Raw genomic sequence first — 55,634 nt, 5'->3', positions numbered from 1 at the left:
ATCGGGGACCGGGTCCGGCGCGAGGCCGGACCCGGGTGGGTCGAGGTGGTTCAGTTGCCGGCGGCCGTCAGGCGGACTTCCTGTGTTCGGCGAGGACGACGTTGTCCCGTTCGGATTCCGTGGTCCCACCCCAGACGCCGTAGGGCTCTCCGACGGAGAGGGCGTGCTGGCGGCATTCGGGCTGGACCGGACAGGTACCGCAGAGCGACTTGGCCACCATCTCGCGAGCGCGTTTGCGAACGCCACGCTCCGATTCGGGGGAGAAGAACAGCTCCGGGTTGACGTCGCGGCAAGCGGCTTGCGACTGCCAGTCCCACAGATCCATGAGCGGGCGGGGTAGGCGAGGCATCCCTCTCGACATGGCAACCTCCTTGACTCACCGTGAGCGCGGACGGGCGCTCGGTGAAAACTATGCTCAACTCATGCGCAGTTCAACCCTTGTTGTCTCGAAAGTCCGTCGAGTTGTTATCGGGACGTGGCGATTCCGGTCGTCGCAGAGCGGGAATTGGACAGCATGACCGAGTCGGAAACTCTCACCGTCGGGGCCGCCGCACGCCGGCTCGGCATCGCCGCCCCGACCCTGCGGAGCTGGGAGCGTAGGTACGGATTGAGCCCGAGCGCACGGTCAGTAGGCGGTCATCGGCGCTACAGCCCGGAGGATCTGGTCCGGCTCCGGACGATGCTGCGGATGGTCGAGCAGGGCATGCCGACGGCGGAAGCGGCGGCGTCGGTTCGTGACCAGATCTACTCTGCTCAATCACCCACTGTGACATCCGCCACTTCTGTTGCCGACGGCCCCCGGCCGGGCGGTGAACTGCTGCTGAAGCCGGTACGCCGGTCCGCGCGGTCTCGCGCCCCCGAGCCCGGGAAGCTGGCTGACCTGTTCGAGCTCGCGAACGCCATGGACGCCGAGCGGCTCACTCACGAGATCGCCCGCAGCCTGGACAGGTCGGGCGCCGTCGAGGCGTGGACCAACCGGTTGATGCCGCTGCTGGTCAAGGTGGGCGAGCAGTGGGAGCAGACCAAAGCGTGTGTCGAGGTCGAGCACCTTGCGTCCGATGCGGTGGCGGGCGGACTCAGGTACCACACCCGCCGCGCACTGGACCGGTTCAAGCCGGACGAGTCGGCGCGACCCGTAGTACTGGCCTGCCTTGAGCGGGAGGACCATGCGCTGCCGCTGCTGGCCGTGGCGGCGGCGCTGGCCGAGCGCCGGGTGCGGGTGCGCACGTTGGGGGCTGCCACGCCGGTGGAGGCGCTGTCGAGCGCCGTACGCCAGATCCGGCCGGCTGCGGTCTTCGTCTGGTCCAGCGCGCCCGCAACCGCGGACCTGGAGGCTGTGCGCAGCCTCGCGCGCACCAGGCCGTCGTACCGGCTCGTGGTCGGTGGACCGGGCTGGAAGGCGCTGGGGGAGCCGGACGGCTGGGTGAACTCCCTGGCGGACGCCGTAAGCGCCCTGGTCTCAGCAACCCGGCTCTAGCCTCGGCGCCGGCACCAGCCTCGGCGGCCGGCTCCCTAGGCTCGGCCGGCGGCCGCTAGTCGTCGGCGGGGTCGTAGCGGAAGTACCGGTGGCTGCCGTGGGCTGTGTCGCGTTCGCCCGTCAGTGCCCGGATGACCATCTCGTGCGTGATCGCCAGCACCGGGCCGTCGGTGCTGGCCGTGTGCCGCGCCAGCGCCGCCCGCGCCCGAGCCCGTACTGCGGACAGCGGCTCCCACTTCCGCACGATCCCCTCGGGCCACTCGCCGCCGTACTCGTCCAGCTCCGCCTGCGCAGCCCGTACGTCGGCCACCCCGCGCCACAAGCCCGTGCTGTCGGGGAGCCAGTCGCGCAGGTCGTAGTCGACCCGTACGCCGAGGGCCAGCCGGTGGCCGATGATGGCGGCACTGTGCAGGGCGCGGGTGAAGGGCGAGCTGACCAGGTATGTGGCACCGATGCCACTCAGGAGGTCCGCAACCGCCTCGGCCTGCTTGGCCCCCTCTGGAGTCAGCGGAGCGGCGTCAGCGGCCATACCGGGCCAGCCACGGCTATCCACCGGCGCGTAGTCCGGCTGACCGTGCCGAACCAGGTAGATCTGGGTCACGAGGATGTTCTACCGGAGATGGCGCGCCCCGGCCCAGCCTCTGGTGCGGCTGGGCGGGAGCGCGGAAGGGTCGGTGAGCGAGCTCGGCGGCCGCACGTTGTGCTGCTCGCCGAAGAACTGTTCGAGGTCGAACTCAGGCCGGGCCTCGGCAGCGGACTCGGTCCAGGTGCCGTCCGAGGAGACCTCGAGCCAGCGAACCTCCGTCGCGCCCTGGTGGCCGTGGACGGCGAGCACCGACTCCAGGTCGGGCCAGACCGCCGTCGCCGGGTTGTTGCCCCGCCAGCGCAGCGCCACCGACCCGTCGGTGAACACGCACCCTTCGGCGACCACCCCGGTGCCGGAGACCCCGCTGAGATCGCGGAAGCGGACCAGTTCGAAGGTCCGCGGCCTCACCGCCGAGCCCCGGCAGGCCGACAACCAGACGGCACCAGCAACCCCTGACCCCCGAGCGGACCTGCCACCGTGCTCGCACTCCTTAGAAGTTCCTCAGTGAAGCCCTCAACCTGTTGCGACCCTCAACGACCCACGACCACCCCCGGTTACACCGCAGAAAATCCGGGTCTCACCCACTGACACGCCCCGTCTCGATCTCCCGGCGCATGAACACCCGCTCAGCGGGATCGAGCCCCAGGGCGGCCTCGTGCCGCTGAACCTCGACCAACCCCGGAGTGAGCTCGCCGGCCGCCAACTCACGGAAGCCCAGGCGTGCGTAGTACGGGGCGTTCCAGGGGACGGTGCGGAAGGTGCTGAGGGTGAGGGCGGGCAGTCCCTGTACGGCGGCCCAGCGGTCGACCTCGTCGATCAGCAGCCGGCCGACGCCACGGCGGCCGTGGTCGGGATGGACGCTGACCTGCTCGAGATGCGCGGCGCCGTCCACCAGGTCGACGAGCGCGTAGCCGATCGCCTGGTCGTCCGGCCCGGCGGCGGTCCAGGCCAGCCCGGCCTGCCGGTAGCGCTCGAGCGTCTCGATCGAAGGCGGCGGATGCCCGGCGACGTCGGTCATGCCGATCTCGCGGAACAACGCCCCGGCCGCCACTTCGATCGATTGCAGCCGGCCCAGGTCGTCGGCCGTGGTGAAGCGGATCGTGGTCATGGCCAGAGGCAACCATGGGGGGGAGCGGAAAGGCGAGGCGATTTCGGGGGATGGTTGCGGTGGGTGATATCGTCGGCGACGTGAAGCGTTGCTATTGGCGATTTTTTGAGTGGCCGGCTGTCGTGCCGGGTAGCTCAGCTGATCGCTGACGCCTGACCAAGAACTTCAGCCGGCTCTCGAGGCAAGGACACTCGTCCTTGCCTTTTCTCGTTCCCAGCCGGCGCTGTCCTCGGGTCCACCGCGGAGTACCGGCGGAAAGGTCCCCCCATGAACACCCTCCCGCAGCAGGTCCGCCAGATTCCGCAAGGCGCGGTCGTCGATCGACGGATCGAGAAGACCGTCCCGCTGATCACCCCGCTCGCCCTGCACGAGGAACTGCCGCTGAGCGCCGAGCTCGCCGAGACGGTCGTCGCCGGGCGGCAGGCCGTCACGGATGTCCTCAACGGCATCGACGACCGGCTGCTCGTTGTCGTCGGCCCGTGTTCGGTGCACGACGCCCAGGCGGCCCTCGAGTACGCCGAACGCCTCCGCCCGGTCGCCGAGCGACTCTCCGACGGTCTGCTCGTGGTGATGCGCGTGTACTTCGAGAAGCCACGCTCGACCCTCGGGTGGAAGGGCCTCATCAACGACCCGGGTCTCGACGGCTCCGGCGACGTCAACACCGGCCTGCGGACCGCCCGCGCGCTGCTCCTCGAAGTACTGGCCAAGGGGTTGCCGGTCGGGTGTGAGTTCCTCGACCCGATCACCCCGCAGTACATCGCCGACACGGTCGGGTGGGGCGCGATCGGCGCGCGGACCGTCGAGAGCCAGGTGCACCGGCAGCTCTCGTCCGGTCTGTCGATGCCGATCGGCATGAAGAACCGTCCCGACGGCAGCATCGCGACCGCGGTCGACGCGATCAAGGCGGCGGCCGTCCCGCACGTCTTCACCGGTATCGCCCACGACGGTGCCCCCGCGATCCTGCACACCCGGGGCAACCCCGACTGCCATCTCGTACTGCGCGGCTCCGACGCCGGACCCAACTACGACGCCGAGTCGGTCGCAGGTGCCACCGAGCTGCTGAGCAAGGCCGGCCTGCCCGAGCGAGTCGTCATCGACGCGAGCCACGGCAACAGCCGCAAGGACCACCACCGCCAGCCCGCCGTCGCGGCGGAGATCGGGCAGCAAGTGGCCGATGGCAACAAGGCGATCGTCGGCGTGATGCTGGAGTCGTTCCTGGTCGAGGGCCGGCAGAACCTCGACCCGACGCAGCCGCTCACCTACGGACAGTCGATCACCGACGCGTGCCTGGGCTGGGACACCACGGTGGGCGTGCTGGAGGGGTTGCGCGACGCCGTGATCAAGCGTCGTACGGGCGCGTGAACTTCAGGAGAATGTCGGTCGTGAGGCATCCCGCAGGCACCTGGTCCTGACCTACTGTCCGGGGCATGACTGACATTTCCCGCCGCCTGGTTCTTGGTTCCGCAGCCGGTGGGGCAGCTTTGTCGCTGCTCCCACCGTCGCTGCACGCGGCGATGGCGCAACCGATCCGGCCCGGTGGACTCGACGCGATCGAGCACGTGATCGTGCTGATGCAGGAGAACCGCTCCTTCGACCACTACTTCGGCATGCTGCGCGGAGTCCGCGGGTACGGCGACCGCCTGCCGCTGCGGCTGCGCAACGGCAAGTCGGTGTTCCACCAGCCGGTCGCCGGTGGCGGCGAGGTGCTGCCGTTCTCGCTGCGCAAGGCGGCCGCCGACGCCGGTCGCGCCCCGGACGACATCCAGTACCTCGGCGCTCTCGCGCACGGCTTCACCGACGCGACCCAGGCCTGGAACAACGGCTGGAACGACGACTGGGTGCAGGCCAAGACCGCCGCGACGATGACGTACTACGACCGTCGCGACATCCCGTTGCAGTACGAACTGGCCGAGACCTTTACCATCCTCGACGCCTACCACTGCTCGGTGAACGGCTCGACCAACCCGAACCGGAACTACCTGTGGTCCGGTACGACCGGCTACGAGCCCGGTACGACGCAACGCGCGGTCACCAACGCGGCGTACTCCTACGACCACCAGGGCTACGACTGGACGGCGTACCCCGAGCGGCTGGAAGCGGCGGGGGTGTCGTGGCAGATCTACCAGGAGTGGGACAACTTCACCGACAACGCCGTCGAGTACTTCAAGACCTTCAAGGAACTCGGTCGCCGGATCCTCGCGTCCGTGCCGGGCTACCGCACCACCGAGGAGTTCTACGACAAGCTCTTCGAGAAGACGCCGGCCGAGCGGACGGCCGCGCTCAAACTGCTCGACGAGGCGGTCGCGAAGCAGCCCGCCGCCGACCAGAAGCTCTTCTACCAGGCGATGTACCGCAGCGAGCCCGAGTCGCTGATCCCGCGTGTCCGCGCCGACATCGAGGCCGGCAAGCTGCCCGCGGTGAGCTGGCTCGTCCCGTCGGCGGTCGACTCCGAGCATCCGAGCACCTCGACGCCGGTCGGCAGCGCGAACCTCGTCTACGACCTGCTCGACGCGATCGCCTCGGACCCGGAGACCTGGTCGAAGACCGTGCTGCTGATCAACTTCGACGAGAACGACGGGTACTTCGACCACGTCCCGCCGCCGGTCGCGCCGCGTACTGACTCCGGTGACGGGGACGACTGGTACGCCGGCCGCCCGATCGGTCTCGGACCGCGGGTTCCGATGACCGTGGTCTCGCCGTGGTCGGTCGGTGGGCACGTCAACTCGCAGGTGTCCGACCACACCTCGGTCCTCCAGTTCCTCGAGCGCTGGACCGGTATCAAGGAACCGAACATCAGCTCCTGGCGCCGGACGGCCTGCGGTGACCTCACCTCGGCCTTCGACTTCAAGCGGCCGCATCGCCAGCCGTCGGTCGACGCGCCCGGCTCGGTCCCCGCGCCGATCACCCGGTGGAAGCCGGTGCCACCGGCAACCCAAACGCTGCCCGGCCAGGAACCCGGCCGCCGCCCGGCTCGCGCGTTGCCTTACCAGCCGTCGGTTTCCGGCTTCGTTGCCAAAGGCAAGCTGAAACTGCGACTCGGCAACAACGCGCCCGAGGCGGCGCACTTCGCGGTCTACCCGTACGGCGGGGAGCTGCCCGCGCCGGCGCATCTCGACGTCAAGGGGGAGCTCGCCCAGGAGGTGCCGGTCAGTGGTCCGTACGAGCTCGCGGTGCAGGGCCCGAACCGGTTCTGGGTCGAGCTGGCCGGCTCGGTCGAGGGGATCGCGGCGGGCCTCGACGTACGGATCCGCGAAGACCGTGGCTCGCTGAAGGTCGAGCTGGAGAACACCGGCACCAAGCCACTCAGCGTGAAGCTGAAGGCGCGCGGCTACGGCAGCCGGACGATCAACCAGGATGTCCGCGGCAAGCAGACCCGGGCGCTCACCTGGCCGACCGACCACGGCTGGTACGACGTCGAGGTCACCACCGCCGAGGACCCGACGTACCGGCGCCGCCTGACCGGTCACCTGGAGAACGGCTCTCCCAGCGTGACCGGCTGACCCGGTGGTTACCGGCTGGTCATGACCTCTGGCGATCCGGCGAAATCTACGGAAGGGTGACAACCATCGGGGCGATTGTGGGGAGGATCGCGTGGATGTTGTTGCTGTTGCCGAGGACGAACTGGAGGACCTGCGGTCGCGACTGCGGCGAACGCGGTGGGCAACCAGCTGGCCCGATACCGGATGGGAGGCCGGTACCGATGGCAACGCGTTGCGCCGGCTGGTCGCGTACTGGGCCGACGGATTCGACTGGCGCAAGCAGGAGGCGGCACTCAACGCGTTGCCGTCCCACTTCGCGGACTTCGACGGCGTACCGGTGCACTATCTCCGGTACGACGCCGAGCAGCCCGGCGCGTTGCCGCTCGTCCTGACGCACGGCTGGCCGAGTTCGGTACTGGAGCTGACCGAGTTGGCGCAACGGCTCGCCTCGCCCACGCAGTACGGGCGGCCGGTGGAGGAAGCCTTCACGGTGATCGTGCCTGCGTTGCCGGGGTTCCCTTGCTCGCCGCAACGACCTTCGTTGCCGCCAGCAACAGCTACGCACGAGCTGTGGCACCGGTTGATGCGCGACGAGCTCGGGTTCGCCCAGTACGGCGCGCACGGTGGTGATCTCGGTGCCGGCATCAGCGCACTGCTCGGCCAGGCGTACCCCGAGGAGGTCGTCGGCATTCATCTGCTCGCGGTCGCGAATCCGGCCTCGGTCGATTCGGACGAACTGAGCCCGGAGGAGCAGGCGTACCTCGACGCCGAGGCGGAGTGGTTCGCCGAGGAGGGCGGCTACGAACACGAGCAGATGACCCGGCCGGCCACGCTGAGCGCGGGACTGTCGGACTCGCCGGCCGGGCTGCTCGCCTGGCTGCTGGAGAAGTACCGCGCGTGGAGCGACTGCGACGGCGAGGTCAGCACCCGGTTCAGCGACGACTTCATCCTCACCCAGGCCTCGCTGTACTGGTTCACGAACTCCATCTCGACCTCGTTCCGCCCGTACTACGAGTACCACCGCGGCCTGCGTGAGCGGGTGACCTCGGTGTCGGTGCCGACCGCGATCGCCGTCTTCCCCGAAGACCTGGTCCGGCCACCGCGGAGCTGGGCGGCGCGCACCTACAACGTCACCCGCTACACGGCGATGCCCCGCGGCGGCCACTTCGCCGCCTGGGAAGAGCCCGAGCTGCTGGCCGAGGATCTGGTCGCCTTCTTCAAGTCCGTCCTGAAGAAGACGTAAGCCGGTCAGCGGGCGATCGGGGCAGTGCGCGCGGCGGTGAGTTTGATCAGGTCAGCGGGGGAGAGGCCGAGATCGAGACCCCGGCGGCCGCCGGAGACATAGACGGTTTCGTGGACCGAGGCGGTCTCGTCGACCACCGTGGGCAGCAGCCGCTTCTGGCCGATCGGGCTGATCCCGCCGACCACGTACCCGGTGATCCGCTCGGCCGCCGCGGGATCCGCCATCGTCGCCTTCTTGCCGTTCAGCGCGGCGGCGACCGCCTTCAGATCCAGCTGCTTGTCGACCGGTACGACGCCCACCGACAGCTTCCCGTCCACATCGACGAGTAGCGTCTTGAACACCTGCTCCGGCAGGAGACCGAGCGCTTCGGCAGCCTCCAGCCCGTACGACTTGGCCGCCGGATCGTGCTCGTACGTGTGCGTCGTGAACGTCACGCCGGCCTTCGTCAATGCGACCGTCGCCGGGGTGCCCTGTCCGCTCTGTTTCCCTTTCGCCACGCCAGAACCCTACGACGTCCGCTCCTGCGCGTTCTGGCTGTCCGGCAGGAGGCGCACGCAGCAGTGCGCGGGTCTCGGTTCGAGAACCGCTTGCAACCCAGTGCCGCCGAGCCCGTCGAGTAGCCCGCCGAGCAGGTGCAGCGTCATGGTGCAGACCAGGTCGGGGTGGTTCTTGGCCAGCGCCTTGAACGGACAGTTGGCCAGCTCGATGGCCGAGCCGTTACGCCGGGGCTCGAAGCCGTGCGCCTGCAGCACCTCGGCGAGCGGCTTGCCGGGATGGGTTCGGCCGACGGATTCGCCGTACTGGCGGGCTCGCCGGTCCAGTGCTTTGCGGGGTGAGCCGCCCGAGGCCTCGGCGTCCTCCATCGCGGCCGCGAGGAGTTGCCCGGCGACGTCGTACTGGCGTTCGGGGAGAGACACCCCGATCTCGCGGTCCGAGCGTTGGTAGAGCTTGGCCGGGCGGCCCGCGCCGGGTCCGGTCCGGCCGGTACGCCGCTCGTGGGTGACCGTGAGCAGGCCCTCGTCGACGAGCCGGTCGAGATGGAACGCGGCCGTGGTCCGGGGCAGGCCGAGCGCGCTGGCGGCGTCGTCGCGGCTGATCGGGGCCGACTCGGCGACGACATGGTCGTACAGCCGGCGCCGGGTCGGTTCGTCCAGCGCGGCCACCGCCTGGATGCTCGCGTCCGTCGGCTGGTCCACGAGGTGATTCTATCTCCAACTTTCGTTGACGAAACACCTACGTGGCTTTTAAGGTCGATCGTTCTCGATCAGTGGAGGCGCCAGATGACCATGATTCGTACGGAGCTCGATCCGGCCGGGCTCGACGAGCCGGCCGCGCAGCCGAAGGCGGGCCGACGGGCGACGCCGTTGCACGTCGTCGGTGGGCGTCCGGAGATCGACCTTGCCGCCGCCGAGCGGGCAGTGGCCGATCTGCTGGTGGCGCTCGGGCGTGACCCGCACAGTGCGCACCTGGCCGAGACACCCCGGCGAGTGGCCCACGCGTACGCCGAGATGCTCACGCCCCGCGAGTTCGAGCTGACGACGTTCCCGAACGACGAGGGGTACGACGAACTGGTGCTGGCCCGGAACATCCCGGTCCAGTCACTCTGCGAGCACCACATGCTGCCGTTCGAGGGCGTCGCGCATGTCGGCTATCTGCCGGGCGAACGCATTCTCGGGCTGTCCAAGCTGGCGCGCGTCGTGGAGCTGTTCGCGCGTGACCTGCAGGTGCAAGAGCGGCTGACCAAGCAGGTCGCCGACTGGCTGCGCGACCACCTCGCACCCAAGGGTGTGGGCGTGGTGATCGAGGCCGAGCACCAGTGCATGTCGCTCCGCGGTGTCCGCGCGATCGGCTCCCGGACGGTCACGTCAGCGCTGCACGGCATGCTCCGCGACAGCCCCGGCTCGCGTCAGGAGTTCTTCGCGCTCACCGGTATCTCCGCGAACTGAGTTCTCCACGGCCCCCGGCATCGGGCCGGCTGGAGGACGCGGGGCGCGGCGTACCGGCGTACGGGTCAGGCGGTGGCCACCGCCGGTGGGTGGTGGGTGTGGCGGCCGGTGGCCAGGATGTGCGCGACCTCCCCTGGCAGCAGGTCGGTGCCGGGGACCGGTTCCATCTCGGAGACGTCGAGCCAGCGAACGACGGTCGAGCCGCAGTGGCCGTGGACGGCGAGGATGGAGTCGAGATCGGGCCAGACCGCTGTCGACGGGTTCGGGCCGTGCCAGCGCAGGGCCACCGAGCCGTCGGTGAAGACGCACCCTTCGGCGACCGTTCCGGTGCCGGAGACGCCGCTGATGTCGGCGTACCTGACGAGTTCGAAAGTCTGGGGTTTCACCGGCGGACCTCTTCGGTCCCGGCCGGGCGGAGGGCCCGCTGCGCAGTTCTGGATGCCGTGCTGGATTCGTTGCTGGGATGGCCTGAGGGAGTTGCCATGGTCCTTTCCCCGGAAGTCGGCGTGGTTCAGGGCATTCGCCACAAACCGGGGACCGGTACGGACTGTCAGCGGGGAAGGACGGTCTGTAGCGACTCATTCACTGCAAATCAAGGTAGAACCAACCGGCCGGACACGCCAGGGGTCATCGGGCGTGTCTCGAACTTCGCTGCGGTTTGACGCTCGCGGGGCGCTCAGCTCCTGACAAATCAGGCACTGAATGGACGGTTGGCGTGGTCGAATGGCGAAGTGTTCCTGACGATCGCCACCCGCTCCACCGGCGCCGAAGTTCCCGCGACCGATCTCGGATTCCTTTTGCACAAGAACCCGGCGCGACCTCAGTCGGTGGAGGTCGCCGGTGGGGTGGCGCATGTGGTGTACCCGGAGGCGACGGCGGAGCGCTGTACCGCGGCGGTGCTGCTCGAGGTGGACCCGATCGCGCTGGTCCGCTCGGGGAAAGGGCGCGCCGCGGAGGGGTTCACGCTCGGGCAGTACGTGAACGATCGCCCGTACGCCGCGTCGAGTCTGCTGGCGGTCGCGCTCGGAAAACTCTTCCGTACTGCGATGAACGGCCGCTGCGACGCACGTCCTGAGTTGGCGGCCCAGTCGATCCCGCTGGAAATCCACATCCCTGCCCTCCCGTGCCGGGGCGGTGTCGCGCTGGCCGGTCGCTTCTTCGAGCCGCTCGGTTGGAGCGTTGATGCTCGGCCGATCGCGCTTGACCCGGAGATTCCGTCCTGGGGTGATTCGCGCTATGTCGACCTCCACCTGACGGGCGTACTCCGGTTGGCCGACGCCCTCAACCACCTGTACGTCCTCCTCCCGGTCCTGGACGACACCAAGCACTACTGGGTCGGCACCGACGAGATCGACAAACTCATCCGAGCCGGCGAAGGCTGGCTCGCCAACCACCCCGAAAAAGCACTGATCTCCCGCCGCTACCTCGCCCACCGCCGCAACCTCACGGACACAGCCCTCGAACGGATGGCCGAGGCAGACGGCGACCTCCTCCACGAAGAGCCCGCCACCGAGGTAGGCGACAACCTCCCCGCCTCGGCTGACCCGACCGTGGCCGCTGCGGGTGCCCCACCCAATCCCTCGACCTCTCCCGAGACGCCCGCTGGCATCGCTGGCGATGCAGCGCCGCTTTCGCTTGGCGTGCAGCGGCGGGAGGCCGTGTTGGAGGTGCTGCGTGAAGTTGGTGGTCGGCGGGTGGGGGATTTGGGGTGTGGGGAAGGGGTGCTTGTGGGGGAGTTGTTGAAGGATGGGCGGTATGACCAGGTGGTGGCTACCGATGTTTCTTCGCGGGCGCTCGGGTTTGCTGAGCGGCGACTGCATGTGGGGGAGATGTCTGATCGGCAGCGGGAGCGGCTTCGGTTGTTTCAGTCTTCGGTGACGTATGCCGATGCGCGCTTGGCCGGGCTGGACGCCGCGGTGTTGATGGAGGTTGTTGAGCACGTTGACCCACCGCGGTTGCCCGCGTTGGCGAAGGCGGTGTTCGGCGCCGCTCGGCCGGGGGCGGTGGTGGTGACTACGCCGAACTCGGAGTACAACGTGCGGTTCGAGACGTTGCCTGCCGGGGAGTTCCGGCATCCCGACCACCGGTTCGAGTGGACGCGGATCGAGTTCCAGACCTGGGCGGAGTCGGTCTGTACGTCGTACGGGTACTCCGTGGAGTTCCGCCCGGTCGGACCCGATGACCCCGAGGTGGGTCCGCCGACGCAGCTTGCGTTGTTCCGGCGGAAGGAGGCCGTCTGATGGCGACCATCGACGTACCGGCGCTGAGTCTGGTCGTGCTGGTCGGCGCCAGCGGTTCGGGCAAGTCGACCTTCGCGCGCAAGCACTTCCTCGGCACCGAGGTGATCTCCAGCGACGTCTGCCGCGGACTCGTCTCGGACGACGAGAACAACCAGGCTGCCACCAAGGACGCCTTCGAGGTCCTGAACTTCGTCGCCGGCAAGCGCCTCGCCGCGGGCCGACTGACCGTGATCGATGCGACCAACGTGCAGCCGGAAGCACGCAAAGAGCTGGTAGCGCTCGCCCGCGAGCACGACGTGTTGCCGGTGGCAATCGTTCTCGATCCGCCCGAGCAGGTCTGCGTGGCGCGCAACGACCTGCGCCCGGACCGGCAGTTCGGCAAACAAGTGGTGATCCGGCAGCGGTCGCAACTGCGACGCGGCCTGAAAAGCCTTAAACGTGAGGGTTTCCGCGCCGTCCACGTGCTCTCCTCGGTCGAGGAGATCGATGCCGCCGGCATCGAACGCACCCGGCTGTTCAACGACCTCACCGACCAGACCGGCCCGTTCGACATCATCGGCGACATCCACGGTTGCCGGGCCGAGCTGGAGCAGCTGCTCACGACCCTCGACTACACCCTCACCCGTGACGAGCACGGCCGCCCGATCAACGCCGAGCACGCCACCCGACGCGCGATCTTCGTCGGCGACCTCGTCGACCGCGGCCCGGACACCCCCGGCGTACTGCGCCTGGTGATGGGCATGGTTGCCGCAGGCAACGCCTACTGCGTGACCGGCAACCACGAGGACAAGCTGCTCCGCTCGATGCGCGGCAAGAAGGTGCGGATCAACCACGGTCTGGCCGAGTCGCTGGAGCAGCTCGCAGCCGAGCCGGAGGAGTTCCGCGCGGAGGTCGCGACCTTCATCGACGGGCTCATCTCGCACTACGTCTTCGACGGTGGCAACCTGGTCGTCTCGCACGCCGGCCTGGTCGAGCGCATGCACGGCCGTACGTCGGGTCGCGTCCGCTCGTTCTGCCTGTACGGCGAAACCACCGGTGAGACCGACGAGTTCGGCCTGCCGATCCGCTACCCCTGGGCCAACGAGTACCGCGGTCGCGCGATGGTCGTCTACGGTCACACGCCCACGCCGGAACCGGAGTGGATCAACAACACGATCTGCCTCGACACCGGCTGCGTGTTCGGCGGTTCGCTGACCGCGCTGCGCTATCCCGAGCGCGAGCTGGTCCAGGTCGAGGCAGCCGAGCAGTACTACAAGCCGGCCAAGCCGCTCCACGTGCCGGCCGCACCTGAGCGGGAGCCGGATGTCCTCGACATCACCGACGTGGTCGGCCGGCGCGTGATCGAGACCGCGACCCACGGCCGGATCAGTGTCCGCGCGGAGCAAGCCGGTGCGGCGCTGGAGGTGATGAGCCGCTTCGCGATCGACCCGCGGTTCCTGCTCTACTTGCCGCCGACGATGAGCCCGGTCGCGACCTCGCCGCTGCCCGGACTGCTGGAGCACCCGGCGCAGGCGTTCGAGGCGTACAAGGCGCAGGGCGTCACCGAGTTGGTGTGCGAAGAGAAGCACATGGGCTCACGGGCCGTCGTACTGCTGACCCGCGATGACGACGTCGCCGAGAAGCGGTTCGGGCTCGCTGGGCGAGGAGCCGTTCACACCCGAACCGGACGCTCGTTCTTCGACGCGACACTGACGGACGAGTTGCTCCTCCGGCTGCGTTCGGTCGTCGAAGAAGCCGGCCTTTTCGACGAGCTGGACACCTCGTGGTTGCTGCTGGACGCGGAGCTGTTGCCGTGGAGCGCGAAGGCAGGTGAGCTGCTCCGCAACCAGTACGCCGCTGTCGGTGCGGCCGCGCGAGCTTCGTTGCCTGCCGCAACAGTTGCCCTGGAATCCGCTGCAGCAGCAGGCCTTGATGTCTCCGCGTTGCTCGCGCGCGCTCAACGCCGTACTGCGAACGTGGAGCTCTTCAGTGCGGCGTACCGGCGGTACTGCTGGCCGACCGACGGGCTGGGCGGGGTGCAGTTGGCGCCGTTCCAGCTGCTGGCGTCGGAGGGCGCGACGTACCAGGAGAAGCCGCACGCCTGGCATCTCGCAGTGGCCGACCGATTGGTTGCCGCCGGCCCCTCTCTGGTTGCGCCGACCCGTCGGCTGTTTGTCGACCTGGAGACCTGGGATGCCGGGATCGAGTGGTGGGAGGAGCTGACCAGCGCTGGGGGAGAGGGCATGGTGGTGAAGCCCGCGGCCAACCTGGTTCGAACCGCGAAGGGGTTGGCGCAGCCGGGGTTGAAGGTCCGCGGGCAGGAGTACCTGCGGATCATCTACGGCCCGGACTACACCGAGCCGGAGAACTTCTCCCGGCTGCGTGACCGCAAGCTCGGCCACAAGCGGTCCCTCGCCCTCCGCGAGTACGCCGTAGGCCTGGAAGCCCTCGAACGAGCCGCCCGCGGCGAACCACTCTGGCGCATCCACGAATGCGTCTTCGCCGTCCTCGCCCTCGAGTCCGAACCGGTCGACCCCCGCCTCTAGCCGGGGGAAGCCCGGGCCGCCCAGCGGGCGCCCCGGGCTAGCTCGTTTTTCAGAAGTGCTTGTCAAGGCAAAGGTTTTCCCTCTAGGGTCTGTGCAATGTCACACGGCACTGTGAGGAATCCGATGAGAAGCCGACCTGGGGCGGTCCGAACCAGCGCGGGCGCGGTCCAGCCGCTGGCCACCGACGCGGTACAGCTGACCGGCGGCCTGCTGGCCGACTGGCAGCGCCGGAACCGGTCCGCGACCATCCCGCACGCGATCACCGAGCTCCGCAAGGCGGGAAACCTCGACAACCTGCGCCGCCTGCTCGAGCCCACCGCCGAGCCGTACCGCGGCCGCTACCCGTTCCTCGACACGGACATCTACAAGACGCTCGAAGGCCTCGCCTACGAGCTCGGCGGCGACGGCGAGCCGGCCGACGCGCGGGCCTTCTTCGAGGAAGCCGTCGAGCTTCTCGAGCAGGCCCAGGCCGACGACGGCTACCTCAACTCGTACTTCCAGGACCCCGACCAGGCCAAGAAGCCGTGGGAAGACCTTGCCTGGGGCCACGAGCTGTACAACCTCGGTCACCTGATCCAGGCAGCCGTCGCGGCGAACCGTCAGTTGGACGACGCCAGACTCCTCACCATCGCGTGCCGCTTCGCCGACCTGGTGGTCCAGAAGTTCGGCGCCGAGGGGACGGAGGCGGTGTGCGGTCACCCCGAGGTCGAGATGGCCCTGGTCGAGCTGTACCGCGAAACCGGCAACCGTGATTACCTCACGCAAGCCCAGCTGTTCGTGGACCGGCGGGGTCACGGCCATCTCAAGTACGCCCTCATGCCCGCCGAGTACTTCCAGGAGAACGCGCCTTTCCGCGAACTCCCGTCGGTCATCGGCCACGCAGTACGGATGGCCTATCTCGCCGCAGGCGCAGCGGACGTCCACCTGGAGACGGGCGACGAGACGCTGCTGGCCGCGTTGGAGCGGCTCTGGGACGACATGGTCGCGACCAAGCTCTACCTGACCGGCGGCCTCGGCAGTAGGCACTCCGACGAGGCGATCGGCGACCGGTACGAGCTGCCGTCCGAACGCTCCTACAGTGAGACCTGCGCCGCGATTGCGACCATGCAGTGGGGGTGGCGGATGTTCCTCGCCACCGGCGCCGCGAAGTACCTGGATGTCTTCGAGACGGTCCTCTACAACGCTTATGCCGTTGGACTTTCGCTCGACGGTGCCGCGTTCTTCTACGACAACCCGCTGCAACGCCGCCCCGATCACGAGCAGCGCAGTGGCGCGGAGAACGGCGGCGAGCCGCTGCGGCGGTCCTGGTTCGGCTGCCCCTGCTGCCCGCCGAACGTCGTCCGCTGGATGGCGCAACTGCAGGACTATGTGGCAGCGCAGCGAACCGACACGCTCTACCTCGGCCTGTACGCCGATGCGCGCGTCGACACCGGCGCTTTCGCCGTCCAGATGCGGACCAGCTACCCGTGGGACGGCGAGATCCGGATCACCGTCGAGCACGCGCCGGACAGCGAGCAGACTCTCGCCCTGCGCATCCCCAGCTGGGCTGACGAAACAGAGCTCGTGGTCAACGGCACCCCGGCCGACGCCACGGCCGAGGACGGCTGGCTGACCGTGACCCACGTCTTCACCGCCGGCGACGAACTCCAGCTGGTACTACGGATGCCGGCCCGCGCCCACGGCTCCCACCCGTACCTCGACGCCACCCGAGGCGGGATCGCCGTTGCCCGCGGCCCCCTTGTCTATTGCCTCGAGCAACAAGACACCGAGGCTCCGGTCGACGACCTGCTCCTCGACGTCGCCTCCGTCACAGCTGCTCGGACCACCAAGAGCCCGATCGCGCCGGGTGCCATCGCGCTCGCGGTCACAGCGGGTGTGGCCCCAACGCCACCCACCGACCTCTACCCCGTACTACGGGAACAGCCCGCCGTCAGCAGCCCGGACAGCGAGGTGACGGCCACCTTCGTCCCGTACTTCCTCTGGGGCAACCGCAGGGCGCAGGCGATGCGCGTCTGGTTGCGCCAGGCCTGACTCACCAACCACCCGGGGCTCGTCGAGCCCGCGAACCGGAAGAAGTGCCGATGAAACGATCGACGATGCTGGCAGGACTCCTGCTGTCCGGCTCACTCGCACTGACCGCCTGCTCGGGGAACGCGACCGGCGCGGCCAAGAACTCCGCCGGTCCCGGCGGTCCCGCCGCCACCGGCGGGACCGTCCAGGTCCTCGCCAACGCCGGGTTCTCGCACCTCGACCCGGTCCGCGGTTTCGACGGCGGGGTGAACAACTTCTACCGGCTGATCTACCGCACGCTGACCACGCAGGGGGCCGCGCCCGGCGCGGAGGGGACGAAGATCGTGCCCGACCTCGCGACGGACACCGGCAAGCCGACTGACGGCGGCAAGACCTGGACGTTCACGCTGAAGGACGGCGTGACCTTCGAGACCGGCGCGCCGATCACCAGCGCGGACGTGAAGTTCGGAGTCTCCCGGGCCTGGGATCCGGAGATCGGCATCGGCTCGCCGTACGCGAAGCAGATCATCGCCGCGCCCGCGAGCTACCAGGGTCCGTACAAGTCGGGCGAGCTGCCGACCATCGAGACGCCGGACGCGAAGACCATCGTGTTCCATCTGAAGAAGCCGTACGCCGACTTCGGCAGCGTGGTCGCGCAGAACACGTTCGTCCCGGTCCCCAAGGGTGCCGGCGCCGGGACCTCGCTCGACAGCAAGCCGATCGCGTCGGGTCCGTACAAGGTGGCGGAGTACAAGCCGGGTGCGGCGCTGAAGCTGGTCCGCAACGACAAGTGGGACGTCAAGACCGACTCGGTCCGCGCGGCGAAGCCGGACGGGTTCCAGTGGACCTTCGGGCTGGACGCGGCCACGATCGACGAGCGGATGATCGCCGGTCAGGGCACCGACGCCAATGCCATCGCGGGCACCATCCAGGCCGCCTCGGTGGCCCGGGTGCAGACGCCCCAGCTGAAGCAACGGACGCTGACCGGCCTCGGCGGCTGTACGACGTACATGGGGCTGAACACCACGAAGAAGCCGCTGAACGATGTGAAGGTCCGGCAGGCGATCAACTTCGCCGTGAACAAGCAGACCGTGCGGGACGCGGTCGGCGGTTCGACCCTGGCCGAGCTCGCCACCAGCATCCAGCCGCCGACCGTGGTCGGCCGGGTGGACTACAACCCGTACCCGAGCCCGGACGGCAAGGGTGACATCGAGGCCGCGCGCAAGCTGCTCGCCGAGGCCGGTCAGGCCGACGGCTTCACTTTCACTCTCGATACCCGCGCCCAGCCGAAGATGCAGGCGATGGCGGTGGCGATCCAGCAGGCCCTGGCGCCGTTGAAGATCACGGTCAAGATCAACATCATCGACACCTCCACGTACTACGAGGTGATCGGTACGCCGTCGCAGCAGCACGACGCGGCGATCACCGGCTGGTGCCCGGACTGGCCGTCGGGTGCGACCTTCCTGCCGCCGCTGTTCGACGGCCGCAACATCACCGCCAAGGGCAACGGGAACCTGTCCCAGCTGAACGACCCGGCGGTGAACGCGAAGATCGACGAGATCGCGGCGATGAAGGACGTCACGGCTGCCAACGCGGCGTACGGCGAGCTGGACAAGCAGATCATGAAGCTCGCCCCGATGGTGCCGCTGCTGTACGAGAAGGTGCTGATCGTTGTCGGTAGCAACATCGCCGGCGCCTACCTGCACGACGGCTTCTCCGGTGGCATCGACCTGGTCTCGGTCGGTCTGACGGACGCCGGGAAGTAGCCGATGTCGACGAGCCCGACCCTGCTCGAGGTCGAGGAGCTGGGGGCCACCACCGGTGGCCCCCAGGCCCGGCCGATCCTGGCCCGACTCGCCCGCGACAAGGCAGCGCTGCTGTGCCTGGCGTTCCTGCTGGTCGTCGTCCTGATGGCCGCGTTCGCGCCGCTGATCACCAAGCTCAGTGGCTGGGGACCGTACGAGTTCGACTCCAGCGCGATCGACTCCGCCCTCGGCGGGGTGCCGCACGGAGCGCTCGGTGGTGTCAGCGATGAGCACTGGTTCGGTGTCGAGCCGCAGAACGGGCGCGATCTGTTCGCCCGGATCGTGTACGGCGCCCGGGTCTCGATCACGATCGCGATCTCGGCCACCGTGCTGACCGGCGTACTGGGTGTCGTCCTCGGCATGCTGGCCGGGTTCTACCGCGGCTGGGTCGACCAGTTGATCTCGCGGCTGATGGACTTCCTGATGGCGTTCCCGGCGCTGATCTTCATGATCGCGATCCTGTCCTCGCTGCCGGCCGGGAACCGTCCCGTGCTGCTGGTGGTGGTGATCAGCGCGTTCGGCTGGCCGTACCTGGCCCGGGTGATCCGCGGTCAGACGATGACGCTGGCCAACCGTGAGTTCGTCGAGGCGGCCCGCGCGTCCGGGGCGAAGAACCTGGCGCTGGTGTTCCGGGAGATCCTGCCGAACCTGCGCGGCTCGATCATCGTGATGTCGACGCTCGCAGTACCGGGCTACATCGGGACGGAGGCCGGCCTGTCGTTCCTCGGGGTCGGCGTGACGCCGCCGACCGCGTCCTGGGGCCAGATGATCTCGAGCTCGGTGAGCTGGTACTCGGTGGATCCGATGTTCTTCGCGATCCCCGGTGCGTTCCTGTTCCTCACGGTGCTGTCGCTGACCGTGCTCGGCGACAAGATCCGCTCGCTGATCGACGCCGGGGAGGCGGTCTGATGACGCGGTACGTGATCGGCCGGCTGGGCGGCGTACTGCTGATCCTGCTCGCCGTCTGCCTGTTCACCTATCTGATCTTCTTCAAGCTCTCGCCGGACCCCGCGGTGATGATCTGCGGCAAGACCTGTACGCCGGACCGGATCGACTCGATCCGCACCGTGCTCGGTCTCAACCAGCCACTGCTGACCCAGTTCTGGGAGTTCCTGCAAGGAATCTTTGCCGGCCGCAACTACGGTACGGCGCACTGCTCGGCACCCTGTCTCGGCTACAGCTTCCAGACCAACGAGCCGGTCTGGTCGATGATCACTTCCCGCCTCCCGGTGAGCATTACGGTCGCGGTCGGCGCGGCCGTCCTGTGGCTGCTCGCCGGAGTGGTCGGTGGGCTGATCAGCGCGGTCAAGCAAGGAACCTGGTGGGATCGGAGCGCGATGGCCCTGGCCTTGACCGGAGTCAGCGTTCCGAACTACGTGCTCGCGCTCGTTCTGCAGTACGTCCTGGTCGTCAAGCTTCAGGTTCTGCCCTTCCCGTCGGCACCGGCGTTCGGTGACAACCCGGCGCTGTGGTTCGAGTCCTACCTGATGCCGTGGACCGTGCTGGCGATCGGCTACGCCTGCCTGTACGCCCGGCTGACCCGGGCCAACGTGATCGACACCCTGGCCGAGAACTTCGTCCGGACCGCCCGGGCGAAAGGGCTGCACCGCTCGCTGATCCTGCGCAGGCACGCGCTCCGGCCGGCGCTGACCCCGATCACGACCATCTTCGGGATGGACTTCGCCGGACTGCTCGGCGGCGCGCTGATCACCGAGACGGTGTTCGGCCTGAACGGGATCGGCAAGCTGGCCGCCGACTCGATCGCGAAGAACGACCAGCCGGTGATCATGGCGGTCACCCTGCTGGCCGCCTTCTTCGTTGTCGTCGGCAACGTGGTGGTGGACCTCGTCTACACCGCCCTCGACCCGAGAGTGAGGATCACGACAGCATGAGCGAAGCACTGTTCGTGGTGGAGGATCTCACCGTCACGCTGCCCACCAGCCGCGGCCCGGTCGACGTTGTGAAGAACGTCTCGTTCACCGTCGACCGGGACGACACGGTCGGGATCGTCGGCGAGTCTGGTTCCGGGAAGTCGATGACTTCACTGGCCGTGCTCGGCCTGCTGCCACCAGGCGCTCGTACGACGGGGAGCATCCGGCTGGACGGTCAGGAGTTGCTGGGCCGATCCGAGGCGGAGCTACGCAGTATCCGCGGCAACGAGATCTCGATGGTCTTCCAGGACCCGCTGTCGGCGCTGAATCCCTACTACACCGTCGGATTGCAGATCGAGGAGGGCTACCGGGCGCATCGGGGCGGCTCCCGTCGCGAGGCCCGCCGGGTCGCGATCGAGGCGCTCGAGCGGGTCCACATCCCCGACCCGGGCCGCCGGATCGACCACTACCCGCATCAGTTCTCCGGGGGTCAGCGGCAGCGCATCATGATCGCGATGGCCTTGTGCTGCTCGCCCGCACTGCTGATCGCGGACGAACCGACCACCGCACTCGACGTGACCGTCCAGGCGCAGATCCTGAAGCTGCTGGCCGAGTTGCAGCGCGAGACCGGTACCGGCCTGATCTTCATCACGCACGACCTGGCGGTGATCAGTTCGATCGCGCGGCGGGTGCTGGTGATGTGTGAGGGCAACGCGGTGGAGTACGGCACGGCCGAGCAGATCTTCTCCGATCCGCAGCACGAGTACACCCGCGCACTGCTCGACGCAGTACCGCGGATCGACGATCTGGTACCGGCCGTCGAGGCCGCCGCCGGGGAGGTGCCGGCGTGAGTCTGTTGCGGGTCAAGGATGTGACCAAGCAGTTCGTCACTCGGGGCCAAGGCGGGTTGCTGGCGCCCAAGGTGCCGTTCACGGCGGTGGACCGGGTCAGCTTCGACGTCGAACTGGGGGAGACGCTGGCGATCGTGGGGGAGTCGGGCAGTGGGAAGTCGACCACCGCCCGGATCGCCGCCCGGTTGCTCGATCCGACCAGCGGCACGTTGGAGTTCGAGGACGAGGACATCACTCGTGCTTCCGGGAAGCAGTTGGCGCGATTCCGCAACGACGTACAGGTGGTGTTCCAGGACCCGTTCTCGTCGCTGAACCCGCGGTACACGGTGGAGCGGATCGTCACCGCGCCGTTGGCCTACCAGGGCATCGCGCCCAAGGGTGGCGGGCGGGCTTTCACCAAGGAGCTGATGGAGCGGGTCGGGCTGAACCCGGACCACTCCTCGCGGTACCCGTCGCAGTTCTCCGGCGGCCAGGCGCAGCGGATCGGGATCGCCCGGGCGCTCGCGGTCGGCCCGAAGCTGGTGATCTGCGACGAGGCGGTGTCGGCGCTGGACGTCTCGATCCAGGCGCAGATCCTCGAGCTGCTGGTCCGGTTGCAACGGGAGAGCGGGTTCAGCTACATCTTCATCGCGCACGATCTGGCCGTCGTCCGGCAGATCGCGCAGCGGGTCGCGGTGATGAACAAGGGCAGAATCGTGGAGCTGGGGTCGCGGGACGAGGTCTTCGACCGGCCCCAGGACGAGTACACCAAGACGCTGCTGGCGGCGGTTCCGCGGATCAACCCGGAATGGGACCGCAAGCGGCGGTTGCGCGAACAGGAACGGATGGCGAGCAGATGACCAGCTACACGATTCCCGGTATGCACGTCCGCGAGCACTCGGTGGAGGTCCCGCTGAACTGGTGGGACGACAGCGATCCGCGGCGGATCACGGTCTTCGCCCGCGAGCTGGTGGACCCTATGCGCCAGCACGAGGAGTTGCCCTGCCTGCTCTTCCTGCAGGGTGGACCCGGTGGCAAGTCGCCCCGGCCGCTTGACCCGTCCGGCTGGATAGGGGAGGCGTTGAAGCGCTATCGGGTCGTCCTGCTCGACCAGCGCGGTACGGGTCGCAGTACGCCGGTCACTGGGCGGCGGATGGACTCCTTCGCGTCGGCGCAGGAAGCGGCTGACTACCTGGCGTGCTTCCGGGCCGACTCGATCGTGGCCGACGCCGAGCACCTGCGCAGTACTGTGTTCGGCGGTGCGAAGTGGTCGACGCTGGGGCAGAGCTATGGCGGCTTCATCACCATGGCCTACCTGTCGCGGGCTCCCGAGGCGCTGACGGCCTGCTATGTGACCGGCGGGCTCCCCTCGGTGACGCCCGATGCGGCAGAGGTTTACCGGCGGACGTATCCGCGGGTGGAGACCAAGAATCGGGAGTTCTACCAGCGGTACCCGCACAACGTCGAGCGGGTGGCGGCGATCGCGGACCGGCTCGCGGCCGGCGACGTACGGCTGCCGGACGGCGACCTGCTGACGGTCCGCCGGTTCCAGTCGCTCGGGATCGACTTCGGGATGAAGCCCGGGTACGAGCGGATCCACTGGCTGGTCGACGAGGCGTTCGCCGGCGACGAGCTGTCGGACACGTTCCTGAGCCAGGTGATGAGCTTGAGCTCGTACGCCGACGGTCCGCTGTTCGCCGCGTTGCAGGAGGCCTGCTACGGGTCGGGTCCAGGTGCGACCGGGTGGGCGGCGGAGCGGGAGCGGGCGGCTCACCCGCAGTTCGCGGAGACCGCCAGGCCGCTGCTGTTCACCGGCGAGATGATCTACCCCTGGATGTTCGAGGAGATCCGCGTACTGCGTCCGTTCCGGGCAGCCGCGGAGCTGCTGGCGGCCCGCACCGAGTGGAGCGAGCTGTACGACCTCGACCGGCTGGCAGCGAACGACGTACCGGTGGTGGCTGCGGTGTACTTCGACGACATGTACGTCGACTCAGGGCTGCAGCTGGAGACGGCTGGGCGGGTCGGGAACCTGCGGCCGTGGGTGACCAACGAGTTCGAGCACGACGGACTGCGGCTGTCCGACCGGGTGTTCACCCATCTGACCGAGCTGGTCCGATCCGTCGGCGGCGGAGTCTGACCGGCTCGCCGGAGCCCGGGAGATTCGCTCCCGGGCACGTCATGGCCGACAATGTGGCCGTGTCGACCACGAGTGGGGGCTCTACGGGATGAGTGCGGATTCGGTCCAGCCGCTGCCGAGCGTTCGCAGGCTGAAGCGGGAGAACCTGCGCGACAGCGTGGCCCACGCCCTGCGAGCCGCCGTCATCTCCGGTGAGATGGAGCCCGGCACCGTGTACTCCGCGCCGATGCTCGGGGCGAAGTTCGGGGTGTCGGCCACGCCGGTGCGCGAGGCGATGCTCGACCTGGTCAAGGAGGGCCTGGTCATCTCGCTGCCCAACAAGGGCTTCCGGGTGACCGAGATGTCGGACGAGGACCTCGACAACGTCACCAAGCTGCGGCTGCTGATCGAGCCGCCGACCGTGCGCGACGTCGTACCGCTCATTCCGGACGCGGACATCCCCAGGCTGCGGGAGCTGGCTGAGGACATCGTGGTCGCGGCCGAGGCGGGCAACCTGGTCGACTACATCGAGGCGGACCGGGTCTTCCACGTCACCCTGCTCGCGTACAGCGGCAACCCGCGGCTCGTGGACGTCGTGTCCGACCTGCGGTCACAGACCAGGCTGCTCGGCCTGACCCCACTGGTGAAGAGCGGCCGCCTGGTCCAGTCGGCCGCCGAACACCACGAGCTGGTCGACCTGGTGGCCGCCCGCGACGCCACCGGCGCCGAACAACTCATGCTCCGCCACATAGGCCACGTCCGAGGCCTCTGGGCCGGCCACCCCCAACCGGAGTCCTGAGCCCGCTAGCCTGTTGAGTCGCCAGCCGTCGGCGTCAGCTGACCGCCGCGGTGAGGCGCCGGCCGTCGGGTCAGCTGACTGCTTCGGTGAGGCGCGGCCCGTCGGGTCAGCTGACTGCTTCGGTGAGGCGGTTGAACTCTTCGTCGGTGAGCTCGAGCTTCGCGGCTGCCACGTTGTCCTCCAGGTGCGCGACCGAGGAGGTGCCGGGGATCGGGAGCATCACGGGGGAGCGCTTGAGCAGCCACGCCAGCGCGAGCTGCGACGGGCTCGCCCCGTGCTCCTTGGCGATCGCGTCGAGCGGGCCGCCGGTTTTCGCGAGGTCGCCCGTGGCCAAGGGGAACCACGGAATGAAGGCGAGGTTGTTCTGCTCGGCGTACTCGAGAACCGGCTCGTCATTGCGCTGACTCAGGTTGTAGAGGTTCTGCACCGACACGATCGGAGCGGTCTTGGCCGCTTCCTCGATCTTTTCGACGCTGACCTGGGAAAGCCCGATGTGCCGGATCTTCCCCTCCGCCTGCATCTTCGCCAACTCACCAACCTGATCAGCCACCGGCACCTTGGGATCAATCCGGTGCAGTTGCAGCAAATCGATCCGCTCCAGCCCCAGATGCCGAAGACTCAACTCAACAGCCTGCCGCAAATACTCCGGCCGCCCCACCGGAGCCCACTTCCCCGGCCCACTCCGGGTAAAGCCCGCCTTGGTGGCGATCACCAGATCATCGGCGTACGGATGCAACGCCTTCTTCAGCAACAAATCCGCAGTAAACGGCCCATAAGCATCGGCCGTATCAATGAAGTTGACCCCCAACTCCACCGCCCGCCGCAAAACCCGAACCGCCCCCTCCGGATCCGCCGACTCCCCCCAAACCCCAGCCCCCGGCAACTGCATAGTCCCGTACCCAAGCCGCCGAACCGTCAGGTCCCCACCGACCGAAAACTCCCCAGCCGCCGCCGCAACAACTTCAGTCATAGCGATCTCCTTCAGCCCAGGTTGAGCGTAGAGGCTGCCTTTGCTGCTGCGTCGTCGCCGTAGGCGGAGGCTAGGCGGGCGAGGAAGGCGGGGCGGTTGAGGGTGTATTCCTGGGTGCCGACTGTTTCGAGGACTGTGGTGGCGAGGGTGCAGCCGACCTGGGCGGCGGCTTCGTGGTCGAGGTTGGCTACGCGGGCGGTGAGGTAGCCCGCGCGGAAGGCGTCGCCGCCGCCGGTCGGGTCGACCAGGCCGGGGGTCGGTACGGCCGGGACCTTCGCCAGGATTCCGTCGGCGTTCTCGATCACCACGCCGTCGCCACCGTGCGTGGTCACCCGGACGCCGACCCGGGACAGGATCTCGTCGTGGCTCCAGCCGGTCTTCTGGACCATCAGGCCGGACTCGTACTCGTTGCTGAACAGGTATGTCGCGCCGTCGATCAGCTCGCGGATCGGCTCGCCGTCCATCCGGGCCAGCTGCTGGGACGGGTCGGCGGCCACCGCGATGCCGTTCGCCTTGGCCAGCTTGGTGTGCCGCAGCATGCCGTCCGGGTCGTCGGCGCCGATCAGCACCAGGTCGATCCCGCCGGTCGCGGCGTGGAGCGCGCCGAGGTCGATCTCCCGCGCCTCCGCCATCGCGCCGGTGTAGAACGAAGCGATCTGGTTGGCGTCCAGGTCCGTCGTACAGGTGAAGCGGGCGGTGTGCACGTTCTCGCAGATCCGGACGTGCGAGATGTCGACGCCGGCGGCGGCCAGCGCGGCGCCGTACTCCGCGAAGTCCGACCCGACCGAGCCGACCAGGAGCGACGGCCGGCCGAGCTGGGCCATGCCGTAGCAGATGTTGGCGGCCACCCCGCCGCGGTGCACGACCAGTTCGTCGACCAGGAACGACAGCGACACCTTGTGCATCTGCTCTTCGAGGAACTGGTCCTTGAAGCGTCCGGGGAAGGTCATCAGGATGTCGGTCGCGATCGATCCGGCGACGGCGATGCGCATACGAGGTCTCCTCGGAGGGGTGGGTGTCGTGCCTTTGGACAACCCGTAGAGACTACAGGCGAGACAACGACGACATTCAGGATGGCGGGTTTCGATGGGTAGTCAGGTTCTGGTCACCGACGAACTGCACGAGTACATGGTCGCGCACGGGATGCCGCTGGACGAGATCGCGAGCGACCTGGTCGCCGAGACCCGGTCGCTGGGTGGCGTCTCGGAGATGCTGACCACCGCGGACCAGGCAGCGCTGCTGACCACGCTGACCCGGCTGGTGTCGGCCCGCCGCGCGGTCGAGATCGGGACCTTCACCGGTTTCTCGGCGCTGGCGATCTCCCGCGGGCTGCCGGCCGACGGCGAACTGGTCTGCCTCGACGTGAGTGACGAGTGGACCTCGATCGGCCGCCGGTACTGGGAGCGGGCCGGTGTGGCGGACAAGATCGACCTGCGGATCGGTGACGCGCACGAGTCGGTGGCCAAGCTGGAGGGCGAGTTCGACCTCGCCTTCGTGGACGCGGAGAAGCCGGGCTACATCGACTACTTCGAGCAGCTGGTCCCGAAGATCCGCCCGAACGGCCTGCTGCTGTTCGACAACACGCTGGCCGGCGGCCGGGTGGTCGGCGAGCACGAGCAGGACCCGGTCGACCGCAAGGAGTTCAACGCGCACATCGCCGCGGACCAGCGGGTCGACGTGGTCATCCTCGGCATCGGCGACGGACTCACCCTGGTCCGGAAGCGGTGACGAAGGCCCAACCACGGCTGGCGGTGAAGGGCCTGCGGCACCTGTACGCCGATCGCCCGGTGATCGAGGACCTCACCTTCACCCTCGGCGCCGGCCGGGCGATCGCCCTGGTCGGCCCGAACGGGTCCGGCAAGACCACGGTGCTCAAGTGCATTGTGGGCTCCACCGAGCCGGCCGCCGGCGAGATCCTGCTGGACGGCGCGCCGATCGACGAACGTGCCGAGTCGGTACGCCGGGATGTCGCCTCGCTGCTCGACGACCTCGACTTCTTCCCCGACCTGACCGCTGCCGAGCATCTCGACCTGCTGGCCCGCGCCCACGGCAACGCCGAGCCGGAGGACCTGGTCGACACCGTGCTCGACGACGTCGGCCTGCTGAGCGCGGCCGACCAACTGCCCGGATCGTTGTCCTCGGGCCAGCGGCGACGGCTCGCGCTGGCGACGGCGCTGGTCCGGCCGCGGAAGTTGCTGGTCCTGGACGAGCCCGAGGCCCGCCTCGACGCCGAGGGAGTTGCCTGGCTGACCACCAAGCTGGTGGCGGAGAAGAAGACCGGTACGTCGATCCTGTTCGCCAGTCACGACGCGGCGCTGGTGGAGGCCGTCGCCGACGAGACCGTCACCCTGACCCCGCTGCCATGAGTACTGCGGACGGCCCGGTCGTCTTCGATCCGGCGGACTTCGGCGCGATCCCCTCGGCGCGATCGCTGCGGCGCTGGATGCGCAAGGTGCGCCGGGGCAAGGCGGATCGCACGTTCTGGCAGCAGTTCGAGGACGTGTACCTGATCCTCTTCGCCGTGGCCATGGTCGGTGCCACCGGCTCCAGCGTGCTGCTGGACCTCAACGAGAAATCAGCAGCCTGTACGTCGGGGTCGTGTTCCTGGTTGCTCGACACGGTGCCGTACATCCTGGTGCCGCTACTCGTCTCGACGATGCTGCGAGCTCTGTTGAGCATCGGGCCCGTGTCGTCTTCCCGCGCCACCGCGTTCTGGCTACTGGCGACACCGGTTGACCGTGCGTCGCTACTGCGTCCGTCGTACCGGCTGGTGGTCATTGTGGCTGCAGTGGTGGGAGCACTGGCGGCAGTAGTGGGCTGGGCGCTCTTCGGCGCCGCCTGGTCGACTGTGGGTGAGGCGGCCATCCTGACGACGGTCCTGCTTCTTTGTACTGCGTGCACCACGGTCTGGGCGCAACAGACAGCCACCCGCACCCGCTGGGCACTGCGGATAGCAGACGCCCTCCTGGTTGTTGCAGCAATCCCAGCGCTGCTGCTAGCCGCTCGCCCAGCGCCTGTCGCTGGTCAGTCGACCAGCTACGTGGTCATCACCGAGTACAGCCCGCTGGAGGAGCAGACGCTGGCGACCGCAGACATCCGGCTGTTGGTGGTCGGAGTGCTGGCGATGCTGGTCGCAGTCGTCCTGGTGATGCTGGCCGGGCGCACGCTCGGGCGGCTCAGTCGGCAGTCGGTTGTGGCTGGTGGTGATCTGCTTCAGGGGCTTGCCGGTGCAGCTATCACCTTGGACGTCAGCCTGCTCGCCGACGTCGTTGCCGGACGCCACTGGCGGATGAAGGGTCGCCTGAAGTCGCGCCGTGGCCGAGGGGCTGGGCCGGTGGCGATGATCCACCGGGAGTTCCTGCGCGTGCAGCGCTGGCCGCGCCGCCTGGTGATCGCCTTCGCCCTGCTGGTCGTCCCGTACGCCGTCGCCGGCACCGGGTACGACGTACTGGTGCCCCTCGCTGCGGGGCTGGCTGGCTTCGGGGCCGTGCGGCCGCTGATGGACGGGCTGCGATCGGTGTGCCGGTCTGGTGGGTTGGTGCGAGCGCTGGGGTTCGACCTTCGCGAGTTGCGCGTGATCATGTCCGTAGTACCGGGCGGGTTTGCTGTTGTGTGGGCTGCGCTGGCTGAGCCGGCGTTGGGGAGTCCGGCCGTGGCGTTCGCCGTTGCGGCCGGGATGCTCACGGGGGCTGTCCGGCAGGCGTCGGCCCGGCCGCCGTCGTACAGCGGCCCGCTCGTCGCCTCGCCGATGGGAGCCATCCCGCCGGGGCTGTTCTCGACCCCGATGCGCGGCTTCGACCTGCTGCTGATCTGCCTGGCGCCGGTGCTCCTGGGCCTGAGCGACCTGTGGGTGGTGATCGTGCCGTCGATCGTCGGCATGATCCTCTTCGCCGTACAACCGAAACAAAGCTGAGCGGTCAACCGGCTTTGCGGTTGCTGGCGTGCGCAGGTACCTTGTAGCGCATGGTAGCGGAGAGAGTCTTCACCCAGCTGCGCCGCGGCACGCTCGAGTTCTGCGTGCTCGCGCTGCTGCAGGGCGAGGAGCGCTACGGATTCGAGCTGGTGAAAGAGCTCGGCGACGTCGATGGGCTGGTGACCACCGAAGGGACCATCTACCCGCTGCTGGCGCGGTTGCGGCGGGAGGGCCTGGTGGACACCACCTGGCGCGAGTCGGACTCGGGGCCGCCACGGCGGTACTACAAGACCACTGACCAGGGACGGCAGGCGCTGGCCGCGTTCGCCGCGGACTGGGAGAGGTTCCGCAACTCGGTCGACACCGTACTGGGGCGAGGGAGACAGGGATGAACGTGCAGAACGACGCGGACCGGCTGGTCGACGACTACCTGCGCCGGCTGGCCACGGCGGCGGAGCCGCTGCCGGAGGCACGGCGTACCGACCTGCTGACCGAGGTCACCGCCCACATCGCCGAGGCGCGAGCCGCAGGTGCCGTGAGCGACGGCGAGGTCCGCGACATGCTGACCCGGCTGGGTGCGCCGGACGAGATCGTGGCGGCCGCGACCGACGGGTTGGTGCTGGTCGACGCGCCACCGCGGCTCCGCAGCCGGGACGTGTTCGCGCTGCTGTTCCTGGCCTGCGGCGGTTTCCTGTTCCTGGGCGGCTGGCTCATCGGGGTCGCGCTGCTGTGGGCCTCCGACCGCTGGACGACCCGGGAGAAGTGCCTCGGCACGCTGATCTGGCCGTTCGGGTACGCCTTCATCGGGTTCCTGCTCGAGCACGCCCCTTCCATCGACATCCCGGTCTGGCCCGCGCGGGTGGGCTGGCTGCTGATCATCGTGACCCAGACCGCGATGGTGTCGCTCCTGTTCCAGAACGCGCGCCCGAAGCGAGCTACCCGCGGCTGACCCTCACTCGTGGGACAACCACTTGCGCTCGATCTCCCGCGGTACGTCGATGTCGAAGTGCCGCGCAAGCAGCAACAGCTGGCAGAACGCATCCGCGAACTCCAGCTGAAAGGCATCCCGCAGCTCCTCGGCGGACTTCCCCTTGGCACGCGACCGCCCGGTGACCTGCAGGTACGCCTGGGTGAGCTCGCCGATCTCCTCCTGGAGCTTCAGCAGGAACCAGTCGCCGTCCCGCTCGAACCCGACGTGCTCCCCGTACCGAGCCGACAACTTCTCCAGCCGGTCTGACAACTCCATGATCTCCACACGCCCACCCAATCACAGCGCTCCGACAGCCCAGGGAGGGCCAGAATGGGTGGATGGACAGGGCTGTGGAGTGGCTGCTGGCTTCTGAGGAGCCGGCGGTTCGTGGGATAACGCGCCGGGACCTGTTGGGCCGGCCGTTCGGTGAGGACGTACTGCGGGGTGGGAAGGTGCAGGCCTTGCTGGCGGCCCCGCCGGAGCGGCGTTCGTACCAGAAGTGGAAGGGGGCACACTGGCGGATCGTCTCGCTGGTGGAGCTCGAAGTACCGGCTGGGGAGCCGCGAGCGGTTGCGGCGGCGGAGCAAGTGCTGACTGACCGGATGGCTTCGTTGCGCTACAAGGTGCCGGTCATCGAAGGCCTGGCACGTCGCTGTGGGTCGATCGAGGGCAATGCGTTGGGTGCTTGCTCCAGGCTGGGAATAGCGGAGGATCCCCGCGTGCAGAGACTGGCGGAGGGGTTGCTGGAGTGGCAGTGGCCCGATGGGGGCTGGAACTGCGACAGGAACCCTGCTGCTCACCGGTCGTCGTTCCACGAGACGCATGCGGCGGCGTGGGGTCTGCACGAGTACTGGCGGGCTACTGGCGACGAGGCGGCGCGCGAGGCCGCAGTACGGGCTGGGGAGTTGTTCCTGGAGCACCGGGTGTTCCGGACCCTCGGTACGGGTGAGGTGATCAACAAGCGATGGCTGCAGCCGAGCTATCCGCCGTACTGGCACTACGACATCCTTCAAGCCCTGCTGGTGTTGTCGCGGCTCGGTCTGGTCAAGGACGAGCGAGCTGGCGACGCACTGGACGAGCTGGAGAGCCAGCGGCAGTCGGACGGGCTGTGGCACACCAGGCTGCAGTGGTGGCGTCCCGCGGGTGGCTCCAGCGCTCAGGAGGTCGTGGACTGGGGTCGCACCGGTCCGAACGAGCTGGTGACCCTCAACGCCCTGCGGTGCCTGAAGGCGGCAGGACGTTGAGGGCAAACCCCTAGGGGAAGTTCACGACGGTGGCTTCATTGCTGGCGGAGTTGGACGGTCCGCCGGTGTTGTTGATGACGTGGTTGATCGTTCCGCGACCGCCGAGGGAGACGGTGATCATGTTGTGGAACCGCACGCCCGGTTTGACCGGTACTTCGAACGCCCGCTCGGCCACGATGCTCGCGTCCGAGGTGAAGACGCAGTAGCTGCCCAGCCCCCACGCCTCATGGGTGGTGACCGAGTCCGCGACCTTGTACGCCGCGTAGCCGCGGGTCGAGCCGTTCATCCAGGCCGCCTGGTTCGGCGGGTCGTACGGCATTTCGTTCTGGTAGAAGTACGTCCGCCCGCCGTTCCCGTTCCAGATCGTCTGGTACTTCTGGTAGTGCTCCACGAACAGCCCGTACGCCGTCACGTCGTTGCCGTTGACAACCAATCCGGTGTCGGCCGTGTTCACGGTCCAGCCGACCCCGTCGCGATGGTCACCCCGCCACAGCCAGACGTGGTCGAGGATCACGTTGTTGCTGTTGATCCGCAACGTCTCGGTCGCCTTGCCGACGGCCGAACCGCCGATCCGGTAGTAGACGTCGTGTATCGAGGTCGGGTTCGCCGAGTGGTTGGCCGACGAGCCCGCCTGGCCGATCTCCATCAGCAGCGGCGAGTTGGTCGGTGCCGCGTCGATCAGCAGACCGGCGAGCTTGACACCGTCGACGTCGGAGACGGTGATCGACTGGGTTCCGTTGGTCGGCATCAGGGTCGCGAGACCGAGACCGAGCACGACGGTGTTCGCGCGGGTGATCCGCAATGTGTCGCTGAGCTTGAAGACGCCCGGCGTGAACAGCAGGTTCTTGCCCGCGGCAAGTTGTGCGTTGAGAGTCGCCGCGGTGACACCTGGCTTGGCGATGTAGAACTGGTCGATCGGCAGTGACTCACCCGCCGGGCTGCCGCTCATCCAGCCAGGGCCGGCCGAGTTCGCCTTGAGCGCGGGGACGAACACCCTGTAGTTGCCAGCAGCATCGATGTACAGATAGGGCTTCTCCCGGATGATCGGGGTCTGCGCGATCTTGGTGTAGCCGGGGTCCGGGAAGCCGCCTGCGGGTGCGTTCTGGGCACCGACGAAGACATGGTTCCAGTTCTGGCCGGTCCAGCTTCCCCAGCTGGTGTTGCGGGACAGCCACTGCTGCTGGCTGCCGGACCGGACCTGGCCGTCGACGACCGTGTCGGCCATGAAGCCACCGCTGGCCCAGCCGCCGTCGTCGAGCGCGAGATTGCCCTTCAGATGCATCCGCCGGTACGCCGATGCCTGGCTGACCGCCCAGCGGTCGAGCCCACCCGGGGGAGTGACGGTCAGCCCTTCGGCACCACGCCAGAAGTTGTGCGTCGCGTTCTGCGGCGGGAACCAGTCGGCCTCCACGTGCACGGCGCCGTTGATGTTCACGCTGCCCGGCGTGAGTCCGAGCCCGGCGACCTGGGTGAAGAATCCGACGTTGGCACTCACGTTGTAGGTGCCCGGCTTGAAGAGCAGCGCGTACCGCTGTTCGCCGTACTGGTTGGTCTCCTGCTGCCGGAAGACGGAGTCGAGCTTGGCCTGGATGGTGCTCTGCGGCATGGACGGGTCGAAGATCGACACGTTCGGGCCGAGGTCCGGCTGGCCGGCTGGCGGGTCGGTCGGGGGAGTGCCGTCCACGGGGTTGATCCTGAACGATTGGGCAGCGGTGCCGTTGCAGGTGTACTGCTGCAGTTGGAGTCCGTCAGCGGTCGAGGCACCCGGTACGTCGAGGCACTTGCCGCTGTTGCGGTTGACGAGGTGGTAGGCGCCGTCGGCCTCCTCGACCGGCAGCCACTGCTGGTTGAGGCCGTTGCCGTAGGCCCACAGTTGGATCGGCGCGCTGTCGGCGGTCGAGACGTTGGTGACGTCGAGAGCCTGCGCAGCGTTGTTGAGAGCGTTGACCCGGACGTAGCCGTTGCTGGTCGGTTGGAACTGCCACTGCTGGGCGTTGGTGTTGTTGCACGCCTGCTGTTGGACCGCAGTACCGTTCGCTGTCGCGGCGGCGCGCGCGTCGACGCACTTGCCGCTGTTCTTGCTCACCACGGTGTTCCAGCCGGTGGGCGAGATCGCGGCGCTCGCGGCGGGGGATGCGGCAACGGTCAGAGCTGTCGCGACCACGGCGGTCACCAGTGCCGCGGCGATCGCCGCGAACTGGCGGGTTCGCGGCGGCGGGCGGAGTGGGGCGCCTCCTGGAGTCATTGACTCTCCTCTGGAATTTTCGGGGACGGAATGCGCATTCAGAGCAGCGCTCCCCAAGGAAAGCCAACTTCCCCACTTAATTCAAGAGTTAGCCAAAGTCCCGCGAAGTTTCGGAACCGCTCCCGGTACGCCGACCCGCGGGGCGGCGTACCGGCGCAGCATTTCGGCGGCCGACCCCTGAAGTTGTCGGTTGCCACCCTGCGGACGAGGTAGCAACCCACGAGCTCGGGTCGACCGCCGAAATGGTGGAGGTCGGTGCTGGGCTGTGAGAGGGGCGGGCGGCGGGTTACCGCTCGGGCTGTTGGCCGGCGGGGACTGCGTCGGGGTCTGGGTTGGGCGGCTCGGACAGGTCGTCCGGCTCTTCCGGAGTACCGGGCTCCTCGGGCTCTTCCGGAGTACCAGGGTCTTCCGGGGTGCCAGGGGTTTCGTTGTGGGGCGGGAGTTCGGGGAAGGGGATCGGGTCTTCGGTCGGGACTTCCGGGTCCGGGTCGACCGGCTCGATCGGGGTGTTGGGTGCGGACTGGGTGACCAGGGCGATCTGGCGGGACAGTTGCCGGTGCAGCCAGAGGGTGTACGCCTGGTTGCTGACGTCGATCTGGCGGGTCAGCGCCTTGTGCACCCACAGGGCGTACGCCTTGTTGCGGGCCTCGATGAAGTTCTTCAGTTCCGTCATTTGAGCCGGTGTCATAGGAGTCTCCGATGAGCTTCTCGGGGTGAAGTCCCCGCGGGCGATGGCGGCGCGGGCTGCGGGTCCTGGGCAGTCGGTGCCGCCGGGGCGGATGGCCGAGTGCGGCACGATCCTGGTGCCGCGGGGGAACGATCGGCGGAAGTCGGCGACGACCCCGCGGACCGTCGCCTTCATCGCGCTCGACGGCTGCTCGCCGGTGACGAGCACGAGCAGGATCGCGCCGAACTGCTGGTTGAGGGTGAGGTCGCCGTTGGCGCCGGACTGCACACGCAGGCCGCGCAGCACCCAGGCCCGGCCGGCCTGGTCGACGGCGACCTGGTACGCGATGTCGGACCAGCCGCGGCTGTCCATGTGGAACGCCTGCCAGCCGCGCAACGCGGACGCGACGGCGGCCTGGGTGTGGATCGGTCTGGTGGATCCGGTCCCGGGCCAGTGGATCGCGACCCCACGGACCCTCGAGGCGAGCAACCCGCCCGGACCGGACCTCGGTGGCCGGGCACCCCAGGCCGAACGGGGTAGGTAGACGACCATCGGGGCTCCTTGCATTTGGCGGCGCGAGGCCCACCCCTCCGGCAACAGGGAGTGGCGGGTCCCCTACATGCGGTGATTCCCCACCGTACCGCGCCTTCAAACCCCCGCACACCCCGAAGCTCCGAAGAAGCTACCTACCGCAGCCCAGCAGTCGACGCTATTGCTGCTTCGCATCGCCTCGGCGTCTTCCGGGTTAATTGATAGCTCTGCTGGCGTTGCCGCAGGGTCTTGACCGCCGACGACTTCACTCGGACTATGTGGGGTCGGGTTCGCGAGTGGCGGACCCGCAGGGGTTCATGTCGGCTTGTTCCGTTTCCTGACGCCGTGCTTGGGATATTCGCTTCGCTATGGGCGGGCCTGGCGGGTGCCTCATCTTCAAGAATCAAAGGGGTTGGATGGTTTGCGAAACCGTATAGCCACCGCCGTACTACTTGGTGTATCGGTCTTCCTGGCAGTCCTGGGTGGTTTGTTCAGCAACGTTATCTCTGCTGATAGAGCCGACGAGGCGAAGCTGATTGTGAGTCTGATCGTTGGGACAGCCTCTCTTGCTGCCTCGGTTGGCGCGGCCTGGGTGAGCGGCGCCCTCCTTCACCGGGACAAGTGGAGCCGGCGAAGGAACGAGAACGACAGGGGTGACCAGGATGGCTGACACTCAGCGGCGAGATCCCGGCCGGATCACTCCTCACTTCGCCTTGGTCTTTCTGTCCGCCCTTGGTCTAACCCTGCTTTGCGGCGCGGCGATGGTCGTGTTGTCAATCTTTGGGGAAGAGACGGAGGCTATGAAGTCTGCTGTAGGCACGTGCTCGGATATGTTCAAGATGGGCGTAGGGGCTGTTCTTGGTCTCATTGGCGGGAAGGCCGCGTCCCGATGAGGTGGAACCTTCCCGAGTAGGAGCGGAGACGTCGCCGAGGATCAGTTGTGCAGCAGTGGCAGGAGTTGGTTGCCGATTCGGGTGATCTCTTCGCGGTACGGGGTGTCGCTGAGGATGAAGTGGGTGATGCCGAGGTCCTGGTACTTGCGGAGGGCTTTGGCGACGTCTTGGGGAGAGCCGACGAGCCAGGTGGTGCCGGCGCCTCCGCCGCCGTACTTGCCGGGGGCGGTGTAGAGGATGTCGTCCAGTACGTCGCCGCGGTTCGCCAGCTCCAGCAGGCGTTGCTGGCCGACGGCTTTGAAGCGTCGCTCGTCGCGGAAGAAGTCCGTCTCGGACATCCGGGCGACCTTGGCTTCCGCATCCGCCCAGGCTTGGTCGGTGGTGTCGCGGACCAGGGTGGTGATGCGCAGGCCGAACTCGAGCGGCGCGTGCTCACGGCCCACCTCGGACTGCAGGGACTTCAGGCGGTCGATGCGTTCGGCGATGCCGTCGAGTGGTTCGCCCCAGAAGAGCTGGACGTCGGCGTCCGTCGCGGCGACTCGCTCGGCGGCAGGGGAGGCGCCACCGAAGTACAGGCGTGGGTGCGGGCGGCCTTCGCGGGCGACCGGGCGGGTGGCGACGGTCGAGCCGCTGACCGAGAAGTGCTCCCCAATGAAGGTGACGTCCTCCTCGGTCCACAGCCGCCGTACGAGCTGCAGGAACTCCTTGGTGCGGGCGTAGCGCTGAGCCTGATCGCCCTCACTGTCCCCGTACGCCGCCAGGTTGTCCTGGCCCGACACGATGTTGACCAGCAGCCGCCCGTCGCTGAGTTGGTCCAGCGTCGACGCCGCTGACGCGAAATGCGCTGGATGCCAGTAACCCGGGCGGATCGCGACCAGGGGCTGGAAGGTCGTAGTACGGGCGGCCAGTGCGGTGGCGACCGTCAAGGTGTCAGGGCGACCCCACCCGGTACCGAGCAGTGCTCCGCCCCACCCGTGCCGCTCGGTCAACTCGGCCAGCTCCGTCAGCCGGTCCAAGCTGTTGTGGCCTTGGACCGCGTCGTCACCTCGGTGCCCGGGCTCGACCTGGTTGGGGATGTACCACAGCGTCTCGAGGCTCATGGCTAACAGATTATTCCGATGAACTTACTCGACTTAAGCGATCTCAGTCTCCGAGCCAGATGATCAGCCTTGACTTATATTGGATTGGGCTTATATTTAGATCCGTGCACGCCTTCGACGTTCTCGGTGATCCCGTCCGCCGGCGCATCCTCGAGATGCTGGCCGACGGTGAGTTGCCGGCCGGTGACGTCGTCCGCGTGGTCGGCGAGGAGTTCGGGATCAGCCAGCCCGCGGTGTCCCAGCATCTGAAGGTGCTGCGGGAGTCCGGGTTCGCGGGGGTGCGAGCCGAAGGCACCCGCCGGGTCTACTCGCTGAACGCGGCACCACTGCGTGATGTCGACGAGTGGCTGGACCCGTTCCGGCGGTTCTGGGTGCCGCGCCTGGACGCACTCGCGACCGAGATCGCCCGCGGCAAGAAGGCACGACGAGACGGCAACCCGCCGCCACCGACCAACGAACAGGAGCAATCATGACGGAGTCGACCGACCAGCTCATCGCCGGACAGCCGGGAGAGGTCGATCGTGGGCTCACCGTCAAGCGCGACGGGAAGACACAACACACGGTTCAGACCATCAGCCAGGCGTATCCGACCACGGTGGAAGACCTCTGGGAGGCCTGTACGCAAGCGGATCGGCTCAAGCGCTGGTTCGGGCCGGTCAGCGGTGATTTCCGGCTGGGCGGCCGTTACCAGGTCGAGGGAAACGCCTCCGGCGAGGTGATTGCGTGCGAGGCGCCGCGGTTCTACACAGTGACGTGGGAGTACGGCGGTGACTCCAGCCAGGTGACTGTGCGGCTCACGCCGGACGGGGAGGGAGCGCGGTTCACCCTCGAGCACGAGCACACCGGGGACGCCGATTCGGACTTCTGGACGCAGTTCGGGCCTGGTGCCACCGGAGTGGGCTGGGACCTGGCCGTGCTGGGGCTCGCGATGCACCTGATCACCGGTGAGGACCGCCCGGAGGACCCGGAGGCGTTCGGCAAGACAGCTGCGGCGCAGCAGTTCATCCGTACCGTGAGCGAGCGCTGGGGCGAGACGTCGGTACAGGCTGGAACCCCAGAGGAAGAGGCGACTGCGGCCGCCAAGCGCACCACCGCCTTCTACCTCGGCGAGCCAGCAGGCGACTGAAACATGACTGTTGCTGAGGTGATGGCCGAGCTGGCTGCGCTGGAGGACCCGAAGGTCCGCGCGGTGAACGAGCAGCGCGGTGACGACCACGGCGTGAACCTCAGCGAGCTACGCGCTCTGGCGAAGCGGCTGAAGACGCAGCACGATCTAGCCCGCCAGCTTTGGGACACCGGTGACACCGCGGCACAACTCCTGGCGATCCTGATCTGCCGTCCGAAGGCGTTCGAGCCGGGGGAGTTGGACGCCATGATCCGTGCGGCACGGGCGCCGAAGGTGCGGGACTGGCTGGTGAACTACGTGGTGAAGAAGCACCCGCGCTCGGAGGACCTGCGCCTGTCCTGGTCCACCGATCCCGAGCCGGGGGTTGCCGCGGCCGGCTGGATGCTCACCACGGAACGCGTACGCAAGCAACCCGAGGGCCTCGACCTCGCCACGCTGCTGGACACCATCGAGGCCGAGCTGAAGGACGCCCCGGATCGCCTCCAATGGGCGATGAACGAGTGCCTGGGCCACATCGGGATCGACCACCCGCAGTACCGGGCCCGAGCCATCGATATCGGCGAGCGCCTGCAGGTGCTGGCCGACTACCCGACGCCCCGCGGCTGCACGTCGCCGTTCGTACCGATCTGGATCGCCGAGATGGTCAACCGCCAGCAACGCTGACAACAAACACAGCGGCGACCGGCCCGAGGGCCGACCGCCGCTGGTTGTACGTCGTACCGATCAGACGTCGTAGTAGAGCTCGAACTCGTGCGGGTGGGGGCGGAGCTGGATCGGGGCGATTTCGTTTTCGCGCTTGAAGTCGATCCAGGTCTCGATCAGGTCCGAGGTGAAGACGTCACCCTCGAGCAGGAACTCGTGGTCGGACTCCAGGGAGTTGATCACGGCCGGCAGCGAGGTCGGGACCTGGTTGACCGACGCGTGCTCCTCCGGCGGCAGCTCGTACAGGTCCTTGTCGATCGGGTCCGCGGGCTCGATCTTGTTGCGGATGCCGTCGATACCGGCCAGCAGCTGGGCCGAGAAGGCCAGGTACGGGTTGGCCGACGGGTCGGGGCAGCGGAACTCGATCCGCTTGGCCTTCGGGTTGGAGCCGGTGATCGGGATCCGGATGCAGGCCGACCGGTTGCGCTGCGAGTAGACCAGGTTGACCGGCGCCTCGAAGCCCGGCACCAGGCGGTGGTAGGAGTTCACCGTCGGGTTGGTGAAGGCCAGCAGCGACGGGGCGTGCTTCAGGATGCCGCCGATGTACCAGCGGGCGACGTCGGACAGGCCGCCGTAGCCGGACTCGTCGTAGAACAGCGGGTCGCCGTTGCTCCACAGCGACTGGTGGCAGTGCATGCCCGAGCCGTTGTCGCCGAAGATCGGCTTCGGCATGAAGGTCGCGGTCTTGCCGGCCTCCCAGGCGGTGTTCTTGACGATGTACTTGAACTTCATCACGTCGTCGGCGGCGTTCAGCAGCTCGCTGAAGCGGTAGTTGATCTCCGCCTGGCCCGCGGTGCCGACCTCGTGGTGGGCGCGCTCGACGATCAGCCCGCTGGTCTCGAGGTGCTTGGTGATGTCGTTGCGCAGGTCGGCGAAGTGGTCGACCGGCGGCGCGGGGAAGTAGCCACCCTTGTAGCGGACCTTGTACCCGCGGTTGCCACCCTCTTCGACCCGGCCGGTGTTCCAGGCGCCGGCCACCGAGTCGATGTGGTAGTAGCCCTCGTTCTGCTTCGTCTCGAAGCGGACGTCGTCGAAGACGTAGAACTCGGCCTCCGGCGCGAAGAACGCGGTGTCGGCGATACCGGTCGACTTCAGGTACTCCTGCGCCTTGCGGGCGATGTTGCGCGGGTCGCGCGAGTACGCCTCACCGGTCAGCGGGTCGTGCACGAAGAAGTTGATGATCAGCGTCTTGTCCCGGCGGAACGGGTCCAGGTACGCCGTGGTCGGGTCGGGCAGCAGCGACATGTCCGACTCGTGGATCTGCTGGAAGCCACGGATCGACGAACCGTCGAACTGCAGACCGTCCTCGAAGACCTCCGGGCCGAAGGACGACACCGGGACGGTGAAGTGCTGCATGATGCCCGGCAGGTCACAGAACCGGACGTCGATGAACGCGACCCCCTCGTCCTTGACGTAGGCGAGCAGCTCCTCAGCGCTGGAAAACATACATACTCCTCGGGGTGGCTCAGAGATTGTTCTGAACGTAGGCCCTGCGCATTACTCGGCAGTGACCCCAATGTTTCGCGGATGTTACGCCCAGCGTGTCCGCGCTGACCCACTGGTGTGCGGCGGACGGGCAGTGAGATCTCCCGGACCACCTCGTTAGAACCTCCGGCACGAGGCACTAGCCTCGTCATCATGGCATCATCTGCGCAATCCGGGGCGGGACCCACCGAGGAGTACCGATATCCGGGCAACCGGCTCGGGCTGCCCGAGGAAGGGCCGGGGTCAGTTTCCGGCTGGGCCCGCCGGTTCGGCGCCCTGCTCGCCGACTGGCTGCTGGCCGGCCTGATCGCCTCGGCCGTGGTCGGCAAACCGATCTGGGCCGGTGGCAACGACTTCAACACCGCCCAGCTGGTGATCTTCTTTGCCATGTCAGCGATCCTGACCGGCCTGGCCGGCGCCACCATCGGTCACCGCCTGCTCGGCCTGCGGGTGATCCGCACCAAGGGCGGCGGCACCGGGTACGCCGCGCAGGTGGGACTCCTGGGCGGCACGATCCGCACCTTCCTGATCTGCCTGGTCCTGCCGGCCGTCATCTTCGACAAGGACCGCCGCGGCCTGCACGACCTGGCCGCTCACACCATCGTCGTACGCCGCTAGCCGAACCGCTTGGTCAGCAGGATCTGTACGTCGTCCAGGTAGCCGGCCCGGAAACCGGCTTCGGAGTACGCGAGGTAGAACTCCCACATGCGCCGGAAGGTCCCGTCGAAGCCGAGGTCGGCGATGGCGGGCCAGCGCTCGATGAAGCGGTTGCGCCAGATCCGCAGGGTCCGGGCGTAGTCGGGGCCGAGGTGCCGTAGTACCTCGACCTGCAGGCCGGTGTGCTGGGCGGTGACCTGCTCGATCACGTCGACCGACGGGATCAGGCCGCCGGGGAAGATGTACTTCTGTACCCAGGTGAAGGTGTTCCGGGTGGCCAGCATGCGCTGGTGCGGCATCACGATCGCCTGGACCACGGCCTTGCCGCCCGGTGCGAGCCGCCGCTCGATCACGTCGAAGTACACCGGCCAGTACTTCTCGCCGACCGCCTCGATCATCTCCACGCTGAGCACTGCGTCGAAGACACCGATCTGGTCGCGGTAGTCGCGCAGCGCCACCTGCACGCGATCGCTGACCCCCGCATCAGCGATCCGCCGCTGGGCCAGCAGCGCCTGCTGCGAGGCGATGGTGATGGCTGTCACCCAGGCGCCGCGCTGGGCCGCCCGGATCGCCAGGCTCGCCCAGCCGCACCCGATGTCGAGCACGCGGGACCCGGACTGTACGCCGGCCGCGTCCAGGATCGCGTCGAGCTTGCGCAGCTGCGCGTTGGTCAGTTCGTCGTACGACGCCGTCGCCAGGTCGGACTCGGGCTGCTGGTCGAACAGCGCCGCGGAGTACGTCAGCGTCGGGTCGAGGAACTCCGCGAACATCGCGTTGCTCAGGTCATAGTGGCGGGAGATGTTCTCCCGGGCGCCGGCCCGGTCGTTCTCCTGGTCCGACGGTTGCGAGCGGGTCACCAGCCAGCGCAGCGACTGGGCCCACTTCGGCAGCAGATGCCGGTCCTGCTCGGAGCTGAACCGCTCCGCGAACGGCACGAGCAGGTCGGCCAAGTCGGTGCCTGGCGCGGGGTCCCAGTCCCCGGCCAGGTAGGCCTCGCCGAAACCGGAGCCCGCGTCGTGGCCGAGCCGGTCGAGGAACGGGCCGGTCCGGTGGACCAGCATCGCGGGACCGCCCAGCCCGTACCGGCGGTTGTCCAGCGTGATGGTGGCAGGCAGATCTCGCGCGATCATGCGCAACGCGGCGTGCGCGCCGGCCCGGCGTACCGGGTTGGAGCGCGGCGCCGTCAACGACGGCCACGTCTCCACCGCCGGCTCGTGCACGGCGGGGTATAGGTCGGTCATCTGTCTACCTCGGGTTTCATCCGTTCCTGGTCGCACCCTAAGGCCGGATGACGACCAGCGGGTGCGACACGAGGAACGGCACTCGCTAGGGGGCGGGCTCGCCGGCTCGCTGGCCGAAGATGAGCAGGTTGCCGTCGGGGTCCTCGGCACGCGCGATCCGCTCGCCCCACGGTTGGTCGGTCGCTTCCTCGGTGATCCGTCCACCCGCGGCCCGAACGCGCTCGACGGTGGCATCACAGTCGTCGACGTACAGCCACAGCGAGATCGCCGGCGTCCCCGCGGCAGGCTTGTACTCCGGGTCGTGGCCGAGCCCCAGCGCGGCCTTCCCGAAGCGCAGCCCGACGTACGCCGGTGCGCCCTGCGGCGGGAACCGGTAAACCGGCTCGCCGCCGAGCACCTCGGTGTAGAACGGCAGCAGCCGCTCCAGGTCAGCACTGGTCACGATAGGGAAAACGTCGTCGACCACCATTGCGTTACCTCCTCGCTCGAAAAAGGATGTTTGTCACCCTGTCTGACGAACGAGGACCGCACCGATCGACCGCGGATCAGCGACCTGTCAGCGGCCTTTCATGGCCTGCCGGGCGCCCTTCATGCTGGTCGGCACCGGACCCTTGGGCATCGGGACCTGCGGGCGGACGGCGTCGAGCGCCTTCAGCCGCTGGAGCAGGTCGGTGATCTCCGACGGCTGCAGCGCCTGGGGGAGCTTCATCACGTGCTTGGTCAGCTTGCGGATGTCGATCTCGCCCTCGCCGTTGCCGGCGACCAGCTGGATCACCGGCGCGCCACCGGCGACCCGGGTGTGCTTCTTACCCTCGGCGGCGAGCAGGTTCTTCACCCGGCTCGGCTGGCCCTCACCGACCAGCACGATGCCCGGCCGGCCGACGACCCGGTGCACGATGTCGGCGTTCTTGGTGACCGCGACGGCCGGCGTCACGGTCCAGCCGCGGCGCAGCGTCTGCAGCGCGGAGGCGGCCGCACCGGTCTGGCCCTCGATCTGGCTGTACGCCGCCTTCTCGACCCGGCGGCCGAACACGATCGTGGTGGCCAGGAAGCCGAGCGCGACCCCCAGCGGGATCCAGATCAGCAGCGGGCCGACGAAGACGCCGAGCGCGACGAACACGGCCACCACGCCGAGGAAGATCCCGGCGAGGATCAGCCCGATCCGCGGGTCGGACTTCTTGGTCAGCTGGTACGCCGACCGGATCTGCTTGAGCCGACCGGTCTTCTCTGCGGGCGCGTCGTTCTTGGCCATCTCTACCTTTGTCCGTAATTGAGCGAGGTCCTAGGCATCCTGGGCCGCCGACGTCATCCGCGACTCCACAGCCTGACGGTACAGCCGACCGGCCCGGTACGACGAACGCACGAGCGGTCCGGACATGACTCCGGCGAAGCCGATCTCCTCGGCCTCCTCCTTCATCTCGACGAACTCCTCCGGCCGGACCCAGCGCTCGACCGGGTGGTGCCGCACCGACGGGCGCAGGTACTGGGTGATGGTGATGATCTCGCAGCCGGCCTCGTGCAGGTCGGTCAGCGCCTGGCTGACCTCCTCGCGGGTCTCGCCCATGCCGAGGATCAGGTTCGACTTGGTCACCAGGCCGTAGTCGCGGGCCTGGGTGATCACGTCGAGCGAGCGCTCGTAGCGGAAGCCCGGCCGGATCCGGCGGAAGATCCGCGGCACGGTCTCGACGTTGTGCGCGAACACCTCGGGCCGCGAGGAGAACACCTCGGCCAGCTGCTCGGGCACCGCGTTGAAGTCGGGCGCGAGCATCTCCACCCCGGTGTCGGGGTTCAGCGCGTGGATCTGGCGGATCGTCTCGGCGTACAGCCAGGCGCCGCCGTCCTCCAGGTCGTCGCGCGCGACGCCGGTGACGGTCGCGTAGCGCAGGCCCATCTTCGTGACGGACTCGGCGACGCGGCGGGGCTCGTCGCGGTCGAGCGCCTCGGGCTTGCCGGTGTCGATCTGGCAGAAGTCGCAGCGGCGGGTGCACTGGTCGCCACCGATCAGGAAGGTGGCCTCACGGTCTTCCCAACACTCGAAGATGTTGGGACAGCCGGCTTCCTGACACACGGTGTGGAGCTCCTCGGACTTCACCAGCGCCTGCAGCTTCTGGTACTCCGGGCCCATCTTCGCGCGGGTCTTGATCCACTCGGGTTTGCGCTCGATCGGGGTCTCCGCGTTGCGCACTTCGAGTCTGAGCAGCTTCCGTCCTTCTGGGGCGATCGTCACGCCCACCAGAGTACGCGGCGCTCCCGCGACCCCGGCCAGCCCACCCGTAGGCTGGGCCACCATGTCCACCTCCGTGTCCGCCTCGCAGCCCGGAACGCCCCCGGGGACCGGTACGTCGGGCGGCGTGTGGCCGCGTCCGACGCCGGACCGTCGTGGGCTGAACCGGGACATCGCGCTGGGGCTCGGGATGGCCGTCGCCGGGCTGATCGGCACCGAGCTGGCGAAGTCGACCGCGCCTGGTTCGGTGGACATGGGCGCCGGTGGCATCGAGGCGTACGTCCTCAGCGCCGCGATCGCCTTGCCGCTGTGCTTCCGCCGGCGCTACCCGCTGACCGTAGTACTGGTCGTGTCGGTGCTGTTCTTCACGGCGGGGGAGCGGGTGCCGTTCGCGTTCGCCGGGAATCTTGTGACGCAGATCGCACAGTTCATGGCGATGTACACCGCCGTGGCCTGGGCGCAGGACCGCCGCCGGATGAAGATCGTGCTCGTCGTCGTCTTCCTGATGATGTTCTGCTGGCTCTTCTACGGTTTCGTCAAGGCGCTGCAGACGGATGCGATCAAGGGCGCCAACGAGGGCGTGCTGTCGCCGTACGTGTCGTTCGTGGTGCTGAACACCGCGGTCAACATCCTCTACTTCTTCGGCGCCTACTTCTGGGGCCGTACTGCGTGGGGAGTCGCGCGGCAGCGGCACGAGCTCGAGCAGCAGGCCGAGGAGTTGGCTACCCAGCAGCAGGAGAACGCCCGCCGGGCCGTGATCGACGAGCGGCTGCGGATCTCGCGGGAGCTGCACGACGTGGTCGCGCACCACATCAGCAGCATCGGCATCCAGGCCGGCGGCGCGCGCCGGGTGATGGAGTCCGATCCCGAGGCGGCCAAGAACGCGCTGAGCGTGATCGAGGACTCCAGCCGGACCGCGGTCAACGAGATGCGGCAACTGCTCGGCATGCTCCGGGCCGCCGATCCCGAGCTGGACGACGAGCTCGGAGTACCGGTCGGGAAGGCTCCGCAGGCGGGAGCGGACCGGTTGCCGGCGCTGGTCTCGTCGGCGAACAGCGACGTCCTGTCGGTCGGGTTCCACCAGATCGGCCAGCCGCTGAAGTTGCCGGAGACGATCTCGGTGTCGGTCTACCGGATCGCGCAGGAGGCGCTGACGAACGTCCGGCGGCACTCGACCGCCCGCAGCGCGCACGTCACCCTGCGCTACCTGGACGACACCGCGGTCGAGGTCGAGGTGATCGACGACGGGCGCCCGAAGCACGCGCCGGTCGGTAGCCGGCTGGGCCACGTCGGCATCCGTGAGAGGGTCAGCCTGCTCGGCGGCGAGACCGAGATCGGGCCTCGCCCGGTCGGCGGCTTCCGGGTCCGCGCCCGGATCCCGTTGCAGCCAGTACCTCCCGAAGGAGAACCAGAGAATGAGTGAGGCCGGTACGCCGATGCGCGTGCTGCTGGTGGATGACCAGGACCTGGTCCGGGCGGGCTTCAAGATGATCCTGTCGGTGGAGCCGGGCATCCAGGTGATCGGCGAGGCCGCGGACGGCGAGAAGGCGGTCGAGCTGGCGCTGGAGTTGCGGCCGGACGTCGTACTGATGGATGTCCAGATGCCCGGCCTCGACGGGATCGCGGCGACCCAGCGCATCGTCAGCGCGGACGCGGGCAAGGTGATCATCCTGACCACGTTCGACCGGGACGACTATCTGTTCGAGTCATTGGGTGCAGGCGCCAGTGGCTTTCTGTTGAAGAACACCGCTCCCGAGGACCTGGTCGAAGCGATCGAGGTAGTCCACTCCGGCCACGCGCTGCTCGCGCCCGAGGTGACGAGGCGGGTGATCAAGCGATTCACCGGCGGCGGGGAACGCGTCTACCGCCCCGACCTGGTGGCCGACCTGACCGAACGCGAACGCGAGGTACTCGGCCTGATCGCCCGGGGCCTGACCAACACCGAGATCGCCACGTCGTTGTTCGTCGGCGAAGCCACGGTCAAGACCCACGTCTCCCGAGTCCTCCTCAAACTCGGCCTCCGCGACCGCGTCCAGGCCGTCGTCTTCGCCTACGAATGCGGCCTCGTCGTACCGGGCGACGAGCACTGATCTACGAGGACGAGCTGGTCCAGACCTGCTCGGCTTCGGCGAGGAACTGGTCGAACCACGGATCGGAGGGTTGCAGGACGAACTTCGGTTCCCCTTCGGCCTGGTAGGTGTAGTACTCCACGAAGAGCGCCGACGCCGGGCCGCGGACGGCTTGCGGCGTGTCCACGGCGATGACGCCGAGTGGGATCGGGTGCTTCGTCCGGCGTACTTCGAGCTGGCCGCCGGTGGTGTCGGCGAGTTCCGCGAGCAGCCGCAGCGACTGCTCGATCCGGGCTCTGGCCGACTCCGGCGATCGCTCGGCGTAGTACCGCTCGGCAGCAAACTCGACCGCCCCGGACGTGGGTTCGATGAGCAGCATGCGGATCCGGCAACCGCGCTTGAGCCAGCGTTCGAACTTGGCGTAGTGCTGCGTCAGCAGCGTCGTCCGCCCGACGCCGGTGATGAACAAGTCCTGGGCGGACTCCATCGAGCTGAGGAGTTCCGGCCCGAACGACTCGACGAAGGTGGGCCGGGCGATCGCGGCCAGCTTCTGTTGCTGGGTCGGCGGCCAGGGCGTGCCGGCTGTCCAGAGGCGTTCGGCTTCTTCGGTGTAGAAGGTGAACCAGCCGCCGTCCTGTTCTTCGAAGTGCAGGATCGGGCCGGGCTCGGTGGCCGGGCGGAGCTCGGGATGCTGGATCGTGATGCTGGCTGGGTGCGCGCGGCCGCGGAGCAGGTTCACGCCGATGGGTGGGATGAACTGCGCCACCCTGATCTCCAGCTTGCCGTTGGTGCTGTCCTTGAGTTCGGTCAGCTCGTCCAGGGTCGAGCTGATCCGCTGTGACAGCAGCGGGGCCCGGCCGGCCGGGCGGAGCAGCGACGCTTGCCGGATCAGTGCTTCGTCGGTCGGGTCCACCAGCAGAACCCGGATCGTCGCGCCCCGGAGCAGCGCGCGGTAGAAGTCGTCGCGGGCGCCTTGGACGGTGCGCGCCATCGAGATGCCGATGAGCAGCACATCGTCGGCCTCCGCGCGACGCGTGATCAGGTCAGCCGGGAAGTCGCGCAGCAGGACCTCTTTGGCGCCGGTCCGGTCCGTGGCGATCTGGGCGACCAGTTTGCGGGACTTGATCTGGGCGAAGGCCAGCGCGGCCAGCAGCGCGAGGATCGCGGAGCTCAGTACGTTCATGCTGGCCACGTCGATGATGCCCAGCACGGTGAACACCGCTGCCGCGCCGGTGAGCAGCCAGAGGTCGACATTCTCGTCGGTGAGGGCACGATAGGCGGAACGCAGAACCACACGAACTGGCTTCACCCGCCAACTCTAGGGGCGGTGCAGGGGCACCGAGGAGAGTTCCCGCGTGTCAGCCCGTGGGGCACCTGCTCCCCCCTGCGGATGACTTGGGTGATCACCCTGCGGGCCGACGTACTGCGGGGTGCGCGCTGGCTAGCGTGGTGTCCACTCCCCGCGATGGGAGCGGTCCGGGCGGGTGTCCGGTCCAGGGGGCCGGAGTAGTAGAGGAACGGTGAACGGGATGCTGAGCGTGGCTGGGTTGACCCGGCGGTTCGGTGATCACCTTGCGCTGGACGGCGTGAGCTTCGACGTACGGCCCGGCCGGATGACCGGGTTCGTCGGAGCGAACGGGGCCGGCAAGACGACGACGATGCGGATCATTCTCGGCGTGCTCGCGGCCGGGAGCGGTTCGGTGACCTGGAACGGCGAGCCGCTGACGGCCGGCGTACGGCGCGACTTCGGCTACATGCCGGAGGAACGCGGGCTGTACCCGAAGATGAAGATCCGCGACCAGTTGGTGTTCTTCGGCCGTTTGCACGGGCTGGACTCGCTGCGGGCGGGGGAGCGGACCGACAAGCTGCTCGGCCGGCTCGGGCTTGCCGAGCGCGCGGGCGACGCGCTCGAGACGTTGTCGCTGGGCAACCAGCAGCGGGTGCAGATCGCCGCGGCGCTGGTGCACGAGCCGATCGCGCTGGTGCTGGACGAGCCGTTCAGCGGCCTCGACCCGCTGGCTGTGGACGCGATGGTGGACTTGCTCCGCGAAGAGGTCACTCCGCAGGTACCGGTGCTGTTCTCCAGCCACCAGTTGGAGCTGGTCGAGCGTCTTTGCGACGACTTGGTGGTGCTGTCCCGTGGCAAGGTCGTTGCCGCAGGCCCCGTTTCGGAACTCGCGGCCGGGCCGACGACGGCGTACCGGCTGGTGGTCGACGGTGACGCCGGCTGGCTGCGCGACGTACCGGGAGTCGTGGTTCGCGACGTGGCCGGGAGCACGGCGCTGTTCGAGGTCGAGGGTGAGGACGATGGGGGCCTTGTGCAACAAGTTCTGCAGCAGGCGATGAGCCGGGGGCCGGTACTCGAGTTCACCCCCGAGCGACCGGCGTTGAGCGACGTGTTCCGGGAGGCGACCCGATGAGCGAGACCTTGCGGCACCCGTGGCAACTGGTGGCCCAGCGGGAGATCAGTACCAAGATCCGCGACAAGACCTTCCTCGGCTCGACCGCGTTCATGCTGATCGTCGTCCTGGCCGCGATCATCCTGCCGGCGCTGATCGCGGGCAACAAGGGTCCGGACAAGATCGCGGTGGTGGACGACTCCGGCGCCAAGGTGGTGGCCGTCGCCGACTCCATCAAGGGCGGCGACAGCTACGAAGCCACCCGTACTGCGGATGTCGCGGCGGCCGAGCAGCTCGTCCGGAACGGTGATGCGGATGCCGCGTTGCTGCCGGGCAAGGACGGGTTCGAAGTACTGGGTAAGCAGCGCGTCGGCACCAGCCTGAAGAACAACCTGCGCGAAGCGGCCGGAAACCTCGGGATGGAGCAGAACGCGGCGCGCGCCAGTCTGACGCCTGAGCAGTTGCGGGCCGGGACCCAGGTGCAGGAGCGGTTGCTCGATCCCGGGCCGCTGCCCGAGGTCGTTGCCGACTTCGTCAACATCGGTCTCGCGCTGGTCTTCTACATCACCGCGCTCAGCTTCGGGATGATGATCGCGCAGAGCGTCGTGCAGGAGAAGGAGAGCCGGGTGGTCGAGATCCTGGCCGCCGCGATCCCGATCCGGGCGCTGCTGTGGGGCAAGGTCGTCGGCAACACGGTGCTGGCGCTGAGCCAGATCGTGGTGATCGCCGCGGCCTCGCTGATCGGGCTGCTGGCGACCGGACAGGCCGACATCCTCTCGGTGATCGCGCCGGTGGCGGGCTGGTTCGTGGTGTTCTTCGTACTCGGCTTCGTCGCCCTGGCGGGGTTGTGGGCGGTGGCCGGTTCGCTGGCCACGCGGCAGGAGGACCTCGGTTCGACGACGTTGCCGGGGCAGATGGTCCTGATGGTGCCGTTCTTCTTCTCGGCCTTTGCCGGTGCTGAGGCCAAGGAGTGGGCTTCGTTCGTCCCGATCGCGTCCTCGATGGCGATGCCCGGACGGATGCTGACCGAGAACGTGCCGCTGTGGCAGCCGCTGCTGGCGATCGCGATCCTGCTGGTGACGACCGTGCTGGTGGTCCGGCTCGGGGCCCGGCTGTACGAGCGGACGCTGCTGCAGACCGGCCGCCGGCTCGGGTACCGGGAGGCGATCTCGCTCGACGCGTCCTGACCTATCGTGCTGGGACGGCGAGTGTTACATGGAATCTGGATCCTGTGACAAAACCGCAATACGGGATAACTGTGTCCGGACGCCGGAACTCGACTACGGTCACAACGCATGAACGTCGAGCTGCGCCACCTGCGGGTGGTGGTCCTGGTGGCAGAAGCGGGGTCCGTCGGCCGGGCCGCCCGCTGGCTGAAGGTCAGCCAGCCGAGCCTGACCGCGCAGCTCAAACGGATCGAGGCGGCGTTCGGTGGTGCCCTGTTCGAGCGTTCGCGCACCGGGGTCACCCCGACCGCCCTCGGCCGGTACGCCGTGGACCGGGCCCGCGCGATCCTCGTCGACGTGGACCATCTGTCCGCGACGGTGTCGGCGATGACCGCGGTCGAGTCCAGCGCAGTACGGCTGGGCGGCTTCCCGACCGCACCGATGTCGGGGATCGCCAGCCGGTTACGCGATCACGGCGAGATCGAGCAGGTCAGCATCGAGGTCGAGTGGGCCACCAGTGTGCTGTTGCAGCAACTGGAGAGCGGGCGACTCGATTTCGCCTTGCTGCGGGAGTTCCCGGGCTTTGAGCTGCGGTTGCCGACCGGTGTCGACGCGTGCACGATCGTCGAATCGGAGTCGGCGTACGTCGTACTGGCTGCTGATCACCCGAAGGCGGTGGCCAGCCGGCATCGCGGTGAGATCGACCTGGCCGAGCTGGCGGACGAGGAGTGGATCGGGGAGCCGCCGGATGACAGTGGCTTTCATGTGCTCTTCCGCGCTGCTTGCGAGCAGGCGGGGTTCCAGCCGAAGATCGAGCACCACTCGGTGGACACCTCGGTGGTGATGGGCTTTGTCACGAGTGGGCAGGGGGTAGCGCTGATCTCGCCGACGTCGTACCGGATGCTGTCCAGTGACGTGGTCACCCGGCCGCTGGCCGGCGACCCTATCCACCGGCGGCTGATGATTGCCTGGAGCACCGATTCACCGCGGGCGCAGATGGCCGGGGATGTGTGCCAGATGGCGGTGCACGCTTATGACGAGGCGTTCGCCGAGCATGCTCGGTGGGGGCAGCACCAACGCATGCATGTTGCCTGAAACGTAGAACAGCCCCGCATCAGCGGGGCTGTTCTACGTTCAGGACCGGAACTGGCCGGGGAACTCCATCATCGTTTGCTTCGGGGGAGTCTCGAACGCGCCGACGTGGAACTCGCCGGTGTCATCGACATCCGGCGGATCCATCCGCTCCCGATACTGCTGCCCAACCTCTTCCCGCCGATTGAAAGCAGCCTGCGGCCCCTTGGGCTCCTGAGGCTTCGACTGCTTGGGCTCGTTGACCGGCATCGGCTGCGTCTCTTCCACTCCCGCCGGCATCTGCTGGGTGGCAGCCTCTTCCGCGCGGTCCTTCTGCGGTTCACTCACCGGCACCTGCTGCGTCGCAGCTTCTTCCGCTCGCGGCTCATCCATCGGCGCCTGCTGCGTGGCAGCTTCTTCCGCGCGCGGCTCATCCACCGGCACCTGCTGCGGAGCAGCCTCTTCGGCCTTCTCCGTCTGCGGCGCCACACCCTGGGCGGCTCCCGGGCCACCAGCCTGCGGCGTACCGGCTTCCGATGTTCCGCCTGCGACTCGCGGCGCGACCTGCTTGGGTTTCTCGGGCTCGGGCACCGGTACCGGCTGCGGAGCCTCCTCCTCAGCTTGCGGGGGAGCGGCAACTACCGTCTCGTCCGCATCGGAGCCGTCGGCAACCGTCTTGTCCGCGGTCGGCACCATCACCGTCTCGTCGGCATCGGTGGGAACCAGCCTCGTCTCCTCGGCCTCGTCCTCCGGCGTCTCGTCCCGGTCAGCCGGCATCACCGCAGTACCAGGGGCGAACTGCGCCGTCTGCTCGTCCGCCTGACTGCGCGGCTTGAACGGCGTCGGCTCCTCCTCGAACAGGTCGTCGTAGCTACTGTTCCCGAAGTTGCTCGCGAACCGGCTGTCCGGCTGGTAGTCGCCCCCGGCAACCGGGTACGCCGCCGGAGCTTCCGGCACCTGCTGCGCCTGCGCCGCCGCCTCCTGCTCGCGCTGCAGGCGCTCCGCCTCGGCGCGCTCACGCCGGCGCTGCTGCACCGTCCGCACGATCGACTGGATAGCGAAGACCAGCGAGATCACCGCCAGGATCGGCACGACGCCGTTCAGTGTGTACTGCTTGATCCCGTCGATCATCCCCGTGGTCACCCCGGGGACGTCGTTGAGGAAGTTCGTCATCCGGTTGGGGATCCAGTGCACGGTGTAGATCATCGCGCCGAAGGTCAGCGCCGCACCGAGTGCCGCGGCACCCGAGAAGTACGACGCCACGGTCCAGAAGATCAGCGCACCGATGCCATAGGCAAGCGCCATCTCCTTCGCGTTCAGCTTGATACCGCCGTCCGCCGCGAGGACACCGAACATGGCCGGCCCGACGAGCGCTACGGCGATGCCAAGGAGGAAGCCGAGAAATTTGGACACATCCCCACCGTAGCGACGTTTACGCTCCGCACAGCGACGACACTTCGCGCAATCTTTACGTCTCCACCGGCGGTTCCCGCAGCGTGATCTCCCGGCAACACAAACCAGAACTCCGGCTTCGGCAGAATGTCCGGTATGAGCAGATCGGGTTTGCGGGTGATGACCTGGAATCTCTGGTGGCGCTTCGGACCGCAATGGCGCCAGCGCCAGCCCGGCATTCTCCAGACGCTCGAGCTGGTGGATGCCGATGTCGTGGCCCTGCAGGAGGTCTGGGGCGCGGACGGGACATCGCAAGCACACGAATTCGCTGCCCAGCTCGGCATGCACGCGGCGTACGCGGCCCCGTCCTTGCCGCCCTGTCCCGATCCACCCGAGACCCCGGACCAACGCGACGTCGAGATCGGCCTTGGCCTGTTGAGCCGCTGGCCGATCATTTGGTCCCGACAGGTAGAGATGCCAGCGCGACACCGCATCCCGCCAGTCGCCCTACTCGCCGCTGTCGACCATCCAGCCGGCCCCTTGCACGTCGTAGTGGCCTGCTTGGAGTGGGAGCCCGCCTACAACGACGACCGCCTAGCCCAAGGCCAGGCCTTAGCTGACCTAGCTACAGACCCCGCCCTAGACGGCCCACTGCCCGTACTAGTCGCCGGCGACCTCAACGCAGCCCCCGACAGTCCAGTACTACGCCCGCTCGCCAACACCATGACCGACGCCTGGGCAGCCGGCGGCGGAGACCCAGAAGCCGTAACCCTGAGCTCAAGCCACCCGTTCGCCCCAGTCGAGGCGGAGGAACTAATCGACCAACGAATCGACCACGTCTTCATCCGCCCAGGCCACCCCTTGCAGCAACTCACAGTCACCCAAGCAACCCTCGCCGGCCACCCAATAGCCGGCCTAGACCCCTCAGACCACAGAGCGCTCGTCTGCGACCTCCACTGGCAATAACACCCTTCAGGGCACCGGGTCGCCCGCCGTCACCAACATGACCAGCAACACGACGACTGCCCCACCGAGCCCCACCATCCACCCAAATGCCGCAGTACCGAACAGATCCCGCTCGTCCCACCCGAGCAAACCAGCCACCGCAACCACACCGCCCCCGCCACCGGCAAGCAGCCCCGGCACCAGCACCCGCGGCGCGAAACACACCAACAGCCCCCAGCAACCCAACCGCGCACCCCCAAACGCCAAAGCCCGCCCCTCACCACCCCGACGCCAAAGCCCACCCCCTACCGCCCCTGACGCCTCCCCATCCGTCAAAGCCGAGGCGCGACCTCGCTCGCCCTTCACCGAGGCTCGGCCCCCCCACGCATCAAAGCCGAGCGCGATCTCGCTCACCTTCACCGAGGCTCGGCCCCTCACGCATCAAAGGCGAGGCGCGACCCGCTCACCCCTTATCGAAGCCCGGCTCCCCACCCATCAAAGCCGAGGCGCGACCCGCTCACCCCTTATCGAAGCCCGACTTCCCACCCATCAAAGCCGAGGCGCGACCCGCTAACCCTCACCGAAGCCCGGCTCCCCACCCATCAAAGCCGAGGCGCGACCCGCTCACCCTCACCGAAGCCCGGCTCCCCACCCATCAGAACCCGGGCCCGCTCCCGCTCACCCCTCACCGACGTGCGACCCCGCTCACCGTTGACCCAGAGACCCGCTACGCCCGCCCCGCACCGACGACCGGCTCCCGATCGTCCACCGCAACTGACTGCGCCGACCGCCTGGGCACAGCGTCTCGACGAGTAGACCGAAGGTCAGACGGTGAGGCCGTAGGTGATTCCGGTGGGGGTGGGCTCGTTCTCCTGACCCAGGTCGGGAGTGCGCTCATAGTCCTGCCAAGACAGCAGCACCTCGAGGTGACGTCGTACCGGAGCAAGCACCTCCGCGATCGGCACCTCCCGACCGAGTTCCTTCGACAGTGTGGTGACGTCGGCATCCGAGATCCCACACGGCACGATCCGGTCGAACCAGCTCAGGTCGTTGCCACAGTTCAGCGCGAACCCGTGCATCGTCACGCCCTGCGCCACCCTGATCCCGATCGCCGCGATCTTGCGCTCCCGCCCACGCTCATCCGCGGGCACCCACACTCCGCTGCGCCCCTTGACCCGCCCGGTCCGTACGCCGAGGTCCGCGCAGACCGCGATCAACGCTTCCTCCAACCGGCGTACGTAGTCCACGACATACACATGTGAGGCGAGCTTCACGATCGGATAACCGACCAGCTGACCCGGCCCATGCCAGGTGATCTTGCCGCCACGATCGACGTCGACCACCGGCGTACCGTCCAGCGGTCGCTCGTGTGGCTCGGTGCGCTTGCCGGCCGTGTAGACCGGCGGGTGCTCGAGCAAGATGACCGTGTCGGAACCGGTGCCCTCGGCAACCTCCGCGTGCAGGCGCCGCTGCTCGGCCCACGCCTGCTCGTAGTCCACCGCGTCGGCTCCGAAGCCGGCCTCCACAAACTTGATAGCCCTCACGCCTTCGAGTGTATGCGTCCGATCCGCCGCCCGTTCGCCGCCATCCACAGGCCCACGGTCCGGTAGCTGCCTGTGGATAACTTCCGGAGCGCCGACGCCGATCCGGGCACTCTCTTGGGTATGGCACTCGAAGACCTCTCCGGCTACAGCCTGCGCCGAGGGCTCGGGTCCGGTTCAGCCGGTACCGTCTGGCTGCTCCGGGACCTGGCCACCGGGCGGCACGCTGTGCTCAAACGCATCCCCAAGGCCGCCGTCGCGGCCCCTGACGACTTGCTCGCCGACCTCGAACTCGTCCGCACTATCGACCACCCCCACATCGCCCGGCTGCTCGAAGTCAGGGAGTCCGACCGCGAGTGGCTCCTCTTCACCCAGTACGTCGCCGCGGGCACGCTGACGTCGCTGCTCGAACGCCGTGGCGCCCTCTCACCCGGCGAACTCGTGACGCTGATCAGCCCACTGGCCGAAGGCCTCTCCGCCTTGCACAGCAGGGGTCTGACCCACGGCCATCTCGGCATCGGCGACATCATGTTCGACGCCGACGGCCGCCCGGTCATCACCGACGCCGGCCTCCGAACCCAAGCCCCACCCAGCACCCCCGAAGCCGACCTCACCGCCCTCAGCACCATCACCTACCAAGCCGGCAGCGACCCCCAAACCTTCCCTCCATCCCTCTTCACCGCCCCGGCCCACACCCTCACCCACCAATCCCTCCTCCGCGCCCACCCCCTCCCCATCCACCTAGGCTTCACCAAAGACAACCCCACCCCCACGACCTCACCAACCGAGCCACCCACCCCCACCTCAACCCCAGCGTCAAGCCCATCGCCCAGTAATGTCACCCCAACCCCGCACTCCGAGACCGGGCTTGCGCCTGCCGCGACCTCCCCAACAGCGCCGACAACCAAGACCACCGCCCCACCCACCTCGCCGTCCGCACCCGCTGTCGCGCCCACCCCGCCCGACCCACCCGCCACGCGGCCCGCGTCCGCTGTCGCGCCCACCCCGCCCGACCCACCCGCCACGCGGCCCGCGTCCGCTGTCGCGC

54 protein-coding genes are annotated in these 55,634 nt (G+C 68.2%); 32 read left to right on the top strand and 22 right to left on the bottom strand.

Translation table 11 applies throughout. From position 1 onward, the window contains the following. Positions 1–67 precede the first annotated feature (67 nt). The gene (locus tag AB0F51_RS36335) at positions 68–349 is read right to left on the bottom strand and encodes a WhiB family transcriptional regulator (RefSeq protein ID WP_166665744.1); all 282 of its coding nucleotides are present in this window, start codon (positions 347–349) and stop codon (positions 68–70) included. 165 nt (positions 350–514) lie between these two features. Here AB0F51_RS36335 and AB0F51_RS36330 point away from each other — a divergent pair, with 165 nt between their 5' ends. After that, entirely contained in the window at positions 515–1,477 is a 963-nt protein-coding gene (locus AB0F51_RS36330; RefSeq protein WP_360287756.1) for a MerR family transcriptional regulator, read from the top strand. Positions 1,478–1,532: 55 nt separating this feature from the next. Here AB0F51_RS36330 and AB0F51_RS36325 read toward each other — a convergent pair whose 3' ends face one another. From AB0F51_RS36325 to AB0F51_RS36315, 3 genes are all read right to left on the bottom strand, one after another. Next, complete coding sequence (locus AB0F51_RS36325) at positions 1,533–2,078, bottom strand: histidine phosphatase family protein (protein WP_360287754.1); 546 nt, start codon at positions 2,076–2,078, stop codon at positions 1,533–1,535. 9 nt (positions 2,079–2,087) lie between these two features. Further along, positions 2,088–2,471 (bottom strand): hypothetical protein, encoded by a 384-nt coding sequence (locus AB0F51_RS36320; RefSeq protein WP_360287752.1) that lies wholly within the window; start codon positions 2,469–2,471, stop codon positions 2,088–2,090. A gap of 169 nt (positions 2,472–2,640) precedes the next feature. Continuing rightward, complete coding sequence (locus AB0F51_RS36315; RefSeq protein WP_360287750.1) at positions 2,641–3,171, bottom strand: GNAT family N-acetyltransferase; 531 nt, start codon at positions 3,169–3,171, stop codon at positions 2,641–2,643. 267 nt (positions 3,172–3,438) lie between these two features. On the opposite strand from AB0F51_RS36315, the gene AB0F51_RS36310 reads away from it, so the two are divergent. From AB0F51_RS36310 to AB0F51_RS36300, 3 genes are all read left to right on the top strand, one after another. Continuing rightward, positions 3,439–4,533, top strand: coding sequence for a 3-deoxy-7-phosphoheptulonate synthase (locus tag AB0F51_RS36310; protein WP_360287748.1), 1,095 nt, complete (start codon positions 3,439–3,441; stop codon positions 4,531–4,533). Between the two features lie 65 nt (positions 4,534–4,598). Beyond that, the gene (locus AB0F51_RS36305; protein ID WP_360287747.1) at positions 4,599–6,671 is read left to right on the top strand and encodes a phosphocholine-specific phospholipase C; all 2,073 of its coding nucleotides are present in this window, start codon (positions 4,599–4,601) and stop codon (positions 6,669–6,671) included. Between the two features lie 91 nt (positions 6,672–6,762). Beyond that, positions 6,763–7,893: an epoxide hydrolase family protein gene (locus AB0F51_RS36300; protein WP_360287745.1), complete on the top strand. Its 1,131-nt coding sequence runs from the start codon at positions 6,763–6,765 to the stop codon at positions 7,891–7,893. Between the two features lie 5 nt (positions 7,894–7,898). On the opposite strand, the gene ybaK is transcribed toward AB0F51_RS36300, so the two are convergent. Both ybaK and AB0F51_RS36290 read right to left on the bottom strand, forming a co-directional pair. Further along, on the bottom strand, positions 7,899–8,390 hold the full coding sequence (ybaK, locus tag AB0F51_RS36295) for a Cys-tRNA(Pro) deacylase (RefSeq protein WP_360287743.1): 492 nt from the start codon (positions 8,388–8,390) through the stop codon (positions 7,899–7,901). A gap of 9 nt (positions 8,391–8,399) precedes the next feature. Beyond that, the gene (locus AB0F51_RS36290; protein WP_360287741.1) at positions 8,400–9,089 is read right to left on the bottom strand and encodes a helix-turn-helix domain-containing protein; all 690 of its coding nucleotides are present in this window, start codon (positions 9,087–9,089) and stop codon (positions 8,400–8,402) included. Positions 9,090–9,173: 84 nt separating this feature from the next. Between AB0F51_RS36290 and folE the strand changes: the two genes are divergently transcribed. After that, entirely contained in the window at positions 9,174–9,839 is a 666-nt protein-coding gene (gene folE, locus AB0F51_RS36285; protein ID WP_360287739.1) for a GTP cyclohydrolase I FolE, read from the top strand. Positions 9,840–9,904: 65 nt separating this feature from the next. Here folE and AB0F51_RS36280 read toward each other — a convergent pair whose 3' ends face one another. Further along, a complete protein-coding gene (locus AB0F51_RS36280) occupies positions 9,905–10,225 on the bottom strand; it encodes a hypothetical protein (protein WP_360287737.1) in 321 nt (106 codons plus the stop codon). A 345-nt stretch (positions 10,226–10,570) separates the two neighbouring features. Here AB0F51_RS36280 and AB0F51_RS36275 point away from each other — a divergent pair, with 345 nt between their 5' ends. The 10 genes from AB0F51_RS36275 (at position 10,571) to AB0F51_RS36230 (ending at position 24,035) form a co-directional block, all read left to right on the top strand. Then, positions 10,571–12,079 (top strand): 3' terminal RNA ribose 2'-O-methyltransferase Hen1, encoded by a 1,509-nt coding sequence (locus tag AB0F51_RS36275; protein WP_360287735.1) that lies wholly within the window; start codon positions 10,571–10,573, stop codon positions 12,077–12,079. After that, the gene (locus tag AB0F51_RS36270) at positions 12,079–14,604 is read left to right on the top strand and encodes a polynucleotide kinase-phosphatase (protein WP_360287733.1); all 2,526 of its coding nucleotides are present in this window, start codon (positions 12,079–12,081) and stop codon (positions 14,602–14,604) included. Before AB0F51_RS36275 ends, AB0F51_RS36270 begins: the two co-directional genes overlap by 1 nt. Before the next feature lie 123 nt (positions 14,605–14,727). After that, positions 14,728–16,635: a beta-L-arabinofuranosidase domain-containing protein gene (locus AB0F51_RS36265; RefSeq protein WP_360287731.1), complete on the top strand. Its 1,908-nt coding sequence runs from the start codon at positions 14,728–14,730 to the stop codon at positions 16,633–16,635. A 50-nt stretch (positions 16,636–16,685) separates the two neighbouring features. Then, positions 16,686–18,380 carry an ABC transporter substrate-binding protein gene (locus tag AB0F51_RS36260; protein ID WP_360287729.1) on the top strand — a complete coding sequence of 565 codons (1,695 nt, stop codon included), beginning with the start codon at positions 16,686–16,688 and terminating at the stop codon, positions 18,378–18,380. A 3-nt stretch (positions 18,381–18,383) separates the two neighbouring features. Continuing rightward, complete coding sequence (locus AB0F51_RS36255; RefSeq protein WP_360287727.1) at positions 18,384–19,328, top strand: ABC transporter permease; 945 nt, start codon at positions 18,384–18,386, stop codon at positions 19,326–19,328. Further along, positions 19,328–20,311 (top strand): ABC transporter permease, encoded by a 984-nt coding sequence (locus AB0F51_RS36250; RefSeq protein ID WP_360287725.1) that lies wholly within the window; start codon positions 19,328–19,330, stop codon positions 20,309–20,311. The genes AB0F51_RS36255 and AB0F51_RS36250 overlap by 1 nt, the downstream gene beginning before the upstream one ends. Beyond that, entirely contained in the window at positions 20,308–21,141 is an 834-nt protein-coding gene (locus AB0F51_RS36245; protein WP_360287723.1) for an ABC transporter ATP-binding protein, read from the top strand. The genes AB0F51_RS36250 and AB0F51_RS36245 overlap by 4 nt, the downstream gene beginning before the upstream one ends. Continuing rightward, entirely contained in the window at positions 21,138–21,980 is an 843-nt protein-coding gene (locus AB0F51_RS36240; protein ID WP_360287721.1) for an ATP-binding cassette domain-containing protein, read from the top strand. The genes AB0F51_RS36245 and AB0F51_RS36240 overlap by 4 nt, the downstream gene beginning before the upstream one ends. Beyond that, positions 21,977–23,257, top strand: coding sequence for an alpha/beta fold hydrolase (locus AB0F51_RS36235; protein ID WP_360287719.1), 1,281 nt, complete (start codon positions 21,977–21,979; stop codon positions 23,255–23,257). The genes AB0F51_RS36240 and AB0F51_RS36235 overlap by 4 nt, the downstream gene beginning before the upstream one ends. An 88-nt stretch (positions 23,258–23,345) precedes the next feature. Then, the gene (locus AB0F51_RS36230; protein ID WP_360287717.1) at positions 23,346–24,035 is read left to right on the top strand and encodes a GntR family transcriptional regulator; all 690 of its coding nucleotides are present in this window, start codon (positions 23,346–23,348) and stop codon (positions 24,033–24,035) included. A 106-nt stretch (positions 24,036–24,141) separates the two neighbouring features. Here the strand turns inward: AB0F51_RS36230 and AB0F51_RS36225 are convergent, their stop codons facing one another. Continuing rightward, the gene (locus AB0F51_RS36225; protein ID WP_360287715.1) at positions 24,142–25,005 is read right to left on the bottom strand and encodes an aldo/keto reductase; all 864 of its coding nucleotides are present in this window, start codon (positions 25,003–25,005) and stop codon (positions 24,142–24,144) included. Between the two features lie 11 nt (positions 25,006–25,016). Further along, complete coding sequence (locus AB0F51_RS36220) at positions 25,017–25,997, bottom strand: carbohydrate kinase family protein (protein ID WP_360287713.1); 981 nt, start codon at positions 25,995–25,997, stop codon at positions 25,017–25,019. Between the two features lie 94 nt (positions 25,998–26,091). Here AB0F51_RS36220 and AB0F51_RS36215 point away from each other — a divergent pair, with 94 nt between their 5' ends. From AB0F51_RS36215 to AB0F51_RS36195, 5 genes are read left to right on the top strand one after another with little or no spacing between them, the layout of a single operon-like run. Next, the gene (locus AB0F51_RS36215) at positions 26,092–26,733 is read left to right on the top strand and encodes a class I SAM-dependent methyltransferase (protein WP_360287711.1); all 642 of its coding nucleotides are present in this window, start codon (positions 26,092–26,094) and stop codon (positions 26,731–26,733) included. Beyond that, positions 26,730–27,371: an ABC transporter ATP-binding protein gene (locus AB0F51_RS36210; protein WP_360287709.1), complete on the top strand. Its 642-nt coding sequence runs from the start codon at positions 26,730–26,732 to the stop codon at positions 27,369–27,371. The genes AB0F51_RS36215 and AB0F51_RS36210 overlap by 4 nt, the downstream gene beginning before the upstream one ends. Further along, complete coding sequence (locus AB0F51_RS36205; protein ID WP_360287707.1) at positions 27,368–28,918, top strand: DUF6297 family protein; 1,551 nt, start codon at positions 27,368–27,370, stop codon at positions 28,916–28,918. Before AB0F51_RS36210 ends, AB0F51_RS36205 begins: the two co-directional genes overlap by 4 nt. Positions 28,919–28,968: 50 nt before the next feature. Then, positions 28,969–29,310, top strand: a complete 342-nt coding sequence (locus AB0F51_RS36200) for a PadR family transcriptional regulator (protein WP_360287706.1) — start codon at positions 28,969–28,971, stop codon at positions 29,308–29,310. Further along, complete coding sequence (locus AB0F51_RS36195) at positions 29,307–29,867, top strand: hypothetical protein (RefSeq protein WP_360287704.1); 561 nt, start codon at positions 29,307–29,309, stop codon at positions 29,865–29,867. Before AB0F51_RS36200 ends, AB0F51_RS36195 begins: the two co-directional genes overlap by 4 nt. 3 nt (positions 29,868–29,870) lie before the next feature. Here the strand turns inward: AB0F51_RS36195 and AB0F51_RS36190 are convergent, their stop codons facing one another. After that, the gene (locus tag AB0F51_RS36190) at positions 29,871–30,164 is read right to left on the bottom strand and encodes a pyrophosphatase (protein WP_360287702.1); all 294 of its coding nucleotides are present in this window, start codon (positions 30,162–30,164) and stop codon (positions 29,871–29,873) included. Positions 30,165–30,226: 62 nt separating this feature from the next. On the opposite strand from AB0F51_RS36190, the gene AB0F51_RS36185 reads away from it, so the two are divergent. After that, complete coding sequence (locus tag AB0F51_RS36185) at positions 30,227–31,132, top strand: hypothetical protein (RefSeq protein ID WP_360287700.1); 906 nt, start codon at positions 30,227–30,229, stop codon at positions 31,130–31,132. Positions 31,133–31,142: 10 nt separating this feature from the next. Here the strand turns inward: AB0F51_RS36185 and AB0F51_RS36180 are convergent, their stop codons facing one another. The 3 genes from AB0F51_RS36180 to AB0F51_RS36170 form a co-directional block, all read right to left on the bottom strand. After that, complete coding sequence (locus tag AB0F51_RS36180; protein ID WP_360287698.1) at positions 31,143–33,377, bottom strand: RICIN domain-containing protein; 2,235 nt, start codon at positions 33,375–33,377, stop codon at positions 31,143–31,145. Between the two features lie 286 nt (positions 33,378–33,663). Further along, positions 33,664–34,596 (bottom strand): peptidoglycan recognition family protein, encoded by a 933-nt coding sequence (locus tag AB0F51_RS36175; protein ID WP_360287696.1) that lies wholly within the window; start codon positions 34,594–34,596, stop codon positions 33,664–33,666. Between the two features lie 913 nt (positions 34,597–35,509). After that, positions 35,510–36,568, bottom strand: a complete 1,059-nt coding sequence (locus tag AB0F51_RS36170; protein WP_360287694.1) for an LLM class flavin-dependent oxidoreductase — start codon at positions 36,566–36,568, stop codon at positions 35,510–35,512. 104 nt (positions 36,569–36,672) lie between these two features. Here AB0F51_RS36170 and AB0F51_RS36165 point away from each other — a divergent pair, with 104 nt between their 5' ends. Genes AB0F51_RS36165 through AB0F51_RS36155 form a run of 3 tightly spaced genes read left to right on the top strand, consistent with a single transcriptional unit; the run spans position 36,673 to position 38,357 of the window. Beyond that, positions 36,673–37,041, top strand: a complete 369-nt coding sequence (locus tag AB0F51_RS36165; RefSeq protein ID WP_360287692.1) for a metalloregulator ArsR/SmtB family transcription factor — start codon at positions 36,673–36,675, stop codon at positions 37,039–37,041. Then, positions 37,038–37,694: an SRPBCC family protein gene (locus AB0F51_RS36160; protein ID WP_360287690.1), complete on the top strand. Its 657-nt coding sequence runs from the start codon at positions 37,038–37,040 to the stop codon at positions 37,692–37,694. Before AB0F51_RS36165 ends, AB0F51_RS36160 begins: the two co-directional genes overlap by 4 nt. Before the next feature lie 3 nt (positions 37,695–37,697). Next, a complete protein-coding gene (locus AB0F51_RS36155; protein WP_360287688.1) occupies positions 37,698–38,357 on the top strand; it encodes a DNA alkylation repair protein in 660 nt (219 codons plus the stop codon). Positions 38,358–38,417: 60 nt separating this feature from the next. Here the strand turns inward: AB0F51_RS36155 and glnA are convergent, their stop codons facing one another. Continuing rightward, a complete protein-coding gene (gene glnA, locus AB0F51_RS36150; RefSeq protein WP_360287686.1) occupies positions 38,418–39,842 on the bottom strand; it encodes a type I glutamate--ammonia ligase in 1,425 nt (474 codons plus the stop codon). Positions 39,843–40,034: 192 nt separating this feature from the next. Here glnA and AB0F51_RS36145 point away from each other — a divergent pair, with 192 nt between their 5' ends. After that, entirely contained in the window at positions 40,035–40,499 is a 465-nt protein-coding gene (locus tag AB0F51_RS36145) for an RDD family protein (protein ID WP_360287684.1), read from the top strand. On the opposite strand, the gene AB0F51_RS36140 is transcribed toward AB0F51_RS36145, so the two are convergent. From AB0F51_RS36140 to lipA, 4 genes are all read right to left on the bottom strand, one after another. Continuing rightward, the gene (locus AB0F51_RS36140; protein WP_360287682.1) at positions 40,496–41,779 is read right to left on the bottom strand and encodes a cyclopropane-fatty-acyl-phospholipid synthase family protein; all 1,284 of its coding nucleotides are present in this window, start codon (positions 41,777–41,779) and stop codon (positions 40,496–40,498) included. The genes AB0F51_RS36145 and AB0F51_RS36140 overlap by 4 nt on opposite strands. 85 nt (positions 41,780–41,864) lie before the next feature. Further along, a complete protein-coding gene (locus AB0F51_RS36135; protein ID WP_360287680.1) occupies positions 41,865–42,248 on the bottom strand; it encodes a VOC family protein in 384 nt (127 codons plus the stop codon). Between the two features lie 87 nt (positions 42,249–42,335). Further along, on the bottom strand, positions 42,336–43,031 hold the full coding sequence (locus AB0F51_RS36130) for a DUF4191 domain-containing protein (RefSeq protein WP_360287678.1): 696 nt from the start codon (positions 43,029–43,031) through the stop codon (positions 42,336–42,338). Between the two features lie 30 nt (positions 43,032–43,061). Continuing rightward, the gene (lipA, locus tag AB0F51_RS36125; RefSeq protein ID WP_360287676.1) at positions 43,062–44,006 is read right to left on the bottom strand and encodes a lipoyl synthase; all 945 of its coding nucleotides are present in this window, start codon (positions 44,004–44,006) and stop codon (positions 43,062–43,064) included. Positions 44,007–44,067: 61 nt separating this feature from the next. Here lipA and AB0F51_RS36120 point away from each other — a divergent pair, with 61 nt between their 5' ends. Together AB0F51_RS36120 and AB0F51_RS36115 are read left to right on the top strand one after the other, a co-directional pair. Then, the gene (locus AB0F51_RS36120) at positions 44,068–45,426 is read left to right on the top strand and encodes a sensor histidine kinase (protein ID WP_360287674.1); all 1,359 of its coding nucleotides are present in this window, start codon (positions 44,068–44,070) and stop codon (positions 45,424–45,426) included. Next, a complete protein-coding gene (locus AB0F51_RS36115) occupies positions 45,419–46,093 on the top strand; it encodes a response regulator transcription factor (protein ID WP_360287672.1) in 675 nt (224 codons plus the stop codon). Before AB0F51_RS36120 ends, AB0F51_RS36115 begins: the two co-directional genes overlap by 8 nt. A 1-nt stretch (position 46,094) precedes the next feature. On the opposite strand, the gene AB0F51_RS36110 is transcribed toward AB0F51_RS36115, so the two are convergent. Further along, entirely contained in the window at positions 46,095–47,381 is a 1,287-nt protein-coding gene (locus AB0F51_RS36110; protein WP_360287670.1) for a hypothetical protein, read from the bottom strand. Positions 47,382–47,601: 220 nt separating this feature from the next. Between AB0F51_RS36110 and AB0F51_RS36105 the strand changes: the two genes are divergently transcribed. The 3 genes from AB0F51_RS36105 to AB0F51_RS36095 all read left to right on the top strand — a co-directional run bounded on the left by AB0F51_RS36105 (position 47,602) and on the right by AB0F51_RS36095 (position 50,732). Continuing rightward, positions 47,602–48,492: an ATP-binding cassette domain-containing protein gene (locus AB0F51_RS36105; RefSeq protein WP_360287886.1), complete on the top strand. Its 891-nt coding sequence runs from the start codon at positions 47,602–47,604 to the stop codon at positions 48,490–48,492. Further along, a complete protein-coding gene (locus AB0F51_RS36100; protein WP_360287668.1) occupies positions 48,489–49,658 on the top strand; it encodes an ABC transporter permease in 1,170 nt (389 codons plus the stop codon). The genes AB0F51_RS36105 and AB0F51_RS36100 overlap by 4 nt, the downstream gene beginning before the upstream one ends. A 108-nt stretch (positions 49,659–49,766) precedes the next feature. Beyond that, on the top strand, positions 49,767–50,732 hold the full coding sequence (locus AB0F51_RS36095) for a LysR family transcriptional regulator (protein ID WP_360287666.1): 966 nt from the start codon (positions 49,767–49,769) through the stop codon (positions 50,730–50,732). Positions 50,733–50,771: 39 nt separating this feature from the next. On the opposite strand, the gene AB0F51_RS36090 is transcribed toward AB0F51_RS36095, so the two are convergent. Then, positions 50,772–52,121 carry a hypothetical protein gene (locus AB0F51_RS36090; protein WP_360287664.1) on the bottom strand — a complete coding sequence of 450 codons (1,350 nt, stop codon included), beginning with the start codon at positions 52,119–52,121 and terminating at the stop codon, positions 50,772–50,774. Between the two features lie 135 nt (positions 52,122–52,256). On the opposite strand from AB0F51_RS36090, the gene AB0F51_RS36085 reads away from it, so the two are divergent. Further along, entirely contained in the window at positions 52,257–53,066 is an 810-nt protein-coding gene (locus AB0F51_RS36085; protein WP_360287662.1) for an endonuclease/exonuclease/phosphatase family protein, read from the top strand. A gap of 6 nt (positions 53,067–53,072) precedes the next feature. Here the strand turns inward: AB0F51_RS36085 and AB0F51_RS36080 are convergent, their stop codons facing one another. Beyond that, the gene (locus tag AB0F51_RS36080; protein WP_360287660.1) at positions 53,073–53,204 is read right to left on the bottom strand and encodes a hypothetical protein; all 132 of its coding nucleotides are present in this window, start codon (positions 53,202–53,204) and stop codon (positions 53,073–53,075) included. Positions 53,205–53,869: 665 nt separating this feature from the next. Then, entirely contained in the window at positions 53,870–54,589 is a 720-nt protein-coding gene (lipB, locus tag AB0F51_RS36075; RefSeq protein WP_360287658.1) for a lipoyl(octanoyl) transferase LipB, read from the bottom strand. A gap of 120 nt (positions 54,590–54,709) precedes the next feature. On the opposite strand from lipB, the gene AB0F51_RS36070 reads away from it, so the two are divergent. Beyond that, on the top strand, positions 54,710–55,634 hold a 925-nt coding region (locus AB0F51_RS36070; RefSeq protein WP_360287656.1), incomplete at its 3' end, for a protein kinase.

Origin of the sequence: Kribbella sp. NPDC023855 (genome assembly GCF_040639475.1) — a bacterium.
Lineage (GTDB): Bacteria > Actinomycetota > Actinomycetes > Propionibacteriales > Kribbellaceae > Kribbella.
The sequence above is the reverse complement of the archived record's forward strand: the minus strand, read 5'-3'. Positions and strand labels throughout refer to the sequence as shown.

What these genes read in the sequence shown, in the direction of transcription:
- AB0F51_RS36335 (WP_166665744.1), bottom strand. Translation starts at nt 349, where the DNA reads ATGCCTCGCCTACCCCGCCCGCTCATGGATCTGTGGGACTGGCAGTCG.
- AB0F51_RS36330 (WP_360287756.1), top strand. Translation starts at nt 515, where the DNA reads ATGACCGAGTCGGAAACTCTCACCGTCGGGGCCGCCGCACGCCGGCTC.
- AB0F51_RS36315 (WP_360287750.1), bottom strand. Translation starts at nt 3,171, where the DNA reads ATGACCACGATCCGCTTCACCACGGCCGACGACCTGGGCCGGCTGCAA.
- AB0F51_RS36310 (WP_360287748.1), top strand. Translation starts at nt 3,439, where the DNA reads ATGAACACCCTCCCGCAGCAGGTCCGCCAGATTCCGCAAGGCGCGGTC.
- AB0F51_RS36305 (WP_360287747.1), top strand. Translation starts at nt 4,599, where the DNA reads ATGACTGACATTTCCCGCCGCCTGGTTCTTGGTTCCGCAGCCGGTGGG.
- folE (WP_360287739.1), top strand. Translation starts at nt 9,174, where the DNA reads ATGACCATGATTCGTACGGAGCTCGATCCGGCCGGGCTCGACGAGCCG.
- AB0F51_RS36270 (WP_360287733.1), top strand. Translation starts at nt 12,079, where the DNA reads ATGGCGACCATCGACGTACCGGCGCTGAGTCTGGTCGTGCTGGTCGGC.
- AB0F51_RS36265 (WP_360287731.1), top strand. Translation starts at nt 14,728, where the DNA reads ATGAGAAGCCGACCTGGGGCGGTCCGAACCAGCGCGGGCGCGGTCCAG.
- AB0F51_RS36260 (WP_360287729.1), top strand. Translation starts at nt 16,686, where the DNA reads ATGAAACGATCGACGATGCTGGCAGGACTCCTGCTGTCCGGCTCACTC.
- AB0F51_RS36255 (WP_360287727.1), top strand. Translation starts at nt 18,384, where the DNA reads ATGTCGACGAGCCCGACCCTGCTCGAGGTCGAGGAGCTGGGGGCCACC.
- AB0F51_RS36250 (WP_360287725.1), top strand. Translation starts at nt 19,328, where the DNA reads ATGACGCGGTACGTGATCGGCCGGCTGGGCGGCGTACTGCTGATCCTG.
- AB0F51_RS36245 (WP_360287723.1), top strand. Translation starts at nt 20,308, where the DNA reads ATGAGCGAAGCACTGTTCGTGGTGGAGGATCTCACCGTCACGCTGCCC.
- AB0F51_RS36235 (WP_360287719.1), top strand. Translation starts at nt 21,977, where the DNA reads ATGACCAGCTACACGATTCCCGGTATGCACGTCCGCGAGCACTCGGTG.
- AB0F51_RS36230 (WP_360287717.1), top strand. Translation starts at nt 23,346, where the DNA reads ATGAGTGCGGATTCGGTCCAGCCGCTGCCGAGCGTTCGCAGGCTGAAG.
- AB0F51_RS36225 (WP_360287715.1), bottom strand. Translation starts at nt 25,005, where the DNA reads ATGACTGAAGTTGTTGCGGCGGCGGCTGGGGAGTTTTCGGTCGGTGGG.
- AB0F51_RS36220 (WP_360287713.1), bottom strand. Translation starts at nt 25,997, where the DNA reads ATGCGCATCGCCGTCGCCGGATCGATCGCGACCGACATCCTGATGACC.
- AB0F51_RS36215 (WP_360287711.1), top strand. Translation starts at nt 26,092, where the DNA reads ATGGGTAGTCAGGTTCTGGTCACCGACGAACTGCACGAGTACATGGTC.
- AB0F51_RS36205 (WP_360287707.1), top strand. Translation starts at nt 27,368, where the DNA reads ATGAGTACTGCGGACGGCCCGGTCGTCTTCGATCCGGCGGACTTCGGC.
- AB0F51_RS36200 (WP_360287706.1), top strand. Translation starts at nt 28,969, where the DNA reads ATGGTAGCGGAGAGAGTCTTCACCCAGCTGCGCCGCGGCACGCTCGAG.
- AB0F51_RS36195 (WP_360287704.1), top strand. Translation starts at nt 29,307, where the DNA reads ATGAACGTGCAGAACGACGCGGACCGGCTGGTCGACGACTACCTGCGC.
- AB0F51_RS36190 (WP_360287702.1), bottom strand. Translation starts at nt 30,164, where the DNA reads ATGGAGTTGTCAGACCGGCTGGAGAAGTTGTCGGCTCGGTACGGGGAG.
- AB0F51_RS36185 (WP_360287700.1), top strand. Translation starts at nt 30,227, where the DNA reads ATGGACAGGGCTGTGGAGTGGCTGCTGGCTTCTGAGGAGCCGGCGGTT.
- AB0F51_RS36180 (WP_360287698.1), bottom strand. Translation starts at nt 33,377, where the DNA reads ATGACTCCAGGAGGCGCCCCACTCCGCCCGCCGCCGCGAACCCGCCAG.
- AB0F51_RS36175 (WP_360287696.1), bottom strand. Translation starts at nt 34,596, where the DNA reads ATGGTCGTCTACCTACCCCGTTCGGCCTGGGGTGCCCGGCCACCGAGG.
- AB0F51_RS36170 (WP_360287694.1), bottom strand. Translation starts at nt 36,568, where the DNA reads ATGAGCCTCGAGACGCTGTGGTACATCCCCAACCAGGTCGAGCCCGGG.
- AB0F51_RS36160 (WP_360287690.1), top strand. Translation starts at nt 37,038, where the DNA reads ATGACGGAGTCGACCGACCAGCTCATCGCCGGACAGCCGGGAGAGGTC.
- AB0F51_RS36155 (WP_360287688.1), top strand. Translation starts at nt 37,698, where the DNA reads ATGACTGTTGCTGAGGTGATGGCCGAGCTGGCTGCGCTGGAGGACCCG.
- glnA (WP_360287686.1), bottom strand. Translation starts at nt 39,842, where the DNA reads ATGTTTTCCAGCGCTGAGGAGCTGCTCGCCTACGTCAAGGACGAGGGG.
- AB0F51_RS36145 (WP_360287684.1), top strand. Translation starts at nt 40,035, where the DNA reads ATGGCATCATCTGCGCAATCCGGGGCGGGACCCACCGAGGAGTACCGA.
- AB0F51_RS36140 (WP_360287682.1), bottom strand. Translation starts at nt 41,779, where the DNA reads ATGACCGACCTATACCCCGCCGTGCACGAGCCGGCGGTGGAGACGTGG.
- AB0F51_RS36135 (WP_360287680.1), bottom strand. Translation starts at nt 42,248, where the DNA reads ATGGTGGTCGACGACGTTTTCCCTATCGTGACCAGTGCTGACCTGGAG.
- AB0F51_RS36130 (WP_360287678.1), bottom strand. Translation starts at nt 43,031, where the DNA reads ATGGCCAAGAACGACGCGCCCGCAGAGAAGACCGGTCGGCTCAAGCAG.
- AB0F51_RS36120 (WP_360287674.1), top strand. Translation starts at nt 44,068, where the DNA reads ATGTCCACCTCCGTGTCCGCCTCGCAGCCCGGAACGCCCCCGGGGACC.
- AB0F51_RS36115 (WP_360287672.1), top strand. Translation starts at nt 45,419, where the DNA reads ATGAGTGAGGCCGGTACGCCGATGCGCGTGCTGCTGGTGGATGACCAG.
- AB0F51_RS36105 (WP_360287886.1), top strand. Translation starts at nt 47,602, where the DNA reads ATGCTGAGCGTGGCTGGGTTGACCCGGCGGTTCGGTGATCACCTTGCG.
- AB0F51_RS36100 (WP_360287668.1), top strand. Translation starts at nt 48,489, where the DNA reads ATGAGCGAGACCTTGCGGCACCCGTGGCAACTGGTGGCCCAGCGGGAG.
- AB0F51_RS36095 (WP_360287666.1), top strand. Translation starts at nt 49,767, where the DNA reads ATGAACGTCGAGCTGCGCCACCTGCGGGTGGTGGTCCTGGTGGCAGAA.
- AB0F51_RS36085 (WP_360287662.1), top strand. Translation starts at nt 52,257, where the DNA reads ATGAGCAGATCGGGTTTGCGGGTGATGACCTGGAATCTCTGGTGGCGC.